Below are 57,215 nucleotides of genomic sequence, written 5' to 3'. Positions count from 1 at the left end.
CACTGGAAGCCATTGCCAATAGCTGACCCCAGCTTTGCGACCAGCAAGAGCGTGCTGTTCAGACTGAATGCCAGGCTCGGCCCCCTAAAAAAGCCCAGCCCGCATATCGCGGCTGGGCTTCTTATCATCCATATATCAGCACATTAACCGCGAAACTTCATCCGATAAGAATGCGATCAAGCAGCCAAAGATCCTAGGGCATGTTCCGAAAAATGGGGGCCGGTTTTAAACCTCTAAAACATGCAAAATCAAATAAGAAAAGCCAGTCACATGCATGCAAATGAACGCGACAGGCTTTAGGGGTTGTATTACATGCCAGGGTTTGCGTCGTTTTCCAACCCGGCCAGCTTTGAAATCTCTGCTGCTGCATCATCCGGATTGAACGCATCCATGCCATCGCCCAGATCGGCAAGCCCCCCCATCGGGGCCGCACCCATATCGAGACCAGATCCCAGATCCCCGCCAAGGCCAGCCGGGTCGAAATCGCCCCCCATGTCGCCGCCCATGTCCAGCGCGCCACCAAGGCCCGCCCCGAAATCACCCAGATCATCCCCCCCCAGGCCAGCCGGGTCAAGATCGCCGCCCATACCAAGGCCGCCTCCGCCAAAGCCCATGCCCTCATCCAGCGGATCCTGCAGTCCCTGCGCCGCGATCCCAAGGTCCAGCACCGGCGGTTGGTCTTCCATCATCGGCAAAGCCGCGACTGGCGCGCTATGGCCAAGCGGGCTGGCAAAATCATCGTCCGTGTCAGGCTGCTCTGGCGTCGAAGACCTATGCGTAATACTGAGCCGCACGGCACGCGCACCGTTCAGCTGCCCCAAACGTCCCTTGGCAATCGACTGGCCGCCAATGCCAATCATATCGGTTTCATACAAAAAGGCCTGATCCAGTGGCAGGACCTCGCCCACCTTGAGGGCAGAAAATTCGTTCAAAGGCACCCGCACCTTACATAAGATGGCCGAGAGCTCTGCCCGCATCGAATTCATGCCGCTGGCCAAAGACGGTCCTGCAGCCGTGCCATTCATGCCCAGTTCCTCGGGTGTGGGTTCCGGCAGGATCAGCTTCAAAACCCCCTGCATGGCACCAATCGCCAAATCCACATTCAACGTGATCAGACGATAGTTTTCAGCGTCCATCCCCAGAACAAGCGAGCGCACATCTTCAATCTGCGCGCCGTAACGATAGCCAGAGAAAATCAACTGGTCCCGCTGCCCCTCTAGCAGGGCATGCACCTTACCAAAGGATTTTTCCAGGAACTCTGCGGTCATGGCCGCATCTGTCGGGGTATAGTTGCGCTGCGAAGGTGCCTTGCCCATGATCTGGCCAATGGTCTGTTTCTGAATCAGCGCAGTCACCAGGGCCGTATCCATCGTCGCCGCCCCGATGCGCCCATTGGGGCCATCCAGCACCACCAGAAGGTCCTTGTCGGACAGCGATTCGACCAAATCTTCGGGGGGGCGGTTGCATTGGCGTGCTGCCAGCACCGCCAGCGGCAGGTCGCATTGTTCTGAAGCCGCGCGCGCAAGAGACCGGCGCAAAGCCTTGAGCGTAAAGGAAGCATTCTGGCCCTGGGACCCTTCCTTGGACGCCGCAAGTTTCCGGGCGAGACCACCCGTCGCGCCACTCTTGGCTTGTTGTTTTTCTGCTTCAGACATTAGTCATCAACCCGCACGTTCGACGCTCCCTTTTAAGTGTTTTAGTGCGGCTTCGTTACCAAGACCTTTATTCCTCCCCCGTTGTCGGGATTTTACGGACATTTGGCAGCGAAATTCTGAAGCCACCGCCGCTTCGTTCGGCCAGGTAGAAAATATCCCCGCCAAGGCGCTGCATAATTTCACGGCAAATTGCCAATCCCAGCCCGGCTCCGCCTGCTCGCTCTGGGCTAACACGCGAGAATTTCTCAAAAATCAACTGCTGGTAATCCACTGGAACACCACTGCCATTGTCGATGAAATCAATCCAAACCTGATCCTGCTGGTAGGTGACGGAAATGGTCAGTTCGGGCGTTTCTGCATCGCAGTATTTCTGCGCATTGGCAATCAGGTTGATAAAGACCTGCGCCAGCCGATCCAGATCAGAAGTGATCTGCACCGCTTCGCTTTCGGGGGTGCGTGTAACCATCATGGTGGTGCCAGTGCCGGCCAGCGCCGTGGATACCGCATGATCCATCACCGCATCAAGACGTCCGGCCGACATGTTCAAACTGACCTGGCCACTTTCCAGCACGCTCAGATCCAGCAGATCGTTCAACAGGCGCGTCAGCCGCAGGGCTTCGTCGTGGATGATGCTGGCATAACGGTTCTTATCCGCCGACGGCAGGGCACCGTGGTCGCGCAGAATTTCAGAAAACGCCCGGATAGAGGTCATCGGCGTGCGCAGCTCATGGCTCACCTGGCTGAGGAAGGCATCCTTTTGCTGCGAAATCTGTGTCAGTTTTTCGTTGGATTCGCGCAGCTGTAGGGCAGTACGTGACAATTGCTCCGATTGTGCCTCCAACTGATTGGAATACTCCAACATCTGTGCCGTCTCATCCGCAACCGCAAGCAGATCCTGCACCGAAACCGAAGAGCCACCAACAATCTGTCCGATCATCGCATGCGCTGCCGCCGCCCCGATAGAGGCCCCCAGTTCGCGCTCTAGCTGCTCAAGAAAGGCGGGGGTCGGGTCCGGCAGCGGCCCATGTCCGCCCTGACGCGTTAATTCGCGCTGGAAAAAGGCCTGGGCCTCCTCTGCGCCAAGGATGCGCTGCGACATCACCATCAGGTCTTCGCTCTGGGCCACCGACCCCGTCCAGCCGCGCGGGCCAGAGGAATGTTCAAAAACATTGACAAACTGGGCCCCCTGCAGCCGCTCTATCGGGCTGGGAAACGTCAGCAGCGACACCAGACAAAAGACCACCGCATTCAGGATCATAGACCAGAGCACCGCATGTACCGTGGGATCAATCCCTTCAATACCAAACAGGGCCTGCGGGCGCAGCCAGGACAGGCCAAACAGGCCATTGGCCAGAATATGATCCGGCAGCAGCCCACCGCCAAGCGCAGGCAAAAGCATGGTATAGATCCAGAGGCCAAACCCCACCGACAGCCCGGCAAGCGCGCCACTTCGGGTTGCACCGCGCCAGAACAGCCCCCCAACAAGGGCCGGCAGCATCTGCGAAATCCCGGCGAAAGAGATCAAGCCCACCGCCGCCAGCGTCGCGCCACCGCCAGACAGCTTATAGTAGAAATACCCAAGCGCCAGAATCACCGCGATCGAAATACGCCGGGCAAACAGCACAACATTACGCACATCCCCCGAAACCGACGCCCCCGCCGCCCCCTGCATATACAGCCAGATCGGCATAACGATATGGTTCGACACCATGGTCGACAGCGCCATCGCCGCCACGATCACCATGGATGTAGCCGAGGAAAATCCCCCCAGAAAAGACAGCATTGCCAACCCCTGCTGCCCCTGTGACAACGGCACCGTCAGCACAAAAAGATCCGGGTTGGAACCGGCCGGCAGCAGTTCTAGCCCGACGGCGGCAATCGGCACCACAAACATCGAAATCAACAGCAGGTAGAGCGGAAAGGCCCAGGCCGCGACCCTCAGGTGACGCTCGTCCTCGTTTTCGACAACCATGACCTGAAACATCCGCGGCAGACAGACAAAGGCGGCAGCCGACAAAAAGGTAATCGTCGCCCAGCGACCACCATCCACCCGCCAGTCGCCAATGCGCGAAGCATCTATCCGCGACATGGTATGGCTGATGCCATCCGACAGGCCCCAGACCACAAAGACCCCCACCGCCAAAAGCGCCACCAGTTTCACCACAGCCTCAAGCGCGATGGCGGTTACCACCCCGTGGTGGCGTTCGTTTGCATTGAGGTTTCGCGTGCCAAACAGAATGGCAAAGACCGCCAGCCCCGCCGTCACCCAGAACACCGTGGTAGTTTCATGATAACTGCGCAGCGGGTCGGCCTCTGAAAAAATTGAGAATGACAGGGTAATAGATTGTAATTGCAGTGAAATATACGGCGTGATGCCAATCACCGCCAGCAGCGTGACACCAATCGCCAATGCGTTGGACTTTCCGTAGCGCGCCGACAACAGGTCCGCGATGGAGGTGACCCGCTGGCTGCGCCCCACCCTTACCAGCTTGCGCAGCCCCCACCACCAGCCGACCATGACCAGGGTTGGGCCCAGATAGATTGTCAGAAACTCCAACCCCGAGCGCGCCGCGTAGCCCACCGCGCCGTAAAAGGTCCAGGCGGTGCAATAAATCGATAGCGACAGGGTGTAGATCAACGGCGAGCGGATCCAGGCGGCAGCCTGCCCGCGCGCTGCCCGGCGATCTGCCAGAAAGGCGACAAAAAACAGCAAGGCCACATAGCTCAGGCAGACCAGCGCCAATAGGTTGAGCGAGGCCATCAGGGCTGTTCATCCAGGGGGCCACCCTCGGTCCAGTGCCCAGCCCAGAGCCGTACCGCCACGCCAAAAGCAAAGCTGACGGCGATCAGCCCAGCCCAGACCACAAAGATATAAATGATTGCCACCGAGGTCGACATGCCGCCATGGGTGTCCGGGGCCGGATAGGGATCCGGGTTTGGCCACATCAGCGGCACCGCAAACAGCAGCGCGCCCAGAATCGGCAAGAGCCGGGCAATATCCATCAACCGGCGGCGGCGATAGGTGCGCCGCTCTACAAAGGGGGTTTTTGGCTCTCCCTGATGCCCTGCCCCATCACCGCGCATTCAGGACGCCGCGCCAAGGTCAGGTGCTGTCTGATAGGCCTGCGCATACAAATCCCGCACCGCTGTCAGCACCTCGGAATTGGAAAAGGGTTTGGTCATAAAGCGAGTAACTCCCGCCTTTTCCGCCATCTCGCGATCTTTTAACTGGCCACGCGCGGTCAGCATAAGCACTGGCAGCGGCTTCAATTCCGCAACCGCGCGCAGTTCGGATATGACTTCCAGGCCGCTTTTACCCGGCAACATCAGGTCCAGAATCACCAGATCCGGCTGCGCCGCCCTGATCACCTCTACCGCTGTGCTGCCTTCGCCATGGACATCCACCTGCCAGCCATCGCGGCTTAACAAAAATCGGATTGCCTCTGCAATATTTGGCTCGTCTTCAATTAAAACTACATGCCTGCTCATTGGCAGATATTCCTCCCAGCGCGGCTGTTTCAGGCGGTTTTGCCCGCTCCTTTTCCCGTGCCGACCCTCCACTCGGGGGCTGGCACGGCAGGTTCTTCGGGCAGCCCCCGTCAAAACCGCGTTCTTTTCCCAAGGCAGACTAGCCGCGCCGACTGGCGCCTGTCAAAACTCTTCCTTCAGGATCGAAGGTTCACGTCGGGCATCACAGGTTTGGCGCGGGCAGATACGGCAGCTGCCCCCCACCGCCTGCGCATCCGGTGGGACTTCGCGCCGCGGCAGGATCAGCATCACCGCATGATAGAGCGGATCACGGTCAAAGGAACCAGGAACATGGTCCCAGGCCACGGCCAGGCATTCAAACCCCAACGCGCTGCGGCCCTGTTGCACCACATTGCGGCGCAGCGGCACATCTGGCCGCTGCAACGCGGTATAAAGCGGCCATAGCGGACAAGAGGCACCAAAGCGCGGCAGGGCAAATCCCGCCACCGGCTTGCGAAACAACAAAGACCCCGAGGCATCGCAGATCACAAGCCCTGCCTCCTGCCCCAGCACCTCGCTTGGCAATACCCCAAGACGTCGGAGCACCACCGGCAGTTTCACCCCAAAGTGACGCCCCAGAGCAGAGGCATCCAGCCCCTCGGCCTCGATCAGCTTGGTCACCGCCTGCAGCGGCATTTTCTGCGCATCGCGTTGATATTGCTCCAGCACCCGGCGGGCGATCACCCGCGAGGACTCGCTGACCAACTGCGGTGCCGCCGCCACCACGCTGGCCGGATCACTGCGCCCCGCTTCCAGTTCGGGGAAATGATAGCCATGGGCCAGCAAGAATTCTTCTGCCTCTTCCTGTGGCACCCCGCGCCGTTCGGCACTGCTGTCGCTTTCATCGAGGAAATTCACCAGGGCCCGGCTGCTTTCGGCCAATCGCAATGAATCTTCATTCAGGTTTTTGTGGAACCGATCACGCCATTCGGCCTCTAGCTCTCCGGTTTCGGCTAGGATCGACGCAGTAGAGCGAATGGCCGCTGCCGTTGACAACACCTCGTGCAGCGAGGCGGCTAGATGCGGGTCATGGGTCAGCCGATCCGACAGGGTTTCAACCGTGCGTTCCAGCCGCGCAATCCGCAGGTTATTGCTGGCCAACACTTCAGCCCAGCCCGGAAAGCGCCCGGCGAACTCATCCGCGCGGTCCAGCTCTGCCACCGGGGTGCCCGCATCCGCCGCCGCCTCGCGCAGGGCGGAAATCAGCGCCGCCTCGGCACCTTCGCTCAGCATCGAGGGTTCCACCCCCAGCACCTGCGCCAGATCCACCAGCAGTTTACCGCCGATTCTACGTCGGTTATGTTCGATCAGATTGAGATAAGAGGCCGAGATGCCAGCTTTGCGGGCCAACTCTGCTTGGCGAATACCCAGGATCAAACGACGTTCCCGAATACGGCTGCCTGTCAGCGTGTCACGCGCCATTTGGGGCTCCCTGTCAAAATCACACCTTTTCAACGGCTTTCTGCGCTGCAATATAAGAAAATTTACAGAACACACCGGCATACTGTGCATTTGTTTACAGAATAGACCATCAATTCAAGGGTTTTATTGCGCAATTTTACAACAGGCTCGCATACTGATTTTGCACAAATCGTGCAGACGTTGCGCAGAAGTGAGGAGCTGCCCGGCGTTTTACACATAAGGGAGGATTAAATGTCCAAGTCAGATTTCTCGCGTCGCGGAGTCCTGAAGACAGGTGCTCTTGCAGGCACTGGCCTTGCGCTTCCAACAATTTTCACTGCGTCTTCCGCAGCTGCTTTCACCAATGACCCCACCGGAAGTTCGGTAACCCTGGGCTTTAACGTTCCACAGACCGGCCCCTACGCGGATGAGGGCGCGGATGAGCTGCGCGCCTATCGGCTGGCGGTTGAACACCTGAATGGTGCCGGCGACGGCGGTATGATGAACACCTTCTCGTCCAAAGAGTTGCAGGGCAATGGCATCCTGGGCAAGGAAGTCAAATTCGTTACTGGCGACACCCAGACAAAATCTGATGCGGCACGGGCCTCGGCCAAGTCGATGATCGAAAAAGACGGTGCCGTGATGATCACCGGTGGCTCATCCTCCGGTGTGGCAATCGCCGTTCAGGGCCTGTGCCAGGAAGCTGGCGTTATCTTCATGGCTGGCCTGACACATTCCAACGACACCACTGGCAAAGACAAGAAAGCCAATGGCTTCCGTCACTTCTTTAACGGTTACATGTCAGCGGCGGCGCTGGCGCCAGTGCTTAAGAACCTCTATGGCACCGACCGCAACGCCTATCATCTAACCGCAGACTACACCTGGGGCTGGACCCAGGAAGAAAGCATCGCGGCCGCGACCGAAGCCCTGGGCTGGAACACGGTTGAAAAAGTGCGTACGCCACTGGCTGCCACAGACTTCTCTTCCTATATCGCCCCAGTTCTGAACTCTGGCGCGGATGTTCTGGTTCTGAACCACTACGGCGGGAACATGGTGAACTCGCTGACCAACGCTGTTCAGTTTGGCCTGCGTGAGAAGGTTGTGAATGGTAAGAACTTCGAAATCGTTGTTCCGCTCTATTCGCGCCTGATGGCCAAAGGTGCCGGCGCCAACGTTAAAGGCATCCATGGCTCCACCAACTGGCACTGGTCGCTGCAGGACGAAGGCAGCCAGGCCTTTGTACGCTCCTTCGGCACCAAATACGGTTTCCCACCCAGCCAGGCGGCACACACTGTTTATTGCCAGACCATGCTCTATGCAGATGCCGTTTCACGCGCAGGTTCGTTCAACCCCTGCGCCGTTGCCGAAGCCCTGGAAGGCTTTGAATTCGACGGTCTGGGCAATGGCAAGACGCTTTATCGCGCCGAAGACCACCAGTGCTTCAAAGACGTTCTGGTTGTGCGCGGGAAAGAAAACCCAACCTCCGATTTCGACCTTCTCGAAGTGGTTGAAGTGACCCCGGCTGCGCAGGTTACCTATCCTGCGGATCACCCGATGTTTGCGGGCGGTGCGCTGGGCAGCTGTAACCCGGGCGCCTGATCCACTGCACTTTTGCCGGGCGCACCTTGCGCCCGGCAGTTTAAATTTATTCTGACATCGCGGCTGCATGTGACACGGTTTTCCGTGCCCTGATGTCGTGCAAGCGAAGCATGAGGCCTCGCAGGGTCAGGATCCACCACTTCCACATCGAAGAACCCAAGGGTGGGGACTATGGACGCAATCCTATTGCAAATATTAAACGGGCTGGACAAAGGCTCTGCCTATGCGCTGATCGCGCTGGGCCTGACACTGATTTTTGGCACGCTGGGCGTGGTGAACTTTGCGCATGGCGCCCTGTTCATGATTGGTGCCTTCTGCGCCGTCACCGTGCAGCGTATCCTTAACCTCAGCTATGAGGTGGTCGACGAAACCCAAAAGGATTTCCTCGGCAACGCACTGAAAGTAAAGACATCCTATGTGGAAAGTTGGTTCGGCCCCGAAATGGGGGGGGCCATAATAGACTGGGCAGTGCCCATCGCCATTATCTTTGCCATCCCGATCATGATCTTCATCGGTTTTGTCATGGAACGCGGCTTGATCAAGCATTTCTACAAGCGCGAACATGCGGATCAGATCCTGGTGACCTTTGGCCTCGCCATCGTGTTGCAGGAAGTGATCAAATACTTCTATGGTGCCAACCCGATCCAAACCGCCTCTCCCGAGGCGTTGAGCGGCGTTGCAAATGTCGGCGCGCTGTTTGGCATGGATATTGTCTATCCAGTCTGGCGTATCGTCTACTTCTTCTTCTCGGTTGTCATCATCGGCGGTATCTTCTCCTTCCTGCAGTTCACCACTTTTGGGATGGTTGTGCGCGCCGGCATGGCAGATCGTGAAACCGTTGGCCTGCTGGGCATCAATATCGACCGTCGCTTTACCATAATGTTTGGCATTGCTGCTGCCGTCGCCGGGCTTGCCGGGGTGATGTATACCCCGATCAATTCGCCCAACTACCATATGGGCATGGACTTTCTGGTGCTGAGCTTTGTGGTTGTGGTTGTTGGCGGTATGGGTTCGCTGCCCGGTGCCGTTCTGGCCGGCTTCATGCTGGGTATTCTTGAGGCCTTTGCCTCGATGAACGAGATCAAATCCATCCTTCCCGGTATCGACCAAATCATCATCTATGTCGTCGCGATTATTATTCTGCTCACCCGTCCGCGGGGTCTCATGGGCCGCAAAGGCGTGATGGAGGAATAACACATGTTCGGACTTGATAAAAAAGACACGCGGATGCTCCTGGTCGTCGCTGTACTGACGCTTTGTGCTCCCTTCATCCTCAATCCATTCCCCACCGACAGCGCCATGGCGCAGTTCAATGCGGGTTACCCGGATCTGATGCAACGCTTTGTGATCTTTGGCATCTTTGCCATCGGTTTCAATATTCTCTTTGGCCTCACTGGCTATCTCTCCTTTGGTCACGCGGCCTTCCTGGGTGTCGGCTCCTACTCTGCCGTTTGGATGTTCAAACTGCTGAGCATGAACGTGGTGCCTGCCATCCTGCTTGCGGTGGTGATCTCTGGGCTGTTTGCGCTGCTCATTGGCTTTGTCTCGCTGCGGCGGTCAGGGATCTACTTCTCGATCCTGACACTGGCCTTTGCGCAGATGTCCTTTAACCTGGCCTATTCGGTTCTGACGCCCATCACCAATGGTGAAACCGGTCTGCAGCTGACACTGGATGACCCCCGTGTGCTGGGTGTTTCCGCCACAGCAGATGGCTCCATCCCAGTGACCAGCCTGTTTGGTCTGGAAATGCGTTCAACCTTTGAAATGGTTGTTGGCCCCTGGGCTTTTCAGTTCAACGCCGGATACTACCTCTGTGCGCTGGTTCTGCTGGCCGTTTTCTACCTGTCGATCCGTATCTTCCGCTCGCCCTTTGGCATGATGCTGCGGGCGGTGAAATCGAACCAGCAGCGGATGAACTATACCGGCCTAAACACCAAACCCTACACCCTTGCTGCCTTTGTGATTTCCGGCATGTATGCGGGTCTGGCCGGTGGTCTGATGGCCTCGATGGATCCTCTGGCTGGTGCGGAGCGCATGCAGTGGACCGCATCGGGCGAGGTCGTTCTGATGACTATCCTCGGCGGTGCGGGCACGCTTATTGGTCCGGTTCTGGGCGCTGGTTTCATCAAATACTTTGAGAACATCTTCTCCAAGATTAATGACACCGTGTTGCATAACTGGTTCGCCTTTATGCCCGACGGGCTGGAAGATTTTGTCGTCTTCATCGTGCATCCTTTCATCGGCAAAGGCTGGCATCTGACTCTGGGTATCATGTTCATGCTGGTTGTGGTCTTCCTCCCCGGAGGTCTGGTCGAAGGTGGTCAACGCATCGCCAAATGGGTGAAGGGTCGCAAGAACAAAGACGACTCCACCTCTGCCACAAAAAACCCTGCGGAATAAGGAGACGGATTGATGGGAATTCTTGAAGTCAAAAACGTCGGCAAACGCTTTGGTGGCCTGCAGGCGCTGGGGGATGTGAACCTCAGCGTCAAGGAAAACACCGTCCACGCCATTATCGGACCCAATGGCGCGGGTAAATCCACTCTGCTCAACTGCCTGGTGGGCAAGCTGATCCCCGATACCGGGTCGGTGATGTTTGACGGGCAGTCGGTGCTGGGACGCAAACCCTATGAGATCAACCAGATGGGCATCAGCCGCGTCTTTCAAACGCCTGAGATCTTTGGCGATCTCACAGTGTTGGAAAACATGCTGATCCCCTGCTTTGCCAAACGTGATGGTGCCTTCTCTTTGAATGCGATCACCTCGGTTCCCAGTGAGACTGACGTGCTGGAAAAGGCCGAAAAGATGCTGGTTGAGATGAACATGGCTGACAAGCGGCATATGCATTCCGCTTCGCTGTCGCGCGGTGACAAACGACGCCTTGAGATCGGCATGTGCCTGTCGCAAGAGCCCCGTCTGTTGCTGTTGGATGAGCCCACTGCCGGTATGGCACGCGCCGATACCAATAACACCATTGATCTGCTGAAAGAGATCAAGGAACAGCGCGACATTACAATCGCCATCATCGAACACGACATGCATGTGGTGTTCTCTCTCGCGGATCGGATCACCGTTCTGGCCCAGGGAACCCCCCTGGTCGAGGATGATCCGCAAAACATCCGTGGCAACCCCAAGGTACGCGAAGCCTATCTCGGCGAGTCGGCATAAGAACGGACACTCCCTGCCCGTTCTGACAGAATATCACGCCAGTCAGGACGGTGCAGAGCAAGAAAGGACAAGACAGATGAACGTCAAACCCGACTTTTCCAAGAATGCCAATGCGGCAACCACCGCGCCGGCCTTTCTGTCGGTCTGGGATATGCATGCCTATTATGGTGAAAGCTATATCGTGCAGGGCATCAACTTTAACGTCCATGAGGGCGAGATCCTGGCGCTGCTGGGGCGCAACGGCGCGGGCAAGACCTCGACCCTGCGCTCTATCGCGCGCACCGGCTCACCCATGGTGACCCAGGGGGAAATCTGGCTGGACCACCAGCCGCTGCACCTGATGGAAAGCCATGAAGCCGCAGCAGCCGGCCTGGGGCTGGTGCCCGAAGATCGCCGCATCATTGCCGGCCTTACAGTGGAAGAAAACCTGCAGCTGGCACAGATCGCGCCCCCCATTGGCTGGTCGATTGAACGGCTCTATGATTTGTTCCCGCGCCTGGGCGAGCGACGCAAGCAGGAGGGCATCACCCTGTCGGGCGGCGAACAGCAGATGCTGGCCATTGCCCGTGCCCTGGCCCGTGACATCAAGGTGCTGCTGCTGGATGAACCCTATGAAGGCCTGGCCCCGGTGATCGTGGATGAGATCGAAAAGACCCTCATGCACGTCAAGGAACAGGGCATGACCACCATTCTGGTGGAACAGAACGCCGTGCGCGCGCTGGAGCTGGCAGACCGGGCCGTGATCCTCGACACTGGTGGCATTGTCTTTGATGGCACAGCAGCCGAAGTTCTGGAAAATGCCGACCTGCGGGCAGAATATCTGGCGATCTGACCAGGCCCGCCAACGCGGCCCAGCCATAGATACCGGCCGATCTTAGATGCGGGGTCGGCCGATATCTACGCGGGGCACTACCCTGGACGCGCAGCTAGACCTGCTGCAATCGCTGGCGCAGCTCTGTCTTTAGCACCTTGCCATAGTTGTTCTTGGGCAGCTCAGCGACAAAGATATAGGCCTTGGGGCATTTGAACCGGGCAATCTGGTCGCGGCACAGGGCATCCAGTTCGGCCTCCCCGACCTGGCCGACCACAAAGGCCACCACCTCTTCGCCCCAATCCGCGTGCGACCGCCCCACAACCGAGACCTCCTGCACCTGCGGATGGACCAGCAGCGCCTCTTCGACCTCGCGCGGGTAGACATTGGATCCGCCGGAAATGATCAGATCCTTGGAGCGGTCCTGCAGGGTCAAATAGCCCGCTTCGTCCAGAACCCCCATATCGCCGGTCATCAGCCAGCCGTCCTTTAAGCTTTCGGCGCTGGCGGCGGGGTTATTCCAATAGCCTGGCATCACTGCATCGCCGCGCACCATGATTTCCCCCAGCGTGCCACAGGGCAAGGGGGTGCCATCCGCTGTGCCAATGCGCAGTTCCACCCCGCTTTGCGCCCGCCCCACCCCGGCCAGACGTCCTTTCCAGTTGGGGTGGCTGCGATCTCTTACCTCTTGCCGGGTCAACACCGTGATCCCCATCGGGCATTCCCCCTGGCCGTAGATCTGGATGAAGATCGGGCCAAAATGCGCCTCAGCCTCGATGATATCCGCCAGATACATTGGCCCACCCGCATAAATCACGCTGCGCAGGCCTGCCCCCGACCGTCCGCTGGCCTTGGCCACGGCGGTCATCCGCGTCACCATTGTAGGGGCGGCAAACATCTGCACCCGGCCAAAATGTTCGGCCAGATCCAAAATCTCAATCTCGTCAAACCCGCCCGAGGCCGGGCAGACATGCGCCGCGCCGACACGCACATGCAGCATGTTGTAGAGCCCGGCTCCGTGGCTCATCGGGGCCGCATAGAGAATCTGATCAGCGCTGCTGGCCGCATCGACATCGGCAAAATAGCCCAGCGACACGATGGTCAACATGCGGTGGGTGATCTGCACTCCCTTGGGCCGACCGGTGGTGCCAGAGGTGTAAAACAGCCAGGCCAGATCCTGCGGATCGCGCGTCACCGGTGCCTGCACGGGGGCATGGACCAGGGCGACAGCATAGGCAGCATCCGTAATCGACACGCTAGGAGTATCGCCATCACAGCGCGCCAAGGCCTGGTCCTGACCGGGCGAGGTAAAAACCAGCTTGGCCCCAGAATCCTGCAGGATGAACTGCGCCTCGCGCCCGTGCAGCTTGGCATTGATCGGCACTGCGGCCGCGCCAGCATACCAGATACCATAGAGCGTGATCAGGTAATCCGGACAATTCGTCATGAACAAGGCCACCCGGTCGCCGGGGGTCACCCCCTGCCCACCGAGCCACCCCGCCACTGCGGCTGCCTTTTGATGAAAGCTGGAATAGTCTTCCACCAGGTCCTGACCCAGAAAAATTGCCGGGCGCCCAGCATCTGCTTGCGCCTGCCGATGCAGCCATAGCGCGATATTCATCGCCTCATCTCCTCTTGAATACCCGGCCCTGCCTGCTCCCTCCCCGGAGCTTTGCGACAAAGAGCCTGTCAAAAACAGCCTCTCATGGTGCAGCTTTTCCTTCAATTCCGCAGAAATACCCGGTTAATAGGGGATATGAGCGATATTGCCTTTGACCATGCCCCTGTGGGGCTCGCCGTTTTGGAAAACCGGGTGATCATCCGGTGCAATCAGCAATTTGCTGCCACCTTTGGCGGTGGCCCTGCCCAGTACAGCGCCCTGCTGATTGCCGATCTCTATCCCAGCCAGGAAGATTACCAGCGCATCGGCGCGCTGCTGCAGCAGGATGAAGGTGCCAAAAGCGGCCTATATAACGATGAACGCATCATGCGTCGGCGCTCGGGTGAATTGTTCTGGTGCCGGGTGCGGGGGCGATCCATCACGCCGGATGATCCCTTTCGCACCGGCATCTGGTCCTTTGCCGATATCTCCGAAGACCGCCCTGTTGTCAGCCTGACGCCGCGCGAACGCGAGGTGGCGATCCTCACCTGCAAGGGGCTGTCGGCCAAGGAGATCGGCCAAAAGCTGGGCCTCTCATACCGCACCATTGAAACCCACCGCGCCCATCTGTTGCAGAAGTTCAACGCCCGCAAGCTGCCGGAATTGGTGGCCAAGCTAAGCGGCATGCCCCTGTAGAGACAAATGCCTGACGCTAATTTGACTGCAGCGATTGCGAATCCTGCCAATTCTGCCCATTTTATGCGCCAGATCGACAGCGCTTTCCTTGTGGTAAAGCTTACCCTATAAGCGCATCTAATTTGCTGGCTGCCTATGTGGCAGACCTGTCAGAACCGGCTGAGGACAAAATGACAAATAAAACTCATGAAGCGGATGTGGCATTCATCAAGGCACTGGCCGAATTGCTGCGCGACAACGATCTGACCGAACTAGAGGTCAAGCGCGACTATAGCGAAGACGACAGCCTGAATGTGCGCGTCGCACGCCAGATCATCGCCGCCGCCCCCGCACCCGTGCAGGCCAGCGTTCCTATCGCCGCTGCCGCCCCTGCCGCTGTGGCCCCCGCTGCCGCAGCCGCCGCCCCTGCTGATGACCCCGCCAGCCACCCCGGTGCGGTCACATCGCCCATGGTTGGCACCGTCTACCTGCAGGCAGAACCCGGTGCCCCCGCCTTCATCACAGTTGGCAAACAGGTCAACGAAGGCGACACCCTGCTGATCGTCGAAGCGATGAAAACCATGAACCACATTCCGGCGCCAAAATCCGGTACGGTCAAGCGCATCCTGGTTGAAGACGGGGCCGCCGTCGAATTCGGATCTCCGCTGGCCATCATCGAGTAAGGGCAGCCCATGTTTGACAAGATCCTGATTGCCAACCGCGGAGAGATTGCGCTGCGCGTGATCCGGGCCTGCCGCGAGATGGGCATCAAATCGGTTGCGGTGCATTCCACCGCCGATGCCGATGCGATGCATGTGCGCATGGCTGACGAATCCGTCTGTATCGGTCCGCCTGCTGGCGCCCAAAGTTACCTGTCGATCCCGGCGATTATTTCGGCCTGCGAAATCACTGGCGCCCAGGCGGTTCACCCCGGCTACGGCTTTCTGTCGGAAAACGCCAATTTTGTGCAGATCATCGAAGACCACGGGCTAACCTTTATCGGCCCCTCGGCTGCCGATATCCGCACCATGGGCGATAAGATCACCGCCAAGGAGACCGCCAAGGCCCTGGGGATCCCGGTTGTGCCCGGCTCTGAGGGCGGTGTTCCAGATGTCGAAAGCGCCCGCAAGGCCGCCGCCGACATGGGGTATCCCGTGATTATCAAGGCGACGGCCGGTGGCGGTGGGCGCGGCATGAAGGTGGCCACCTCGGCTGCTGATATTGATGTCGCCTTCTCCACTGCCCGCTCTGAGGCCAAGGCTGCATTCGGCAATGACGAAGTCTATATGGAGAAATACCTCCAGAAGCCGCGTCACATCGAAGTCCAGGTCTTTGGCGATGGCAAGGGCAATGGCGTGCATCTGGCCGAACGGGACTGTTCGCTGCAACGGCGCCACCAGAAAGTGTTTGAAGAGGCCCCCGGCCCCTGCATCACCGCCGAAGAACGCGCCCGTATCGGCAAGATCTGCGCCGACGCCGTCGCCGCCATGAGCTACTCTGGCGCCGGGACCGTTGAATTTCTCTATGAAGCTGGCGAGTTCTTCTTCATCGAAATGAACACCCGCCTGCAGGTGGAACATCCGGTGACCGAAGCCATCTTTGGCGTCGATCTGGTGCGCGAACAGATCCGCGTTGCTGCCGGGCTGCCGCTGTCCTTCACCCAGGATGATCTGCAGATCAACGGCCATGCCATCGAGGTGCGCATCAACGCCGAAAAGCTGCCGAACTTCTCGCCCTGCCCGGGCAAGATCACCGCCTACCACGCCCCCGGTGGGCTGGGTGTGCGGATGGATTCGGCGCTCTATGATGGCTATTCAATCCCGCCCTATTACGACAGCTTGATTGGCAAGCTGATCGTGCATGGCCGCGACCGTCCCGAAGCTCTGGCGCGCCTCAGCCGCGCCCTGGGCGAGTTGATCGTTGACGGCATCGACACCACCGTGCCGCTGTTCCACGCGCTGCTGGACGAACCAGACGTGCAGTCTGGCAACTATGGCATCCATTGGCTGGAACGCTGGCTGGAAGAAAACCTCGGGAGCTGACCCCGATCAAACTTGGGGCGTGGCACAATGCTGCGCCCCAATGCCCTTGCTGCCCGCTCTGGGCCCATACTCTCCTCCGATCTTCAGGCGGTTCGCCAGATGAGCCTCACCCCCGATCTCTTGCTGCACGCCTATTCCGTTGGGGTTTTTCCAATGGCCGAGCACCGCGACGACGATGAGATCTTTTGGGTGGACCCCAAACGCCGGGGCATCTTTCCGATCGAAGGGTTTCATATCTCGCGGTCATTGGCCAAAACCATCCGTCGCGGCGAGTTTGAGATCACGATCAATCGCGCTTTTGGCACTGTGGTTGAGGCCTGCGCAGACCGGCAAGAGACCTGGATCAACCGCGAAATCCATGCCCGCTACCTGGATCTGCACGCCATGGGCAATGCCCATTCGCTTGAGGTCTGGCAGCAGGGCCAGCTTATTGGCGGCCTTTACGGCGTCTCGCTGGGGGGCGGTTTCTTTGGCGAAAGCATGTTTTCACAGCGGCGGGACGCATCCAAGATTGCCCTGGCCTATCTGATGGATCGCTTGCGCCAGGCTGGCTTTGTGCTCTGTGATACGCAGTTTCTGACGCCGCATCTGGCCTCTCTGGGGGCGGTAGAAATCCCCCGCGCCACCTATAAGGCCCGTCTGGCGCAGGCCATTGCACGGCAGGCGGATTTCACTGCGCCGGAAATCCCCTCACCTCAGCTGCTCTTGCAGCGGATGACCCAGACGTCATAGCGTGCGTGATCCAGCGCTGACAGCGCCGGGCTAGAGGCAATCATCCACCCATCAAAGAACACCTCGCCATTCTGCGGATCACGGATAGTCAGATAGGCAAAGGCGTCGCCTGTGGGGTTTGCCACCGGATAGCGGCATTCTGTCAGGGTAACGATCAGGCCGAAAACCTCGGCGCTGCCGCCGGTGGGGATATCCACGTCGATATTGTGACCGTTGACCTTATCCAGCCCACGCAGAACCGCAGCGACACCACGTTCGGCCGGCTCTTCCTGCGCCACAGCAGGCAGCCCAGCTAGGCCCAGAACAAAGGCTACCGCCAGCTGGCGCAGTCGAACTGTTCGCCCAAAGTTCACGAATCACCCCCACTGCCCGAGACAAATTTGACCAGCAGTGAAATCAGGCTGACCGCGCCTTGGGTATCAAGCACCTCATCGCCCGGTTCAAAATTATACGGCGATCCCCCCGGCATAATCTCGACAAAATTCCCGCCCAAAAGACCTTCAGAGGAAATAATCACCGAACTGTCGTCGGGCACTTTGATCCCCTCCAGCACCGAAAAACGAGTATCGGCGCGAAAGGTCTGCTGGTTGAGATCAACGCCCGTCACCGTGCCAATCTTGACACCGGCCAGGCGCACATCAGTGCCGACGCTAACCCCTTCCAAAGATCGGAAAGAGGCCGCCAGCTCATAGCCGCCCCTTGCAGCGGATAGCCCGGCAACCTGCCCAGCGTAGACGGCAAATCCAAGGGCAACGGCCAGAACGACGCCACCGGCCAGAACTTCAGTTGTATTGTGCGACATTGGGGTCTCAGCCTAGATCTTTGGGGTAAATCAAACAAAGGGCCAAAGGGCAAAGCACCCTTAGCCCAGAAAATACGCGAGTCCGACAGGACCCATGCGCAGGCTGAGCCTTATTCCGGGACCCAAGCCTCGTAATCGCTGCGCGGCTGTGGGCTGCCCCCTGCGCGGATCGACCCGGCCGGAGCATAGGCCTGCAGGGTGCCCGTCAGGTTTTCCTGATGCGGCTTTTCCCAGTCCTTGTGGACCAGTGGCTTTTTGCTGGGCAAGTCATCAAAGGTGCGATGCAACCACCCATGCCAGTCAGCGCCAATGCGCGAGGCTTCAACCTCGCCATTAAAGATCACCCAACGGCGACTGTCATCGGCTGTGTGATAAAACACATTGCCCTGATCATCCTCACCCACCTTAACGCCCTTACGCGCGGTAAAGATCTGGGTGTTCAGCGTCTGACCGTTCCACCATGTCACAGCGCGCAAAAGAGTATTCAGGATTCCCATGGATGCCTCCGAAGATTTCCTCAACCGTATGACGTAATTTCCCGCCAAGGTCCAGTGGCTTGCAGCGCTGTGGGACGCCCCTGGCGGGTTTTGGCATAACTATCACGAATGCCTTAAGGTCCGGTAGCCTGCGTCGCTTGCCCGCAAAAAGATCAGCCGATTGCCAAACGGATCCGTCAGCCTCATTTGCAGACCCATGCCCCCTCTCGATCTCCGGGTTCAGATTTTAGGGATAGCGCGCCCCGGCTTTACTCCATTGCCTTTGCTTCACTTCACGCGACCACATCGAGCAGATCACGCAGTGCATAAAAGTTCTCTTTTGCCTCTGTCGGCGGGATGTTTCCGAGGGGTCCGAGCCGTCGGCGGTTGTTGAACGAACCGACCCATCCAAGGCGGCCATTTCCAGATCCTGCAGATTGCGCCACGGGCCTTGGCGGTGGACCCGCTCGGTTTTGGAGCGACCGTTTATTGTCTCAGCAAGACCGTTGTCATAAGGGTCACCAAGGCTGCCGACCGATGGTTCGCTCCCGGCGTCGACCAGACGCTCGGTGTATCGAATGGACAAATATTGCCCACCGTTCTGGACCGACCGCCGTTCATGCAGGGCCTGTTCCAGATCGGGCTCGACGCTCGCGCCCAGAACACGCGGTTCACCTTAGCGCGGACAGGGCGCTGGCGTGTCGGGGATTGTTGTCTTGACCACCTTTCCACGCATCGCACCACGGATGCTGATCTGTTTCCTCCGTTGCCCGGCAGGGTATTGCCAAGCAATGCGCGAGAGGGAGGCGCCCCACCGTACAGCCTGCAAGCGTACCAGCCACAGCACAAGCAACCCGCGCCCCGATCGGGCCGCAACTCGATGGTCGATAAAAACAGGGCGATTATGGTTTAGCGAGACAGCAATCATGCGGCGCAAAGATATTGACAGCGACAGCCTGCCCCTCCTGAACAGGGCACAGGGTTGTACTTTCCTCCACCTCAACCGCTAGGATACAGGCCCATTCGACCCAATACTTAGGGAGGTGGCGCCAGCGCCGTCACTTCGATCTCAATGCGGTATTTCGGATCAATCAGCCCCGTTTCAATCATCGTGGCTGCTGGCGGATTGCCACCAAATGTTTCCGCCAGCAACGGCCAGCAGGGCGCAAATTCTTTGGCATCTGGCAGGTAATAGTTCACCCGCACCACATCCGCAAAAGAGCCCCCCACCTCCGCCAGGGCCTTGCCGATTATGTCCAGTGCTGACTGACACTGGCTCAGCACATCCTCACCCTGACCAACGGTGCCTGCCACATGTACAAAACCGCCCGCTACTACAGCACGGCAATAGCCGACCTTGGCCTCAAATTCTCCACCCGATGAAATACGTCTGATCCTAGCCATTCTCTGTTCCTTTCATTTGGCCCAAAATATCCTGGGGGGAGCGCCCAACGGGCGCGATGGGACAAAGCCCCCAAGGCTGCAACTCCAGTATGCTAAGACCCCATTTACCTGTATGACCCCTCTGTACCAATAGAAAACGGCCAATGTCATCAAGACATTGGCCGCTCAAAACAGATCAGGGTTTTAGGCTCCCTGCATCACGCATCACAGGCTCAGCTCGCTGACGCGGGCTCTTTTTCTGCTTCTGCATCGGTGTAGATCATCAACGGCTGGGCATCGGATGTAACCGCCTCTTCGTTGACCACCACCTTCGTGACGCTTTCCATACCGGGCAGCTCAAACATGGTTTCCAGCAGCAGATCCTCAAGAATAGAACGCAGACCACGGGCACCGGTTTTACGTTGAATCGCACGTTTTGCGATGGCGCTTAGCGCCTCTTCGGTAAAGTCCAGCTCGGTGTCTTCCAGCTCAAACAGGCGTTGATACTGCTTCACCAGCGCGTTCTTCGGCTTGGTCAGGATGGTCACCAGGGCATCTTCATCCAGATCCTCCAGAGTTGCCAGAACCGGCAGACGGCCAACAAATTCAGGGATCAGACCAAACTTCAGCAGATCCTCAGGCTCCAGATCCTGGAAGATTTCGCCAACGCCGCGGTCGTCATTGTTGCGCACATCGGCGCCAAAACCCATCGCCGAGCCCTTGCCGCGCTGCGCGATGATTCGATCCAAACCCGCAAAAGCGCCGCCGCAGATGAACAAGATATTTGTCGTGTCGACCTGCAAGAATTCCTGCTGTGGATGTTTCCGCCCGCCCTGCGGTGGCACGCTTGCAACGGTGCCTTCCATCAGTTTCAGCAGCGCCTGCTGCACCCCCTCGCCCGAGACATCGCGGGTGATCGACGGGTTTTCCGACTTGCGGGTGATTTTGTCGACTTCATCAATATAGACAATGCCACGCTGCGCCCGCTCGACGTTATATTCCGAGGCCTGCAAGAGCTTGAGGATGATGTTTTCAACATCCTCACCAACATAGCCGGCCTCTGTCAGGGTAGTGGCATCAGCCATGGTAAAGGGCACATCCAGGATGCGCGCCAAGGTCTGCGCCAGCAAGGTCTTACCGCAGCCGGTGGGGCCGATCAGCAGGATGTTGGATTTGGCCAGCTCGATATCACTGCCCGCTTTTTGGGCATGATTAAGCCGTTTGTAATGGTTATGCACCGCCACCGAGAGCACTTTTTTCGCCATGGCCTGACCAATCACATAGTCATCCAGCACCTGGCAGATGTCTTTCGGGCTCGGCACGCCATCGGTTGCCTTCAACCCAGAAGCCTTGGTTTCCTCCCGGATGATATCCATGCACAGCTCAACGCATTCGTCGCAGATGAACACGGTGGGGCCCGCAATCAGTTTGCGCACCTCATGTTGGCTTTTGCCACAGAAGCTGCAGTAAAGCGTGTTCTTGCTGTCGCCACTCGAATTCGTCGCCATGGTCTACCTTTCAGTCCGCTCGGACAACCGGCGTCGCCGGGCTCTCCGCCTTTTGGCCAGCTTATGACAGCCCACCCGCCGCCACAATGTCAAAATATATGCCCCGGCGAATGCGGGGCATATGCTCGTTCACTTAGGCGAGCCTCAGCTCTCCTCGTCGTCACCTTTGGCGCGATTTTCAACGATCTCGTCGATCAGGCCAAAGGCCTTGGCCTCTTCGGGATCCATGAAATTGTCACGTTCTAGCGCCGCTTCGACCTTCTCCAGCTCCTGGCCGGTGTGCTTGACATAGATCTCGTTCAAGCGCCGCTTCAGCTTCAGGGTCTCTTCAGCGTGAATCATGATATCCGTCGCCTGGCCCTGAAAACCACCAGATGGCTGGTGCACCATGACGCGAGAATTGGGCAGCGAGAAACGCATGCCTTTTTCACCAGCCGTCAGCAGCAACGACCCCATAGAGGCCGCCTGGCCAATCACCAGGGTCGAAACCTTGGGTTTGATATACTGCATGGTATCATAAATCGACAGGCCCGAGGTCACAACACCGCCGGGGGAGTTGATATACATCGAGATCTCTTTCGAAGGATTCTCTGCCTCAAGATGCAGCAGCTGCGCCACGATCAGCGAGGACATGCCGTCATGCACGGGTCCATTCAAAAAGATGATCCGCTCTTTCAGCAGGCGCGAAAAGATATCATAGGCTCGCTCTCCCCGGCTGGTCTGTTCGACCACCATGGGCACGAGGGTATTCATATAAGTTTCTCTTGGATCATTCATGCGAACCTGCCTGCGTTGTGTTATGTCTGGTACCATACCCGACGAGTGTTACCTGAGTCTTAGTATTGCCCCCTTGGGCCTGCAAGGGCCGACCGTTGTTTTTACGCAGCTGTCCCCATTGCAACACCCCGCTGCAATGCGTCTGTAGCACCAGCGTCGCAAATCATCGGAGCGCAGTCGTAATCTTAGGGCAGATCCGCAGGAATACCCCGTAAACGCAAAGCAAGAGAGGCCAGCCCCGGCCCCCGGTGGGATGTCGCATTTTGCCGTCCCTCCACCGGTATTGACCTGTCTCCCGCCTGAACCCCTTGGGGGTCTCTCACGCCTTTGGACCAGGACCATGCCATGACAGATGACAATTTTGTGCAAAAGGGTGCCGCTGCCACCCTGGCCGTGCCCTTTGCCGGGGCACCACAAGATTTTTACTTCCTGCTGCTGCCCAAGGCGACAATGCTGGCGGTTGCGGCCGCAATCGAACCTCTGCGCATTGCCAATCAGGTCACCAATTCCAAGCTTTATCGCTGGTTCATCCTAACCGAGGATGGCGCGCCAATCCGCTGTTCAAATGGCATGAAGGTCACCCCTGACATGCCCCTGCAACCCCTGCCTGCGGATGCTTTGGGCTTTGTCTGCGCTGGGGTCGAGCCGCAGTCCACCGCAGGTGAGGCGACGCTCAACTGGCTGCGGCGCGAAAGCCGGTTTGGCCGCTCTATCGGCGGCATCTGTACTGGCGCCTTTGCCCTGGCCCAGGCCGGGCTGATCCGTGATCAGCCCTTTACCCTGCACTGGGAAAATCAGCCCGGCTTTCAGGAAAGCTATCCGGATCTGTACCCCACGGCCAATACCTTTGAAATAAGTGGCGCCCTGATGACCTGCGGCGGCGGCAATGCGGCCACCGATCTGATGCTCAACCTGATCGAGGCGCGCCACGGCAAACAACTGGCGATCATCGTTGCCGATATGTGCCTGCATGTGCGCTCGGGTGGGCAGGCAGTGCCGCAGAAATCCAACTTTGCCGTAGCCATCGGCAGCCGCAACCAGCGCCTGCTGAATGCGCTGCAGCTGATGCAATCCGCCATCGAAGATCCGCTCTCTATTGGCGATCTCTGCGCCCAGCTGGATATCTCTCGGCGCCAATTGGAACGACTGTTTTCACGCTATCTGAACCAAAGCCCAATGCATGTCTATTTTGACATGCGCCTTGCCCATGCCTTTGCCCTGATGAATGAAACCTCAATGAGCGTGACAGAAATCGCACTGGCCTCTGGCTTTAACAATTCGACCCATTTTTCGCGCCAGTTCAAACGCCGATTTGGTGCCTCACCGCATTTCTTTCGCAAAGGTTGGGGCTAGAGGCAGGGCGCAGCTGCCCCTGATCACAGCCCCCCCCACAGGCATGGCTGCGGGGGATCAGATCTGGCGTCTTGTCAGCGGCCCCAGAGACCACGCTCAGGCAACACCGCGAAGCTGGCGGGGAAGCTCTGTATCATCCAGGTCGACATCTTCTTGCAGGTCTGGGACTGTAAACCCTTCCTGTAGCGGCAAGCACAACCCAAGAGTGACGCAAAGCGGCAAGCGACGCACGGCAAAATTCGCCGCCCGCACCTGCAAAACCGCTAGGTTTTCCGCGTCACTCTCAAGCATGCGTCCTTCGTGGTGTACACGTTGGCCCTGCGCCGACAAAATCCCCCAGACCAAGTCGGCCCATTGGTTGGGATGCGTCTTGCCCTCGCTCAGCGCCAGCAGGAACAGCTGCTCAAAGCGATCAAACTCAACACCGCCGCCCGTCACCGGAGAGGCCAGAAAACGCAGGGTATCGCTGTCTTCAGCCCGTTTGCACAGAGCCAGATTGAAGGCCTGGCAGCGTGCCTCGCGCGCAGCGCGCCCTTCCAGCGGCAAACAGGGCGACAGGGTGCCAGATCCGACAAGGATGGTCAGAAGGCGGGAAATTTCGCCCCAGGTCATGCGCCCGAATACGCCTTGATCCAACAGGCTGCGCACTGTGGCCGGGCCTGCTGCCAGGGCCTCTAGAATGGGCGCGTACTGGTCGTGATCCAGCGTGATCTCGCCCAGACGCCAGCTAAGCTTGAGCACGCCGCCATTGTAGCGCTGCATCAGGGCTAGCGGGGTTTCGAACCAGGCGCCAATGGCACTGCGTTCGGTGTGCTGGCGTGGCCCCTTTACAAACAGGTCAGACCGGAACTGTTCATTCACCATAACATCGCGCAGGTTTTCACGCTGTACCGGGTCACTTTCGGCCGCAAGCAGTTCACCCTGCTGCGGCGTCAGAGAGATGTCCGCCACATGGTCCAGCATACAGGAAGAGCCAACAAAGCTCAGCTTGGCCTGATCCAGATGCGCCGCGAGATCGCCAAAATGGAACGGCGTCCAGTCGGCATTGAACAGCTCATGCGCCAGATACTTGCGCGACATATTCTTGGCACTGCCCAGACGCGAACTGGCCGAAGGATTGATGGTGAAGAACTTGGCGCCGGTCGCTTCCAGCTTGGCGGCAAAGGCCAGCGCCTCATCCACCCGGTCTTCTGTCGGGGAAGAGCTTTGTGCCGCGTGATCCAGCAGCACCCGCCGCAAGGGCATTGTCGCAGCCCAGGCCGCAAGAACATTGTAGCTGACATAGACCATACCGCCTGCGGTCAGGCGGCGGCCAATGAAATCGACAATAAGGTCCTGATTTTCCTTGGAAACCCAGCTCATCACCCCATGTAGCGCGATCACATCGAATTGCTTGGGCAGGGCGGTTTCCTCTTCGAAATCCGCAAAGGAGCGATCATAGAAATGTACATTATCCAGGCCAGCCTCGGTCGCCAGCTCACGCGCGCCCGCGATATGTGCAGGCATGAAATCCATCGCGTGGAACTCTATATGCGGGTTCGCCGCCGCCAAAAGATTCGCGGTAAATCCCTGGCCGCAGCCCAGCTCACAATAGCTGAGCCGTTTTTGGTTCAGCCCGTGTTTCTGCCCGCGAGAGGTCGCAGACAGAGCCAGCACAGCCGGTGTCATCTCGTGGAAAAAATCATGCGTGTAGTCAACATCGGCCACATAGCCAGAAGTCCAATCACTCATACACCACCTCTAGGTCTCAATTTGAATCAACGTTGCGGGCCAAGTTGTCTAAAATTCATGATGATGAGGTTAATGGCGTCGGGTTTATGTCGCGCATTTCTCTTTATATCTGCTCTGCCTGCTGGCGGAAACGAAAACGCAGGCTCCGGAGAGTTCCGGAGCCTGCGCCACATACTACCAAAACGGGCCGCCAAAACTGGCCAAGCAGCCTAGTCCAAGCTTTTCAGATAGGCAAGAATGGCCTCGATATCCGCCTCTTTGCGCAGGCCTGCAAAGGACATCTTTGTCCCCTTCATGTATGCGCGCGGCTTGGTCAGAAAGGCGGCAAGTTCAGCTTCGTTCCAGATCAGACCGTCCTCGCCCGCAGCGGTCATCACCTTGGAATAGCGAAAACCGTCAACCTGCCCTGCCGTGCTTCCGACAATCGCGTTCAGCACGGGGCCGGTACCGTTCTTGGCCCCCTCGCCCACCCGATGGCAGGCCTTGCATTTCTTGAACACCTTGCCCCCCTTGGCGACCAATTCCGGGTCCAACAAAACCGCTGCCTCTTCAACCGGATCCTCTTGCACCACCGGGGCCGCTTCAACGGCTTCTGTGGCTTCTGTGGCTTCTGTGGCTTCAGCGGCGCTTGCGGTCCCGGCCTCGGACGCGGCGGTTTCTTCCGGTGTTACATCAAGAACCCGCGCTCGCATGGTAATTTCAACCGTCTCTTTGCAGTCTTGCATGCAGGGCTCTGTGGTCCAGAAATACTGCTCGCTTGTCAGCCGGTCATCGACAAAGAAACCCTGCGCATTTGGCATTGAAACAGAGGTGAAGTTCTCTTGTGAGAGGGTGAAATCCTCGTCCACCAGATCGTTGGAATACAGAATATAGGCCAGGATTGCATAGACTTCATCCGGCTCCAGCGTCTGCGCCGCGCCAAAGGGCATTGAGCGATTGATATAATCCCAGCCGGTTGACAGGTAGGGCCAGTATGACCCGACAGTTTTCAGTGGATCCTCGCGGTCCAGCGTGCCACGCCCGCCAGCGAGTTTGGGCCAGTTACCAACCCCTTCGGCAAAATCGCCATGGCAGACGGCGCATTTCTCAGCAAAGATCTCTTCGCCGGTCCAGACATCGCCAGACCCCGGCGGCAGGCCAGTCCCGTCTGGCGATACGTCGAGATCCCAGGCGGCGATCTCTTCTGGCAGCGCCACACGCCCCAGACCTAAGCCATCAGCCCATAGCGGGGTGCCACAGGTAAGGGCAAAAACCCCTGCTGCCAGGTATTTAGGAAACTTCGACATTTTCTGCCTCCCCATCGGCTTTGACCCACCAGGTCTGGATGGCATTATTATGGTAAATAGAGTTCAGTCCGCGCACCTCGCGCAGCTGCGTCTTGGTCGGCTGTACATAGCCAGAGCTGTCTCGTGCACGGGCCTGCAGCAGCATTTCAGAGCCGTCCCAATCGGTATCCAGGTAGAACCGAGTCAGCGCCTTGTCGGTGCCTGGCGCCGCCAGACGGGCCTCAGCCCAGGTCTTGCCACCATCCTTCGACACATCAACGCCCGTGATCGCGCCGCGCCCGGACCAGGCAAGTCCAGTGATCACCAGCGGGCCAGTGCCATGGGTAATAGGCGCCTGCGGGCTGGGGCTGGTGATGACGGATTTTGCATCCATCTCCCAGGTCCATTTACGCGCCGAGCCATCTTCCATTGTATCGGTGTATTTAGAGGTCTCTTCGCGGCTCTCGACCGGGCCATCCGTCACCTCGATACGGCGCAGCCACTTGATCCACATGTTGCCTTCCCAGCCGGGCACAACCAGACGGACAGGATAGCCATGTTCCTTGCGCAGGGCTTCGCCATTGGCCTTGAAGGCCACCAGAACATCATCCAGCGCCTTTTCCAGCGGAATGGAACGCCCATTGGAGGAGGCATCCGCGCCCTCTACATAGACCCATTTGTCCTTGAAATCGCCTGCAGCCGCCAGCCCGGCCTCTTCCAGCAGACTGCGCAGAGAGACCCCCGAATATTCCATATTATGGATCATGCCATGGGTGAACTGCGCACCGTTCAGCTGGGCACCCGCCCATTCCATGCCAGAATTTGCCGCGCATTCGCAGAAATACACCCGGTTTTCGCGGGGAAAGCGCTCTAGATCGGCATAAGAGAACACCAGCGGGCGGTCGACCAGCCCGTTGATCATCAGCCGGTAGTCTTCTTTCGCCAGTTCGATAGCACCCGAATGATGCCGCTCAAAGGCGCAGCCCTGCGGCGTGATGGTGCCGTCAAGTGCATGAATGGGCGTGAAATTGATCGAGGAAATGGTATCGGCTGTCAGCCATTCCACATTGCGCCGCACCACATCCTGTTCAAACCGGATAGGCAACCCGTAGGGGGTGGCATCAACACCATCGCCTAGGCCGCTGGCCCAGTCCTGTACCTCGGTGATCAGCGGATCCGCCTGCCCGGCGGCCTGCGCCGCACCCGTGGCTGCGGCACCTGCCCCAGCCGCCGCAGCTCCGGCCAGAAACTGGCGGCGCGAGGGCACAAATTTATCTGCTTTGTCGCTCATTTTCTCTTCTCCTCACATCGATAAATTCGTGTTTTTGAATTTATCAGCGCAAAAAATTTTGGTCAAACGAAGCGCCGCCCGGGCCAGACCCCAGAGCGGCGCCCCAAATGCAGGGGTTAAGCGCCCACCACCTTGACCGTTGTATTCGGGTTCACAGAGACGGTTCCCTGCTTGCGGATATGATCCTCGACCACATCCCAGATCATCGGGCCTTCGGTCCCCTCATTCACGCTAGCCCAGCCGGACACAACATAGGATTTGTCGGCATCGATCATTTCACCGGTTTTCAGCAGGGTCATCTCGCTGATGCGTTCGCCCTGCGGTTTGGTGATGTCGATCCGGTAGCCCATGCCACCAATGCGCACCATGTCACCGCCCTGCTGGTAATAGGGATCCGGGTTAAAGATGTTATCGGCGACGTCTTCAAGGATCACCTTGATGAATTCCCCGGTCATCTCTGACCGGTAGGCCGCGCCATAGCTCATCGAGGTCACGTTCCAGATGTCTTCGCGGGTGATGTCATCGCCCGGCACCAGCGATGGTCCCCACCGCACGCCGGGCGACATGGCGATATCGGCTTCACGTTCGCTGAGCAGGGCATCACAGATCAGATCATCCCAAGTGCCGTTGAAATTGCCACGCCGGTACAACAGGGAATCGGTCTGCCCAATCACCTCGGCCAACTGGTCGGCATAGGGGGCGCGCTGCTCGTCAATCAACTGCGAGATCACCGGATCGGGTGCAATCACATCTGCAAAGATCGGGATCAGCTTATGGCGAATGCCCATCATCTGGCCGTCACGCACATCCAGATCTACACGGGATACAAACTTACCATTGGAGCCGGACGCAATGATATGCGTCTTGCCGATCAAAACCGGTTCTGGCAGCGCATCATGGGTGTGGCCCGACAAGATGACGTCAATGCCGCTGACAACACCGGCCATTTTCTTATCCACGTCAAAGCCGTTGTGCGACAGCAGAACCACCACATCGGCACCCGCTGCGCGGACCTCATCAACCATCTCCTGCATGTGCTCATCACGGATCCCAAAGGAGTATTCCGGGAACATCCAGCCGGGGTTGGCAATGGGCATATAGGGAAAGGCCTGACCAATGACAGCCACTTTGGCGCCGCCCCGGTCAAAGAACTTGTAGGGTTTAAACAGCTCGGCCGGTTCATCCCATTCAGAATCAAAGATATTCTGCCCCAGTGCCGCAAAGGGCAGGCCTTCGACAATTTCATTCACCCGGTCTGACCCAAGCGTGAATTCCCAGTGAAAGGTCATGGCGTCAGGCTTCAGCGCGTTCATCACGTTGACCATATCCTGGCCCGCCGTCTGATGGCAGGTGTAGGAGCCATGCCAGGTATCGCCGCCATCCAGCAACAGCGCATCGGGGCGATCAGCCCGGATGGCGTTGATCACAGTGGACACCCGGTCCAGCCCGCCAACCCGGCCATAGCCCTGCGCCAGCGCCGAGAAATCATCATGGGTCAGCGCATAGGCCGAAGGGCTGCCATCATTGATGCCATAGGCACGGCGGAAATCGGCACCGGTGATATGGGGCACATGACCCTTGTTGCCACCAACGCCCAGGTTGACCGAAGGTTCGCGGAAATAGATCGGTTTCAGCTGCCCATGGATATCAGTGATGTGGATCAGGCTGATATTGCCATAGGTGTCAAACTGCAGCAGCTGATCCTGTGTCAGGCTTTGCTGCGCGGCCAGACGGCCCCAGTTGCCAAAACCAGAGGCCCCTACCAAGGCGGTGGTGGCCATTGAGACCTGCAAAAAATCACGGCGCGAGATCATGTCTATCTATCATCCTGTGCAACCATAAGCGGCAAATATGATTCATATTCGCATTTATGAATTAGATAAGAGCGAAACACCCCACGCCAGAACAGACGCGGGGTGCAGATGTGTTTAGTTGCGGACCGAAGGGCCCTCGACCGAGAGGCCATTGCCGCGGGACGCGACATAGAGTTCCAGCGCCACAAACTCTGACGAGCCGGGCTTGTAGGTCTCGGCGCGGGTGTCGCGCACGCAGCCTTTGAAGCGGGCCTGCACGTTGTTGAGCTTGGCGTTTTTCAGACGATAGGTCGGAAAGCCGTTGATGTGGCCCTGGCTCAGGTGATCCGCGCGGATCATCTTGCCATAGCTGTCCTCGTGGCAATTGGCACAGGACAGTTCCAGCTGGCCGGTGCGGGTGTAATACAACTCTTTGCCCTGTTCCCAGGCAGACTGGGCCGGGCCGTCGATAGCCACATTGACCGGCATGCCGCGCGACTGCACCGAGATCAGCGCCTCCATCGCGGTCATATCACCGCCCGTGTATTTCCACGCCTTGGCACCCATCTGGTTTTCGCGGCAGTCATTGACCTGCATCGCAAGGGTGCGCACTTCGCCGGCCGCTTCGTTCCACTTGGGATAGACCGCGCGCACGCCTGCCATGCTCTCTTCCACGTCATCGTGACAAGAGGCGCAGGATTTGCCCTCGGATCCCTCAGCGGTGTTCCAGGCATCATAGGCCTTGTCGACAAACACCATGGCGGGGTTTTCAAAATCGTCCATCTGCAGGGCCTGGGTTTCATCCGAGCGGAAGTGCCAGCCGGACATGATCTCGTCCAGCGCATCCGCCACATGGGCGGGGGCTGCGGTTTTTGTCACCAGCGTGTCTTCTTCGTTGAGCACCAGCGTATCGTCGTCCGCATCCGCATAGGCAGAAAGCGGCAGGCTCAGTGCGACAGCGATGGCGGTAAGCGCCTTATAGTTCATTCCTTGTCCTCCCTTGGGTATCCACCCTGGCCACAAATGCGGCCAGGGTGCCGTGCCTTTGAGATCCGGAAGGGATCAGGCGATAGCGACCGATTTGGATGTCTCATAAACAGAGCCATCGTCGTCATACCAGGTAAAGGCAAAGTCGCCGGCCTCTGGCACAATGGCCTCGAACTGGAAATAGGGGTTGGTCGAAACCGCAGGTTCAATCGCGACATCCACGACCAGCTGACCGTTGAATTCACAGGTAAACCGATTGATGATCGAGCGCGGAATAACGTTGCCCTCTTTATCCTTGCGCTGACCGCTTTCCATCTGGTGGCTGATCAGGGTCTTGATGGTGATTGCCTCACCAGCACTTGCCGTCTTGGGGACTTTGACGCGGGGTTTTACACCGGATGCCATGTCTTAAACTCCTTCGTATTTAAGGCCGTCTTTGCGGCCCTCTTCGGGGATGGTGCGGGGCGTATCGCTTAGCCGCCACAGCCCCCGATTGTCACTTTCACAGCGGCGCTCGCCTTGGCAAAGCTGCCATCGGCCAGTTTAGCGATGGCAACCACATCCTGGGTGCCGGCCAAACGGATCCGGGTGGCGGCAGACTGGCTGGCAGCCAGCGGACCAAAGGTAAAGGTCGCAACGCCAGGCGTTGGGTTGCCAGTGGCCAAAACCATAATTGCGGTGGCCCCAGGGGCGCTAACCTCAATTGGCACGGTATTGCCGTTTTCAGCAATTTCCGGCGCGGTCAGCTCGATCCCGGAATCGGCCATATCGGCACCGCCGGTGAAGGCGGCGATCCGCTCGTCTACGCTGCTGCTGGCACTGGCCCGCAGCGGCAGCACTGTCATCACAGCAGCACCCAGGGCCAGGCCCAGGGTCTCACGGCGTGAGAACTCCATCATATGTCTCCTTTGACGTTCCGCAAAGCGGCAGGGCATGCAGCCCTGGCTTTACTCTTCTTTCAGCGTTGCGATGAAGGCAACGACATCTTCGATCTGCTGTGCAGACAGGATCGGCGTCAGCGCCTCTGTTGGGGCCTTGCCAGTATAGGCGTCGCCAGGACGAATAAAGCCTTCGACCTTGTAGAAGGCCGGCATCATGGTGCCGTCAAAGGTCATCTTGGCATTGGTCATCAGCCCGCGCAGCTCTGCTTCGCTCCAGCGATCGCCAGCGCCATCCAGCGAGGGGCCGATTTCACCATGAAACGGCACCTCTGCCAGCGCAGTGATCTGATGGCAGGCGATGCAGTTGCCCTGCGATTTAGTGCCCGCAATCACGGCGCCACTTGCCGCATCCCCTGCTGTGCCAGTCAAGGAGGCCGCAACCGCCCCGTATTCGTCAAACTGCACATCCTTTGGCGCGACCTCGGCCGCGAGGGCTGCACTCCCGATCAGGCACGCGGCCAGTGTAAGAGATAGTCTCTTCATGGTTCCTCCCGTTGGCTGCCGCCCGCATGGTGCGCGGGCTTAGCTGTCGTCTATCGTAGGGCACCGCCCTCTGAAAACGCAACAACAAATTCAATATTATGAATTATTATATTTGTTCGCCTGCTTTCAATCGGTTGCCCCATTGTCGCGTTCCGAAACGCGCCGCGCGTGATAGCGCTGAAAATCCTCTCCGTTGTCAAGGAGATACCGCTTTTCTCTTACCCAGGTAAACATGTCCAGCGTGGTGCCGACACCAAAGGCGCCCGGCATCATCGCCACGGCGGCCTTGGGCGCGCTCGTCCCTACCGCTACCTCTTCCGGCAGGAACAGAATCGTCGGGGTGAACAGTACGCCCCATTTGCGCGCCATGTCCTTTTCCGCCAGGGTTTCGCCGTCAAAATCCGTGACCTCGATATCGCCATGCAGGTTCAACTGCACGACAAAATAGTTGTCGGCGATATAGCCCCCCACTTCGGGCCGCGGAAAGACCTCCTCATGCATCTTGGTGCAGTAGATGCAGCCGCGTTGTTCAAAGAACAGCACCAGGCGCTTGCCCTCGGCATTTGCCTCTTCCAGGTCCTCGCGCAGATCTTTGAAGGTCTCGCGCATCCAGGGCGTCTTGTGCAGCCCGTCATCGTCCAGCTCTGCTGCGCGAGCCTCCATTGCCAACACTGGTATAGCCAGCATCGTCACCGCCAGCGCCAAAGCGGCAAGGTTCAATATCCAGTGCTTCATCGTTTCCTCCCGGATTATCCAGTTGATGTATCGCCTTATCCAATCGAGGCAAAGCCCGGCATCCAGCGGATCATCAGGTCGGCGATCCAGCGCACCCCGCCAGTGACGATCAGAATGGCAAATAGGATCAGCATGATGCCCATGATCTTTTCCACCCAATGAAAGGCCGTGCGGTGGCGCGCCACCCAAGCCAGGAAGGGTTTGGCAAACAGCGCGGCCACCACAAAGGGGGCCGTCATCGCCGCGCCGTAGACCAGCAGCAATGCGCCGCCGCGCCAGATATCGCCCAGACCCGAGGCCACCATCAGAATCGAGGCCAGCGCCGGCCCCACGCAGGGCGTCCAGCCAAAGCCAAAAGCCAGCCCCATCAGATAGGCCCCCGCCAGGCTCGAAGGGTCTGCTGTGCTTTCCATCCTGGCTTCTCGGTACAGCAGGGGAATGCGTATAACCCCAAGAAAATGCAGGCCAAACGCCACCAAAAGCGCCGCCGCCCCGTAGGACAGGATTTCCATATAACGGCCAAACAGCTGCCCCAGCGCGGTGGCGCCCATGCCCATCAGCATAAAGACTGATGTGACCCCGGCCGCAAAACAGACCGCCGCCAATACCATGCGCCGCTGCGCCCCCGGTGCAATTTCGCCGTCGCTGCGCAGCTCTGCCATCGACAGCCCGCCCAGGTAGGACAGGTAAAACGGCACCATTGGCAGGATGCAGGGGGTGAAAAAGCTGAGCAATCCGGCAAAAGCCGCCCCCAGATATGAAATTTCCAGCATCACGGCTTTATGATCCTTCCTGCGCCCCGGTGTGCCACCGCAAGGCTTGTACTATTCACATATTCAAATTACGTTGTATAAAGCCGCAAATGGCGGTTGCCGTCAACGGTAGAGGTAATGATCATTTCACGTCTGTTCTTTGCTCCGCTCGTCCTGTTTGGGCACGCCTTGGCATTGGTGCCTGCGCTGCTGGCAGCAGCCATCATCGGGCTGGTTCTGGCAGCCCTGCCTGCCGCCGCTGCGGCCTCCGACAGGCCCGCGCAGACCGACACGCCAAGCCGAGAGCTGGTTATGGTCGAGCAGCGCGGATGTGAATGGTGCAAGCGCTGGAATGCAGAGATCGCGCCAATCTATCCCAAAACCCGCGAAGGGCGCTTTGCGCCGCTGCGCCGAGAGGATCTGCGGGCGCTACCGGATGATCTTATCCTGGCCCGGCGCGTCACTTTCACCCCGACCTTTTTGCTGATAGAACATGGCCATGAACTGGCCCGCCTGGAAGGCTATCCGGGGGAGGATTTTTTCTGGCCTCTCATCGCAGAGTTGATGCGCAGACATATGGGTTTTACTGCAGAGGCTGAAGCCGCCGCCAAGAGTTAGCACAGGGTAAAACCAAATTGGGAGTTGCGGCACCCGCTGTGCCGCCACCACAGGAGACAGGACAATGGTACTACCGCAATTCTCGGCTGATATGGCCCCGGAAGAGCTGGATAATATGGTCGACAACGCCACCCAAGCCTCGAACTTCCTGAAGGCCATCAGCCATGAGGGCCGATTGATGATCCTGTGCCATCTGGTCACCGGCGAAAAATCCGTGACCGAACTGGAAGAGCTGCTGGCGGCCCGTCAGGCCGCAGTGTCGCAACAGCTGTCACGGCTGCGCCTTGAAGGCCTGGTGGTGCCCCGCCGCGAGGGCAAGGCGATCTACTACCGGCTGGCAGATGATCGCCCACGCCGTATTCTCGAAGTGGTCTATGACATGTTCTGCACCGACGGCAAGGACTGACCACATAGAGACGACCGCTGGCCTATCTGGGCAAACCACCTGGCCCCACCCACGGGATGTACCAGCGCAGACCGCACCCCCTGGCGACCACACGGAACCATACGGACGACCACACGGGAGAGAGCACCGATGTTTGATCTGTTCAGTGATCACCAGCTGGTTGCAGCTGTGGGCCTGTTTGGCGGCATTTTGCTGGGGCTGGCCGCGCGCCTAGGGCGGTTTTGCACCCTGGGCGCAATCGAAGACCTGCTCTATGGTGGTTCCTCCCTGCGGATGCGCATGTGGGGGCTGGCCATTGGCACCGCCATCATTGGCAGCTTTGCTTTAATCGGGCTCGGCCTGCTTGACCCCGCGCAGTCTTTTTATCTTTCGATCCGCTGGATGCCGCTCGCCTCGATCACGGGGGGGCTGATGTTTGGCTATGGCATGGCGCTCAGCGGTAACTGCGGCTACGGGGCCATCGCCCGGCTGGGGGGCGGAGATCTGCGCAGTTTTGTCATTGTTCTGGTCATGGGCGTTGCCACCTATGTTGTGCTGGCCGGCCCTCTGGCACCGCTGCGCAATGCCCTGTTTCAACAACAAGACCTGATCCAGGAACTCCCCCCCGGCCTCGCCCACCATCTGGCCCGGATTACCCGGCTGCCCCTGGCGGGCATTGGCATTAGCATCGGCGTTCTGGTGGTCACGGCCAGCCTCTGGCAGGCCGAGTTCCGCCAGGATCGCACCAGCCTGTTCTGGTCCATTGTTGTGGGGCTTGCGGTGGTCTCGGGCTGGGCGGGCACCGCCTATGTCAACCGGATGGGCTTTGCCGCACTGCCGGTGGTGTCGCATTCCTTTTCTGCCCCTCTTGGCGAAACCATCCTGTGGAGCATGACCGGCAGCCTGCGGCCCCTGTCCTTTGCGGTCGGATCCATCGCCGGGGTCTGGGTTGGCGCTTTTATCGGCTCGGTGATCAAGGGGCATTTCCGCTGGGAAGCCTGCGAGGACCCGCGAGAGCTGCGCCGCCAGATCCTTGGCGCTGCCATCATGGGGGCCGGAGCTGTCATTGCCATGGGCTGCACTGTCGGCCAGGGTCTTAGCGCGTTTTCCCTGTTGTCGCTGTCGGCACCGGTGACATTCCTGGCGATCTTTGCCGGGGCCGGGCTGGGGCTGCGCCAATTGATCACCGGCTTTCGCATTGCGCCCTAGCCACAGGTACTGTTGAGTTTCCCGCAGTAAACCAGAAAGGCGCAACAGCAGATGACAGGCCAAGACCCCACCGGCAACAAGGCCGAAGCCTTTGAGGCCGAGGATGACCTGCCGCGCAATCCCAACCTGAAGCAGACCCTGGGGGACGTGATTGCCGCCCGCCATGCGCATGCAGCCTTACAGCCCACCCGCCGTGGACTGCTGCAGGGGCTGTTGGGGGTTTCGGTCATTCAAGGCCTGCTTGGCAGCTCTGCCTTGGCACAGACTGCGCCAGCCCGGCCCGCCGCCGCGCGACAGCCGTCCCGCTTTGCCTTTGACGAACTGCCCTGGGGCAATGACGCGTATCACCATGTGCCCGCAGGCTATCGGGCCGACATCCTCTTGCGCTGGGGCGATCCGATCACCGCCGGTGCGCCAGACTTTGACGTCACAAACCAAAGCGCCAAAGCGCAGCTGCAACAGTTTGGCTATAACAACGACTACATCGGCTTTACCCCGCTGAATGCCGAGGCCACCCGTGGCCTGCTTTGCGTCAATCACGAATACACCAACGAAGAGATGATGTTTTCCGGCCTGGGCCGTCAGGATCGGGCCGGGTTTTCCGGCATGACCCGCGATCTGGTCGAAATCGAGATGGCCGCCCATGGTGGCACGGTGGTCGAAATTGCCCAGCGCCGCGATGGCTCAGGCGGTTGGCAGGTGCAGCGCGACAGCCCGCTGAACCGTCGCATCACCCCGCTGGATACCGCGATGGCCCTGGATGGCCCGGCTGCCGGCCACCCCCGTCTGCAAACCCGCGAAGACCCCAGCGGCAGATCGGTGATTGGCACCCTGAACAATTGCGCCGGAGGGATGACCCCCTGGGGCACCTGGCTGATGGCAGAAGAAAACTTTCACGGCTATTTCTGGAGCGACCGGCGGGATGCAACGGGCGCGCCAGATCTATCAGATCAGCCCGAGTCACGGCAGATGACACGCTACGGTATTCCCGGTGGCTGGTATGCCTGGGGTCAGTATTTTGACCGTTTCAACATCGACAAATCCCCCAATGAAGCCAACCGCTTTGGCTGGGTGGTCGAGGTCGACCCGCGCGATCCACTGTCCACCCCGGTGAAGCACACCGCTCTGGGCCGGTTCAGCCATGAAGGCGCAGAAACCTGCCTGTCCGCTGATGGCCATCTGGTGATCTACATGGGCGATGATGCCCGGTTTGAATACCTGTATAAATATGTCTCGCACGATACCCTGTCCGACCCGATATCGCAGGATCCTGCCGCCCATCGCCACCTGCTGCAAGATGGCACGCTATATGTCGCGCGCTTTGACGCCGATGCCAGCCTGACCTGGTTGCCGCTGACCCATGGAACCGGACCGCTGACGGCGCAGAACGGCTTTGCCAGCCAGGCCGATGTGCTGATTGACGCCCGTCTGGCGGCGGATGCACTCGGGGCAACGCCGATGGATCGCCCCGAAGATGCCCAGCCCCGTGGCGACGGGGTGGCCTATGTGATGTTGACCAACAACAGCCGCCGCAACGCCGATCAGGTCGATGCGGCAAACCCAAGACCCAAGTCCCGCTTTGGCCATATCATCGAGATTACAGAGCAGGCCGGTGATCACGCCGCCACGCGTGGCACCTGGGAGATCCTGGTGCAATGTGGCGACCCAAAGATTGCCGAGGTTGGTGCCCTCTGGCATCCTGAAACCAGCGACAGTGGCTGGTTTGCCGCGCCTGACAATTGCACCTTTGACGCCGAGGGACGGCTCTGGGTGGCCACAGATCAAGGCGGGCACTGGTCCAAAACAGGTAAATCCGACGGGCTTTATACATTGGAAACCGAAGGCGCAGGGCGCGGACAGGCGCGGCTGTTCTTTCGCTGCCCGGTTGGGGCGGAACTCTGCGGTCCCTGTTTCACCCCTGGTGGCGACAGCCTGTTTCTGGCGGTGCAGCATCCTGGCACCGATGGCACCAAGGCGCTGAACGGCTTTGAGCGGGCCTCCACCTTTGATGATCCAGCCACCCGCTGGCCCGACTTTGATCCGCAGATGCCGCCGCGCCCTTCGGTGGTTGCCATCACCAAACAGGGTGGCGGAAAGATCGCCAGTTCGCCAGCCGCAGCCACCGCAGAATAACCACGAAGCTGTCACGCGGGGCTGTCACACGATCTGTCACAGGCGCGTGAAGGGGCTTGCGCCGGGCCGCACATCCGGCAATCTCTGGCCATCAAGATCTGACCATCAGCAACAGTGGGATACCAAGATGACAGAAACCCTTCGCGCCGCCGATGTTCTGGCACGGCGTCTTTATGCGGCGGGCTGCCGTCACGCCTTTGGCATGCCAGGCGGAGAGGTGCTTACGCTGGTGGATGCGCTGGTAAAGGCCGGGATCCAGTTTCATCTAGCGAAACATGAAAACGCCGCCGGCTTTATCGGCGAGGGCCTGCATCACGCAGATGGCGCCCCGGTCATTCTGGTGGCGACGCTGGGACCCGGCGCGCTGAATGGGGTCAATGTGGTCGCCAATGCGCATCAGGACCGGGTGCCGATGCTGGTGTTGACCGGCTGTGTCGATGCCAGCGAGGCGCAGAGCTACACCCATCAAGTGCTGGATCACCCTGCCGTCTTTGCCGCCATCACCAAGGCCAGCTTCCGGCTGGAGGCAGAGGTCGCGGATATCATTGCCGACAAGGCCGTCTCGCTGGCCTGTGCACCGCGCAATGGGCCGGTGCATATTGATGTGCCAATCTCGGTCGCGGATCAGCCCGCACGGGATCGCGGGTGGCGTCAAGCCCCCCCCGCCCCGACCCAGCCCGCGCCCGCCGCCCTGTCCCAGGCCCGCAGCTGGCTGGCGCAGGCACAGCGCCCGATGGCGATCATTGGCCTGGATGCCCTGCAGGAAAACGCCAGCCACGAACTGCGCGCCTTTCTAGAACACCACCAGATCCCCTTTGTCACGACTTACAAAGCCAAAGGCATCCTGCCCGAGACCCATCCCCTGTGCCTGGGGGCCGCAGGGCTGTCCCCCTTGGCCGATACCCACCTGCTGCCGCTGATCCAGCGCGCTGATCTGATCCTGGGGCTGGGCTATGACCCGATCGAAATGCGCCCCGGCTGGCGCAATATCTGGGATCCCGCCGCCCAGCGCGTGATCGACATCACCCCGGAAGCCAACAGTCACTACATGCACCAGGCCGGCCTGGCATTTGTTGCCGCTCTGAAACCCACACTGGCGGCCCTGACGGGGCGCAGCACGCCCGCCTCTGGCACCACATGGCCCTGCGCCAGCCCGACAGCCGTACAAACCGCCTTGGCAGAGGCCTTCCCCGGCCACGACGACTGGGGCCCTGCCGCAGTGATCGCGCAATGCCGCGGCAGCCTGCCTGAAAACACGCTTGCCACTGCCGATAGCGGGGCGCATCGCATCCTGCTCAGCCAGATGTGGCAGTGCAACGCCCCACGCGCGCTGATCCAGTCCTCGGGCCTGTGCACCATGGGCTGTGCTGTGCCCATGGCCATTGGCCGCAAACTGGCGGCCCCCGACCGCCCAGTTGTCAGCTTTTCCGGGGATGCCGGGTTTCTGATGGTAGCCGGAGACCTGGCCACCGCGGCCGAACTGGGGGTTGCGCCGATCTTTGTGGTCTTTGCCGATGCCAGCCTGGCGCTGATCGACCTGAAACAACGCCAACGCCAGTTGCCCAATGCCGGGGTTGATCTGGCCAGACACGATTTTGCAGCTATTGGCCGCGCCTTTGGCGGCAACGGAGTAACGGTGCGTAACCGCGATGCATTGAACAAAGCACTACAACAGGCCTTGGCCTCGGACCGCTTCACTGTCATTTCTGCCGAAATAGAACCCGGAGGATATGATGGACGCATCTAACCCACAGCCAGACGCAACCCGCAGCCCGCTAAGCCATGGCGCCCTGAAAGGCGTCAAGGTGCTGGATCTGTCGCGCATTCTGGCCGGCCCTACCTGCACCCAGTTGCTTGGCGATCTTGGCGCCACCGTGATCAAGGTCGAGAACCCCAAGACCGGCGGTGATGACACCCGCCAGTGGGGCCCGCCCTATGTGATCGATGCGGTCGGCGAACAGTCTGACCTGTCAGCCTATTTCATGGCCGCCAACCGCAACAAGCGCTCTGTCGCGGTGGATATCACCACGGCAGAGGGCCAGGCGGTGATCCACCGGCTTGCAACGCAAGCGGATATCCTGGTCGAAAACTTCAAACCCGGCGGGCTGGCCAAGTATGGACTGGATTATGCCAGCGTCACCAAAGACCTTCCAGGGCTGATCTATTGCTCTATCTCGGGCTATGGCCAGACCGGACCCAACAGCCACAAACCCGGCTATGACCTGATGGCGCAGGGCTATGGCGGTCTGATGTCCCTGACCGGCGATCCCGAAGGCCAGCCGGTGAAAGCAGGCGTTGGCATCGCCGATGTAATGTGCGGCATGTATGCGACCATCGGTATTCTGGCCGCATTGCATCACCGCGACACCACCGGCGAAGGCCAGCAAATCGACCTCGCGCTGGTCGATGCGCAGATCGCCTGGCTGATCAACGAGGGCGTTGGATACCTCAATACCGGCAGCCTGCCGCAGCGGCGTGGCAACGAACACCCCAGTATCGTCCCCTACGGGCTTTATGAAACATCGGATGCGCATGTGATCCTGGCAGTAGGCAATGACAGCCAGTTTCGTCGCTTTATGGAATTCCTCGGCCTGGAAGGCCTGGCAGAGGATCCCCGCTTTGCCACCAACCCTGCCCGGCTGCAGCACCGTGGCGCACTGAACGATATTCTGATCCCGGCGCTTAAGCGGTTTTCCATGGATGCGGTGATCGCCGGCATGGAGGCCCGCAAAGTGCCCGCAGGCCCGGTACAGACCCTGGACCGCGTCTTTGCTTCAGATCAGGTGGCGGCCCGCGACATGGCGATTGAAATGCAATCGGGGGCCGGGCCGGTACAGCTGCTGGGCAATCCGCTGAATTTCTCGCGCACGCCGGTGACCTATCGCCATGCGCCGCCCCAGTGTGGCGAAGCAAGCGCCGACATTCTTGACGCGCCAGACCCCTTTGCCAAGGCCTGAGAACACCCCCCCGTCGCTGCCACCCCTGCGCAGGCCCTGACAGGGGCAGGACAGACAGCCAAATGTTACAAAAGCCCTCAAGCCTCCGCCTTCCCAGCGGGGGCTTGCTCATCTTTAAGCGATCTAGCGTCAAAAGGCCTGAAAAACCGCCTGATTTTGCGGGGGAATTCCACCATAGGCCAAGATTTGCACACGCTTAATCACCAAAGCGAGAGCAGCGTCGCTTGGGCCTGCCTGCTGGTTTAACCTCTGCACACCCCTCGTGCGGTTTGCGCACCCCGGCAGAGAATGGACCTTCAATGACGCAAGATATTTTTGGACAAGAAACCAGCCTAAGCTGCGCGATCAGCCAGCAGCACTGGGATGCGGTGCAAATGGGGGTTTTGGCGCATTCCGCCAGTACGGCCGATCATCTTGGCGCGCTGCTCAACACGGCCCCGGATTTTGCCCTGGCCCAGGCGATCAAGGGCATTTCGCTGCTGATGCTGGGCCGCAGCGAGTTGCTGCCCATGGCGCAAGATGCACTGCAGGCGGCGCAACTGGGCTATGAATCTGCCCTGCCGCGGGAACGCAAATATATCGAGGCCCTCGCCGCTTGGCTGAATGGCCAACCCTCCCGCGCGATAGAACGGATGGAACAGGTGCTGGCAGTGGATCCCTGCGACAGCCTGGCGATGAAGCTCAGCCATGGGATCCGTTTTATTCTGGGCGATGCCAAGGGCATGCGGGCTTCGGTCGAACGGGTGCTGCCCGCCTATGCGCCCGATCATGCCGGTCGCGGCTATCTCTTGGGCTGCCATGCCTTTGCGCTTGAGGAAACCGGCGCCTATGAGCGCGCCGGGATCGCCGGGCGTCAGGCACTGTGGCTGGCCCCGGACGATGCCTGGGGGCTGCATGCGGTGGCCCATGTGCATGATATGACCGGGGATGCCTCTGCCGGGTTGCGCTGGCTGAACGGTCGCGAACAGGCCTGGGCCCATTGCAACAACTTCCGCTACCATGTCTGGTGGCACAAGGCGCTGATGCATCTTGACCTGGGGCAGACCGACCAGGCGCTGGCGCTCTATGATACCGAGGTGCGCAAGGATAAAACCGATGACTACCGCGATATTTCCAATGCCACCTCGCTGTTGATGCGGCTAGAGCTGGAGGGCGTCGCCGTTGGCAACCGCTGGCAAGAGCTCTCGGAGCTTTGCGCCAACCGCACCGAAGACGGCAGCTTGATCTTTGCCGATCTGCACTATCTGATGGCGCTGACCGGCCCCGACCACAAGACGGAATCCCGCCGCCTGATCCTGCGCATCCACGCCGATGCCCGGCAGCGCGACACAGAGGCCCAGCAGCGGATGGCCACCCCCGGCTGTGGCGCAGCGCTGGGGCTAGAGGCCTTTGGTGAGGGCAACTATACACAGGCCTTTGCCCATCTGTCCGGAGTACGCGCCAGCCTGCACCTGGCCGGGGGCAGCCATGCCCAGCGCGATGTGTTTGAACGTATGACCATCGACGCGGGCCTGCGCTGCGGCGCCTTTGATACGGTGGAACACATCTTGGATGATCGGCGCGCCAAACGCGGCGGGCGCGACGACAACTATGCCCTGGCCCGGCGCGCCCTGATTGCTGCCGCCCGCAGCGACACAAAGCACGAGCTGGAAACACAATCCAAGCATGAATTCGGCGGGAAGATGCCACCCGTTCGGCGGGAAGACGCCATCCCTGTCGCTCCCACAGTCCCTGCCCGCTGAATTGCCCTTTTCAAGATGAGAAAAGAACCTCACACACGCTCTTGAAAATCAACAAGGAATAACCCAATGGCGGAGATTTCGCCTTTTCCCTCCTCCCAGAAAAATGCAGGGCCAATGAACGCGGCATCAGCTGCCAACCAGGCTGCATCCCCGGCAATCTCTTCGGCTTCCGCAGACCTTCGCACGCGCGATCCCAGGCTGGATTTTTATCGCGGCATCGCCATGTTCATCATCCTGGCAGCCCATATTCCGGGCAACCGCTGGACCGGATGGATCCCGGCGCGGTTTGGCTTTTCCGATGCAACAGAGATCTTTGTCTTTTGCTCTGGCATGGCCTCGGCCATTGCCTTTGGCGGTTCCTACGCGCGCAATGGCTGGGCCCTGGGCAGCGCCCGCGTGCTGTTCCGCTGCTGGCAGGTGTTCTGGGCCCATATCGGGTTGTTCTTCTTCGTCGCCATGACCATGGCGACGCTGGACACCTATGGCAGCTTTGACAAAAGCTATATCAACAGTCTGAACCTGCAGCATTTCTTTGACGATCCCGCAGCGCAGCTGGTTGGTCTGTTCACTCTGACCTATGTGCCGAACTACTTTGACATTCTGCCGATGTATCTGGGTGTGCTAGCCCTGCTCCCCTTGATGATGGCGCTGGCGCGCGGTCATCTTTGGCTGGTTGCGCTGTGTTCTGTGCTGCTCTGGCTTGCGGCAAATCCCTATCTGATCGGCCTGGGACCGAATGGGTTGTCCTTCCCGGCTGAGCCATGGTCCCAACGTGAGTGGTTCTTCAACCCGCTTGGCTGGCAGCTTTTGTTTTTCACCGGCTTTGCCTTCATGAAGGGCTGGCTGCCCCCGCCGCCGACCTCGGCGCTCTTGGGGGCTGTCGCAGCGGCCTTTTTGATCCTGTCAGCGCCGCTTGGCTCCTGGAAGGTGTTCTTGTGGCTGGATGCCGCCAATGGTGATCTGGCTGACGCGATCCGTCCCTGGTGGGCCGCCAGCGCGCAGTGGCGCGAAAAGACCGATTTTGGCCTGCTGCGCTATGCGCATTTCCTCGCCCTGGCCTATCTGGGCTGGCTGTTGGCAGGCGAAGGCGGCAAGCGCCTCATTGCCTCGGGCCACAGCCTGGGGGCACGGCTTTGGGCAGGGCTGCTCGGCATCATCAGCAAGGTCGGCCAGCAAAGCCTTGCGGTCTTTGTGTTTTCCATGGCCCTGGCCCGGCTGATTGGCTTTGCTCTGGATCAGACAGACCGCGGCATCCTGATCACCGCACTGGCCAATCTTGCGGGCTTTGCCCTGATCATTGCCTGCGCCTATGGCGCCGGATGGTTCAAATCCCACCCCTGGAGAGCCAAGCGATGACCCCATTCACCCGTCGCACCTTTCTGGGGGCCGCCCTCAGCAGCACCCTGCTTTCCCCCCTGCCGACAGCAGCCCAGGCTGCGCCCGACCCGACGCCCTTTCACCGCGATCATGTGGTGGCGCGCGCGCGCAGCCTGGCCCAACAGCCCTATCGACCGCGCCCCGAGGTGCCGCAGGACTGGCAGGATCTCACCTATGATCAATACAAGGCCCACAGGTTCCGCACCAAACGGGCGATCTGGGCCAAGACGACGCGCAGCTACAATGTCGATCTGTTCCTGCCAGGGCTGTATTTTCGCCAGGCGGTGCAGATCAACACGGTCGAGGAAGGCCTGGCGCGCCGGGTCGGCTTTGACATGGATCTGTTTGAACGCGGAGAAATTGCGCCGACACTCAGCCAGGCAGAGACCCTAGGCTATAGCGGCTTGCGACTGCGCACCCCCCTGGATCAGCCCGACAAAAAGAACGAATTCTGCGTCTTTCAGGGCGCCAGCTATTTCCGCGCCATTGGCATCGGCCAGACCTATGGCCTGTCGGCGCGGGGATTGGCGTTGAAAACCGCCGACCCCATGGGCGAAGAATTCCCCGACTTTGTGGAATTCTGGCTGGAAGCCCCAGCACCGGGGCAGACCCATATGGTGGTACATGCGCTGATGGATTCACCATCTGTGACCGGGGCCTATCACTTTCGCATCACTCCCGGCACCACCACGATCATGGATGTCGAGGCCCAGCTCTTTGCCCGCGCGGACCTGCCACATATGGGACTGGCGCCGCTGACATCTATGTTTTTGTTTGATCGCACCAATCGTCACCGTTTTGATGATTTCCGCCCCAATGTGCACGACAGTGACGGGCTGTTGATCCACAATGGCAACGCAGAGACCCTCTGGCGGCCACTGGCCAATCCCACCCATTTACAGATTTCCTCTTTCGTGGATTCCGATCCACGCGGTTTTGGCCTGATGCAACGCAGCCGCCACCTGCAGGATTTTGAGGATCTCGAAGCCAACTACCACCGTCGCCCCGGTCTCTGGGTGGAACCCAAGGGCCGCTGGGGCAAGGGCGCGGTCACCCTGGTCGAAATCCCAGCTGACAAGGAAATCTACGACAATATCGTCGCCTATTGGCGCCCAGATGCCCCGGTCAAAGCCGGGCAAGAGCTGTCGCTGGCCTACCGGCTTTCCTGGGGAGAAGAGCCCGCCCCCCCTATGGCAGATGCCACCACAGCCGCACCCGGCCCCCAGGCAGCTTCGCCTGTGCCCCCCCTGGCACGCGTCATTGACACCGCAGCGGGTGCCCGCATATTTGGCGAACCCGGGCGATTGATGACGGTGGATTTTGCGGCCCACCCGCTGTTGGCGGGCGACCCGGAAGATATCGAGGTGCATCTGTCCTCGCCCGATGTGGAAACCACCCCCGGCGTGTTGCAGCGCAACCCAAGCACCGGCGGGCTGCGTCTTGCCTTCAGCTTTACGCCCAATGCACAAAACAATGTCGAACTGCGGTTGCAATTGCGCCGTGCCGGGAAAGCCGCAAGTGAAATCTGGCTCTATCGGTGGACCGCATGACCCAGCTGCCTGATCCAACCGGGGCGCTGCCTGAGGCCCCGCTAACCATCCATCTGGCCACAGGGGGTGCAGAAGGCGCGCAAGACACGGTGGGCACAGACCTGATGCCCCCCTTGATGCCAATGGAGATGCCCCAGCAGGATTTCACCGCGCCATTTCACGACCGACACGCGCCGCAGGGCGCGCCGCGGCCGCAGGTGGCTCTCTGGCGCATTCTGGCCTTTTCGCCCGCCATGCTGGCCACGGCCGCGCTAACCTGGGTGATGCAGGGCTGGTTTGCCATCGGCGGATTCATGGGACTTGAACTGCTGCTTCTGGCGCTGATTGCCTTTAATTTCTTCTGGATCTGTTTTTCGGTCTCAACCGTGATCCTGGGGCTGTATTCGCTGTCAAAACGTGACCACAGCCGCCCCATCGGCCAGGTGACCCCGATGCAGGTGGCGCTTTTGGTGCCCGTCTACAACGAAAGCCCCTGGTATGTGCTGGGCAATGTACGGGCGATGCTGGAAGAGCTGAGCCGCGCCGGCGGTGCCCATAGCTATGCAATGTTCATCCTGTCGGATACCCGCGATGCGGACCTGGCCGCGCAGGAACGGCTGAGCGTTGAGGCCTTGCGCGCCGACCTGCCACCGGGAACAGCGCTGTACTATCGCCGCCGGGCCCGCAATACCGGGCGTAAGGTCGGCAATATCAGCGACTGGCTACGGCGCTGGGGCGCGGGATATGAGGCCATGCTGGTGCTGGACGCCGACAGCCTGATGACCGGCCGCGCCATTGCCCGGCTGACCGATGCGCTGTCGCGCGATCCCTGCGCCGGGCTAATCCAGAGCTTTCCGCAACTGATCGGTGCCCAGTCCATTTTTGGCCGGATGCAGCAATTTGCCAATGGCGTCTATGGGCTTGCCCTGGCGGAAGGGCTGGCCCGCTGGACCGGGCATGAAGGCAACTATTGGGGCCATAACGCCATTCTGCGTACCCGCGCCTTTGCGGCCTGTGCCGGCCTGCCCAAGCTGCGTTCGCGGCTCAGCGGGCGCAAGCACTTGATCATGAGCCATGATTTTGTCGAGGCCGGCCTGTTGCGCCGGGCCGGCTGGCGGGTGCGGTTCTTGCCACGCCTTGGGGGATCTTATGAGGAAACTCCCGCCACCCTGGTGGACCACATCCTGCGGGATCGCCGCTGGTGCCAGGGCAATCTGCAACACCTGAACCTGTTGGGCGCGCGCGGTTTTTTCGCCATGTCGCGGTTTCACCTGCTGCATGGGGCCATTGGTTATCTGATGGCGCCAATCTGGTTTGCGCTTTTGGTGATCTGGGCGTTGATCGGCCTGGGCGAAAACCGCTCGGTAATCCACTATTTCAGCGTCACCAATCCTTCGCGCCCCTCTTGGCCCGATATGTCAGAGCCACGCCACGTACTGGTGATTTTACTGATCTATGCCATGTTGTTGGCCCCCAAACTGCTGGCGGTGCTGGCACTGGCAATGACCAGTCGGCGGCTTGATCAGTATGGTGGCCCGGCGCGCTTTGCGCTCTCGACCATCTGCGAAATCCTGTTGGCGGTGCTCTATGCACCTATTCTGATGGTACAGCAGATGATTGCCGTTCTGCGCACCACCTTTGGCATCCAGCGGGGCTGGTCAGCCCAGGCGCGCGAAGGCGGGCACTATGGGCTGCGTCATCTGCTGATCTGTCACGCGCTTGAAACCATAAGCGGATTTGCACTCTGTGGCGGTATCCTGGCCGGGTTTGTGTCGCTTTGGCTGCTGCCAATTGCGCTGTCACTGGTGCTGGCGGTGCCGTTGTCGGCGCTCTCTGGCTGGCGCGCAGGGACCTCAAGGCGTGGATGGATGGCCACCCCTGTGGTCTATGCCGAACCGCAAATCACCCGCGCCGCCGACCGCTATCGCCGCAGCTTCAAACGCTATCTCGATATGCAACGCCAGCACCCCGCAGAATAGAACAGCCCATACACGCCGCAGACTAGAAAAGCGATATTCTTGCAACCCTGATGCGCTTCACATAACCTCGTAGAAAGCGTCTGCTGCGTAACCATTTCCCGGAGGATCGTCCACTGAGCCCCTATCTGAGCTTGGATCTTATTCCCTTACTAGCGGGGCTAAGCATCATCGGCGCCCTCCTCTTCGCCTCAAGGCGTCTTGCCCTGCAACACGCTGGACTGCGGGTTGTGATCATCGGCGGGGTCTTGATGACGCTCTCTGTGCTGGTGCCGATCCTGCAAGATATCTGGCGGGCGGCACCACAGCCACAACAGCCAGATCACCCGATTGCCCTGATCCTCGCCCTGGGCTTCATGGGGCTTGGCGCCATTCTGGTCTTTCACGGGATGTGGACTTGGCTATCGGCACTGGATAGCCTCTCTGCCCGCATTGACGAACATCAGCAGCGCGCGCAAGAAGACCACCTGAAAGAACGCCGCCTGCGGACCATGATGCAGCACGCCCCCGAGAGCATCGTTGTGCTCGATGCCGAGGCAGACTGCCTGGTCGAGGTGAACCCTGCTGCAGAGACACTGTTTCAGTATTCCAGTGACCAGCTGGTCAACAAGAAAACCCTCTGGCAGCTGAGCCCGCCGCTGCAGCCCTGTGGCACCCCCTCCAAGGACTTGATGGAAAAATACCTAAAACAGGCCATCGATGGCGCATACCCGGTGTTTGAATGGCTGCATCACAACGCCAAAGGAGAGCCACTGGACTGCGAGGTTACCCTCGCCCAATTGCCCTCTGCAGATCAGATGCTGATCCGCGGAACCATTGTCGACATATCCAAGCGCCGCGCCGAGGCGCAGGAACGCGAAAACCTTCTGCTGCAATTGGCGGCCTCGCACAAACTGGAATCCGTCGGCCAGTTGACTGGTGGAATTGCCCATGATTTCAACAACCTGCTTGCCGTTATTGTGGGAAACCTGGAACTATTGCGCGAAAATATCACAGAGGTCGATCAAATTTCATTGATCGACGCCGGGATCGACGCTGCGCTGCATGGTGCTGATCTGACCAAGAATATGCTCGCCTTTGCCCGCAAATCGCCACTGGCCCCCGCAGAGCTGGATCTGAACAAGATCATTCGCAGCACCAAAAACTGGGCCGGCCGTACCCTGCCTGCCTCTGTCGAGATGGAAACCTCCTTGCTGGCTGGTCTCTGGCTGGTCAAGGCGGACCCCAGCTCGACCGAAAGCGCCCTTCTCAACCTCTTGCTGAACGCCCATGACGCAATGCCCGATGGTGGCCGGGTGACCATTGAAACCGCCAATGTCAGGATCGACGAGGATTACATCAGCTCTCGACAAGAGGACCTGTCGCCGGGACGCTATGTGATGCTGGCGGTCAGCGATACCGGGATAGGCATTCCGCAAGAGCTTCTCGACACCGTCTTTGACCCTTTTTTCACCACGAAATCGCCAGGCAAGGGCACCGGGCTGGGCCTGTCCATGGTCATGGGCTTTATGCACCAGTCCGGAGGCACCGTGCGGGTCTATTCAGAACCCGGCGTCGGCACCACCTTCAAGCTGTATTTCAAGGCGCTAGGCAGCGACAACGAGGAGAGCCCAGAAACTATGTCTCACATAGCCCCCAACACGACAGGAGAAACGCGCGTTCTGGTTGCCGAAGATCAGGAACAGGTGCTGGACATCATCGTCGCCACCCTGACCAAGGCGGGGTACAATGTCATCGCCGCCAAGTCGGGCGATGATGCCTATGCCCTTTTCGAGGCCAACAACGATATCGACGTCTTGCTGACTGATATCGTGATGCCCGGCTCGCGGCACGGCCCAGCACTGGCCCGCGATCTGCGGCAACTGCGGCCCGATCTGCCGGTGGTGTTCATGTCTGGCTATGCCAGCGAAGCTACGGTGCATGGCAATGGTTTGCGCCCCGAGGATATTCGCTTGATGAAACCAGTACGCAGGGCGCAGCTTCTGGAAGCGATCAAAAAGGCCACGAGCTAGGCGCGCGTCAGTCTGCCCTGCCCAAGGCAGGTTGGGGTTTGGCCGGATCACCCCACCCTGCCTCAAACCAGTCCAGCAACCAGCCTGCCCAGGCGGCAGGTACCTGGTGGCCCTCGGGGAACAGGGCAAATTCGATTTCTGCGCCAGGGGCACAATCCCAGCGGCGGCGCAGCACCGCGCCCTCGCGCCAGCGCCGCGTTGGGGCCTGCTCCTGGCAGCCATTGGTCTGGCGCCACAGCTCTAGTCCGGCAAAAATATCGCCCTGCTGAAACCGGCCACCGCCCAGAAACCGCCCCTCCAGCGGCACCACTGCGTCGGTCCAGCCATGGCTGTGAAACAGCCGTACTGGCCCGGCGCAGTGGTCCGGCTGTGGACGCCAAAAGCCGCCCGCGACCGGCGCATAGGCGGCAAAGGCATCGGGGCTGGCGCAGGCCAGATAGGTCACCATAAAGCCCCCGGCGGAAAACCCGGCCAGCACCATCGCCTGGCGGTCCAGATCAAAGCGATCGGCCGCATCCTGGGCTACCTGCTGCAAAAACCCCACCTCGTCGCGCCCCTGCCAGCCCGGAAAAAACGTCCAAGAGCGCGGGCGGCCCGCGCCGCGCGGCAATGCATCCGGCGCGATCACCGCATAGCCGCGCGCGGTCAGCGCCCCAACCAGTGTTTGATTACGCAGCGCCCCTGCACCAGAGCCACCATAGCCATGCAAGAACATCACCGCAGGTCTGCGCGGGGCCGCACCAGCACGCACAGGCGAGGGCGCAGCGACGCCGGTCTGCGGCAGGACAACATGATAACTGCCCTGTGCGATTTGACAGGCTTCGGTGTCCGCTGTCGCGCAGCCAGCCCGGGCCGCAGCGGGCCAGACAAACGCGGTGGGCAACAGCGCCAGCGCCAGTTTTGCGATCAACCGCCCAAGCTGGCGATGTTTGCCCCCTAGTTCTGCCATGGCACCACCGGCAGCTGAGCGGCAATCCAGCCAGGGCCATCGGCGGCCCCCAACATGCCCTGCGGCACGTCGATCAGGCCCGGAAACCCTGCCGCAGCCAGGGCCCGCGTCATGCGGGCAGAGCGCACGCCGCGGGCGCAGATCAGCGCAACGGGGGCGGTGCGATCCCCGGCCAAAGCCTGATCCAGAGCTGTCACAAAGTCGGCGCGGCGCATATCAATCAGCACCGCATCTTCTGCCACCCCTGTTTGGCGCCATTCCTGCGGACTGCGAATATCCACCAGGGTGATCTGGCCCGCCCGCACTGCGGCGTGCGCCTCGGCTGGGGACATACGCGGCTGATCATGGGCGACAGGCTGCTGCCGCAGCCAGATAGCACCACCTGCTGCAACCAGCCCCAAGATCGCCCCCGCACCCACAAACCCGCGCAACACCCGGCGCCGCGATGGCAGGCTGGGCGGTGCCGGTTCCTTTGCTGAGCTGTCATTTGCGTTTTGATCGAGCATATCACCCCGGTGCAATCTGGAGAAAACCAATGACGGAAACCCGCCGTGTCTCGCGCTGAGTTTTACGGCTTATATCAGTTTTGCCCAGCGCGATCAGCCCTGGCGTGGCTTTGGCTGTTCACCTTCACGTCACTGCCTGCGCGCAGGTCGGGTTCGCCCCCGACACAGACACGCAGCAACTGTGCAGTGGGACAAGTCACAAAATCCTGCGCCATATGCAAAAAAAATTGTTAGGAGAGTAAAAATCCGCCACGGGCCTGCCTACATGCGATCCACGAAAGCTACAAAACCTCACTCTTGAAACACTTACAGGGTCGTGGGGCTGGAACAGTTGCGAAAAATTGCTTAGGCGTTTGATAACCTAAGCCCAGCCAGGAGAACTGCTCGTGTCCCTGTTTTTGATTGCGGCCCTGCCGTTTCTTGGGGCGGTCTTCCCCGCCCTGTTGATCCGTGCCGGGCGCAATGCCTCGGCCTCGGCTGCGGGTCTAACCACTTTTCTTGCCTTTGCCGGGCTGTTGCTACACGCGCCAGCCATTTTTCGCGGCGAGGTCATTCAAGTGGGCGTCGACTGGCTGCCTGCGCTGGGGCTGAATGCCAACTTCTTTCTGGATGGCCTTGGCTTTCTCTTTGCCAGCATGATCCTGGGTATTGGTCTTTTGATCATTCTCTATGCGCGGTTTTATCTCTCGCGCGAAGACCCGATGGGCCAGTTCTACACCTATCTCTTGCTGTTCCAAGGCGCGATGGTCGGCATTACCCTGTCCGACAACATTCTCCTATTGCTGGTGTTCTGGGAACTTACCTCGCTGTCCTCCTTTTTGCTGATCGGCTATTGGAAACATTTGCCAGAGGGGCGCCAGGGGGCGCGCATGGCGCTGGCGGTAACCGGATCTGGCGGGCTGGCGATGATCGGGGGCATGATGATCCTTGGCAATATCACCGGGTCCTACGACCTGAGCGTGATCTTGCAAAACAAAGAGCTGATCCAAGCCTCACCGCTGTATCTGCCCGCCCTGGTGTTGATCCTGGTAGGCTGTTTCACCAAATCGGCGCAGTTTCCCTTTCACTTCTGGCTGCCGCACGCAATGGCAGCGCCAACCCCGGTCTCTGCCTATCTGCATTCGGCAACCATGGTGAAAGCGGGGATTTTCCTGATGGCACGGCTCTGGCCGGTGTTGGCGGGCACGCCCGAGTGGTTCTATATTGTCGCCACCACCGGTCTGGTGACCATGTTGCTGGGCGCGGTGATTGCCCTGTTCAAGGATGATCTGAAGGCGCTGCTGGCCTTTTCTACCGTGTCCCATCTGGGACTGATCACCATGCTCTTGGGATTTGGCACCAAGATCGCTGCGGTGACGGCAGTGTTTCACATCATCAACCACGCCACATTCAAGGCGGCGCTGTTCATGTCGGCAGGCATTGTCGACCACGAGACCCATACCCGCGACATCAACCGTCTTGGCGGTTTACGCCATCTGATGCCGGTCACGGCCACCATCGCCATAGTGGCCGCCCTGTCCATGGCAGGCATCCCACCGTTCAACGGCTTCCTGTCCAAGGAAATGATGCTGGAAGAAACAGTGCACACCCATTGGGGCAGTTCTGCCTATCTGGTTCCGGGGCTGGCGCTGCTGGCGGCGCTGTTCTCGGCGGCCTATTCCTTTCGCTTTATTGGCCATGTCTTTCTGGGCCAGCCGCGCAATGACTACCCCGCAAAGCCGCATGATCCCGGTTTTGGCATGTGGGCGGGGCCAGCGCTGCTGATGATCCTGGTGGTTCTGATCGGGCTGTTTTCGGCCACATTGGTCGGCCCGCTTGTGGCAATTGCTGCAGGCGCGGTGATTGGCGGCGCCGAACTGCCCTATTATTCGCTCAAACTCTGGCATGGGCTGACGCCTGCGCTCTATATGTCCGGGGTTGCGGTGGCGGGCGGGTTGCTCTTACTGCTGCTGCATCGCCCCCTGATGGCGGCCTGGAACGCCGCGCTGCGCCCCGAGGCAAAACAGATCTTTGATCGCCTGATGCGCGGCTTGACCAAGCTGTCGCAACTTATCACCGATGGGCTGCACAATGGGGCAATCACCCGCTATGCCTTTGTGATGATGCTGTTTATCATCGCGCTAAGCTATTACGCCTATTCCAGCGGCACGATCCAGGCGCCAACGCGCCTAGCGCAAACAGAGGGCCCGATTGCCCTGATCGCCTGGTTCTGCCTGATTGTCGCCACCCTGGCCGTGGTTGCCAAACACCGACAGCGGCAGCTTTCACTGGTGCTGATCGGGGTGGTGGGGCTGGTGGTCTCTTTGGGGTTTAACTATCTGTCAGCGCCCGACCTTGCCCTGACGCAGCTGTCGGTTGAGGTTGTGACAATGATCCTGCTGCTCTTGGCGCTGAACTTCATGCCCAAGGACAGCCCCATTGAATCCCCGCTTTGGGTGCGGCTGCGCGACGGTGGAATTGCGGTGATCGCCGGGCTGGGTGCGGCAACGCTGATCTATATGCTGATGCTGCGCGACTTTTCCATGCCAAGCATTTCTGAATTCCACCTGGCCAATTCCTACAAAGGCGGCGGCGGCACCAATGTGGTGAATGTCATTCTGGTGGATTTCCGTGGCTATGACACCTTTGGCGAGATCATCGTGCTCGGCATTGCTGCGCTGGTGATCTATGCCCTGACCGAAGCAGTTCTGGGCACGCGGGTGCGCGCCTATCTGCTCAACCGTAAACCCGACATGCCGCAGGCCGGCGATGCCCACCCAATGATGATGGTTGTAGCCACGCGAGTGATGATGCCACTGGCCCTGATGGTGGCGGCCTATATCTTCTTCCGCGGCCACAACCTGCCGGGCGGCGGCTTTATCGCCGGGCTGATCACAGCCATTGCCCTGCTGATGCAATATATGGCCTCGGGCTTTAGCTGGGCCTCGGAACGGCAGCGGATGTTCTACCATGGCACCATCGGGTCGGGGGTGCTGATTGCAGCGGCCACCGGGCTTGGCTCTTGGTTTGGTGGTGTGCCCTTCCTGACCAGCGCCTTTGGCTATATCCATTGGCCCCCGCTGGACGAATTTGAATGGGCCACTGCTGCCCTGTTTGACTTGGGCGTTTTCCTTGCGGTGGTTGGCGCGGTGCTTCTGGCGCTTGAAAGCCTGGCACGCTTTGCCTGGCAGCCGGGGATTTCATCTGAACATGCGATGGATATCAACCCCGCCCGTGATGATCTGGAACAGGCTCAGCTGCAGGCGCAGGCGCCGGGGAAGCACCCTGGCCTGCAAGCCCCCGGCCCGCATGACCCAAGCACAAAAGGCGAAGTGTAACGATGAATCCCTTGAGCATCGAATTCCTGGTGGCCTCTGCCGTTGGGCTGCTGACGGCAGCCGGGATCTACCTGATCCTGCGGCGGCGCACCTTTCCGGTCATCCTTGGCCTGTCACTGCTGACATATGGGGTGAACATCTTCCTCTTTGCCACAGGCCGCCTGATGGTCAATGCCCCCCCCATTCTGAACAAATATGCCGATGTCGCCTATACCGACCCGCTGCCGCAGGCGCTGGTACTGACCGCAATCGTGATTTCCTTTGGCATGACAGCCGTGGTGGTGATGATTGCCCTGGCGGCCTATTTGTCGGCGCGCGATGATCTGATCGATATGCCACACCACCCCGAAGATGAAGGGGAAGACGCATGAACCATTTCCTGATTGCACCGGTCGTACTGCCAGCCCTGGTTGGCCCCTTTATCATCATGGTGGTGCGCCACCATCTCGACCTGATGCGGATCTTCTCGCTGGCCAGCACCGTCCTGCTGGTGGCGATTTCACTGGTGCTGGCGGCGCAGGCCTCTAGCGGTGAAATCCAGGTCTATGAGCTGGGAAACTGGTCCGCACCTTTTGGCATCGTTCTGGTGCTGGATCGTCTGTCGGCGATGATGGTCTTGCTGACCTCGGTGCTGGCGCTGGTGGTCAACCTCTATGTCATCGGCTCGGGCTGGGACAAACGCGGCGCCAATTTCCATGCATTGTTCCAGTTTCAGCTAATGGGAATCATCGGTGCTTTCCTGACGGGAGACGCCTTTAACCTGTTTGTTTTCTTCGAGGTTCTGCTGATTGCATCCTATGGGTTGATGATCCACTCGGGCGGCACCCGCCGCTTTCAGGCGGGCATGCAATATGTGGTTTACAACCTCTTGGGGTCGACGCTGTTCCTCTTTGCTCTGGGCACGCTTTACGCGGTGACAGGCACGCTGAACATGGCGGATCTGGCGGTGCGGGTGGCGGAAATTCCGGCCGAAGACAGTGCCCTATTGCGGGTTGGCGCGGTGATGTTGCTATTGGTCTTTGCCATCAAGGCCGCAGTTATTCCGCTGCACTTCTGGCTACCGGCCTCTTATGCCAATGCTCCACTGCCAATTGCGGCGCTGTTTGCGATAATGACCAAGGTGGGCGCCTATGCGATCCTGCGGATGTATACGCTGGTCTTTGGCCCTGACCTGGCGCTGACCGAGGGGCTGGCGGGGGCCTGGCTGATGCCCGCAGCCCTAATCACCCTGATGATTGGTGCAATTGGTGTGCTGGGGTCTTACCGGATGGGGCGGCTGGTGGCCTTTGGCGCCATTACCTCTATGGGCACCCTGCTGACAGCCATTGCGCTGTTCACCCCCGAAGGGGTTACGGCAGCGCTGTATTATACGGTGCATTCAACCCTGGCTGCGGCCTTCTTGTTTCTGGTCGCCGATCTGGTGACCGAACGCCAGGGCATCGAGATCACCGCCCAACGGGTGATGCCACAAAGCGGACTGATCGCGGTGCTGTTCTTTGCCGGCGCTATTGCCCTGACGGGGATGCCGCCGCTTTCGGGTTTTCTAGGGAAACTCTTGGTGCTGGATGCCGCCCGCGACCATGATCTGGTCTGGTGGATCTGGGGCACAGTTCTAATCGGCTCATTAGTGACCATTTTGGGCATGGCACGGGCGGGCAGCCTATTGTTCTGGAAAAGCCATAGCATCACAGAGACAGAGGTCGATCCTACTGTGGCCCAAGATCATCAGCCTCACCAGCTCCACGAAGACCATGACAGCAGCGCGCATGGCAAGGTGGCACCAACAGCGCGCGCAACTGTCCTGCCCTTTGTCGCCTGTTTCGCCCTGCTGGCGGGATTGGTGGCGCTGACCGTCTTTGCTGGCCCGGCCAGCCATTACGCCGAGGCCACGGCGGCCCAGTTGTTTGCACCTGAAACCTACATCAGGGCCGTACTCGGAGAGGTGACGCCATGAAACTGCTGCAGCGGCTGGTGCCGCATCCGATCCTGACCCTACTCTTGACCATCGCCTGGGTGCTGTTGACCAGTACCTGGACGCTGAATTCCCTGGTCTTTGGCTTTTTGCTGGGGATCGGGATCCCTTTTCTGACCCAGCCCTATTGGCCCAATCAGATGCGGATGAAGAAACCGCTGAAGATTGCTGCCTACATCCTTTTGGTGCTTTATGATATTATCGTTGCCAATGTGGTGGTGGCGCGTATCGTGGTATTCAAACCCAACAGCAAGCGCCGCCCGGCCTGGATTGCGGTGCCGCTGGATCTGCGCACACCAGAAGCGATTACCGTACTGGCCGGAACCATCACCATGACCCCCGGCACCGTCTCGGCGGATGTCTCTGCCGAGGGGCACGCGCTCTTGGTGCATTGTCTGGATGCCAGCGACCCGGATGCCGTCCGCGATTCGATCAAACAGCGATACGAGCGCCGCCTGATGGAGATCTTTGAATGATAGCCTTTGCCACGTTTTTTGCCTTTGTCTGTTTTGCCCTCGCGATACTGATGAACCTGTGGAAGATCATCTCCGCCGCCGAAATTGCCGATCGCATCCTGGCCCTGGATGCCATGTTCATCAATGCGCTGGCACTGATGATCCTCTATGGGATTTCCCTGGGCAGCGAGATCTATTTCGAGGCCTCCCTGATCATCGCCATGCTCGGCTTTGTTTCTACCGTGGCCTATGCGCGCTTTATTCTGCGCGGCAATATCATCGAGTAACAGGAGCCAGCCATGGACATGATTTTTGAATATCTGATCGCGGGCTTTTTGATTATGTCTGGCGTCTTTGGCTTTGTTGGCTCTTTCGGCCTGCTAAAGTTGAACGATCCGATGTCGCGCCTGCATGCACCGACCAAGGCCACGACGCTGGGCGTTGGAGGGGTTCTGCTGGCCTCTATGGTGCATGGGCTGACCGTCGAGGGCTCTGTCTCGTTGCATGAGCTGATGATCACCCTGTTCCTGTTTCTGACCGCCCCTGTCACGGCGTTGTTTATTGCCAAGGTCCACCTGCACCGGCATGAA

The 57,215-nt window shown here is 59.6% G+C and carries 52 protein-coding genes and 1 pseudogene (2 of these 53 running past the window's edge); 28 read left to right on the top strand and 25 right to left on the bottom strand.

Annotated features, from left to right (window positions below; all coding sequences use genetic code 11):
* Positions 1–26, top strand: the end of a protein-coding gene (locus tag LRK71_RS06960; protein WP_232402126.1) for a protein tyrosine phosphatase family protein. The gene continues 400 nt to the left of window position 1, outside the view; the window shows 26 of its 426 coding nt (coding positions 401–426); its start codon lies off the left edge, out of view; it ends in the stop codon at positions 24–26.
* 282 nt (positions 27–308) lie between these two features.
* On the opposite strand, the gene LRK71_RS06955 is transcribed toward LRK71_RS06960, so the two are convergent.
* From LRK71_RS06955 to LRK71_RS06935, 5 genes are all read right to left on the bottom strand, one after another.
* Entirely contained in the window at positions 309–1,655 is a 1,347-nt protein-coding gene (locus tag LRK71_RS06955; protein ID WP_232402123.1) for a FliM/FliN family flagellar motor switch protein, read from the bottom strand.
* 67 nt (positions 1,656–1,722) lie between these two features.
* A complete protein-coding gene (locus tag LRK71_RS06950) occupies positions 1,723–4,416 on the bottom strand; it encodes a sensor histidine kinase (protein WP_232402122.1) in 2,694 nt (897 codons plus the stop codon).
* The gene (locus tag LRK71_RS06945) at positions 4,416–4,739 is read right to left on the bottom strand and encodes a hypothetical protein (protein WP_232402120.1); all 324 of its coding nucleotides are present in this window, start codon (positions 4,737–4,739) and stop codon (positions 4,416–4,418) included. Before LRK71_RS06945 ends, LRK71_RS06950 begins: the two co-directional genes overlap by 1 nt.
* On the bottom strand, positions 4,740–5,144 hold the full coding sequence (locus tag LRK71_RS06940) for a response regulator transcription factor (protein ID WP_232402118.1): 405 nt from the start codon (positions 5,142–5,144) through the stop codon (positions 4,740–4,742). It abuts the gene before it with no gap.
* A 162-nt stretch (positions 5,145–5,306) separates the two neighbouring features.
* The gene (locus tag LRK71_RS06935) at positions 5,307–6,605 is read right to left on the bottom strand and encodes a helix-turn-helix domain-containing protein (RefSeq protein ID WP_232402117.1); all 1,299 of its coding nucleotides are present in this window, start codon (positions 6,603–6,605) and stop codon (positions 5,307–5,309) included.
* Positions 6,606–6,836: 231 nt separating this feature from the next.
* On the opposite strand from LRK71_RS06935, the gene LRK71_RS06930 reads away from it, so the two are divergent.
* From LRK71_RS06930 to LRK71_RS06910, 5 genes are all read left to right on the top strand, one after another.
* Positions 6,837–8,183, top strand: coding sequence for a substrate-binding protein (locus tag LRK71_RS06930; protein WP_232402116.1), 1,347 nt, complete (start codon positions 6,837–6,839; stop codon positions 8,181–8,183).
* A 171-nt stretch (positions 8,184–8,354) separates the two neighbouring features.
* Positions 8,355–9,377, top strand: coding sequence for a branched-chain amino acid ABC transporter permease (locus LRK71_RS06925; RefSeq protein ID WP_232402115.1), 1,023 nt, complete (start codon positions 8,355–8,357; stop codon positions 9,375–9,377).
* A gap of 3 nt (positions 9,378–9,380) precedes the next feature.
* Positions 9,381–10,583, top strand: coding sequence for a branched-chain amino acid ABC transporter permease (locus LRK71_RS06920; protein WP_232402114.1), 1,203 nt, complete (start codon positions 9,381–9,383; stop codon positions 10,581–10,583).
* A 12-nt stretch (positions 10,584–10,595) separates the two neighbouring features.
* On the top strand, positions 10,596–11,351 hold the full coding sequence (locus LRK71_RS06915) for an ABC transporter ATP-binding protein (protein WP_232402113.1): 756 nt from the start codon (positions 10,596–10,598) through the stop codon (positions 11,349–11,351).
* 76 nt (positions 11,352–11,427) lie between these two features.
* A complete protein-coding gene (locus LRK71_RS06910; RefSeq protein WP_232402112.1) occupies positions 11,428–12,183 on the top strand; it encodes an ABC transporter ATP-binding protein in 756 nt (251 codons plus the stop codon).
* 94 nt (positions 12,184–12,277) lie between these two features.
* On the opposite strand, the gene LRK71_RS06905 is transcribed toward LRK71_RS06910, so the two are convergent.
* Entirely contained in the window at positions 12,278–13,783 is a 1,506-nt protein-coding gene (locus LRK71_RS06905) for a class I adenylate-forming enzyme family protein (protein WP_232402111.1), read from the bottom strand.
* Positions 13,784–13,918: 135 nt separating this feature from the next.
* Here LRK71_RS06905 and LRK71_RS06900 point away from each other — a divergent pair, with 135 nt between their 5' ends.
* The 4 genes from LRK71_RS06900 (at position 13,919) to aat (ending at position 17,211) form a co-directional block, all read left to right on the top strand.
* Positions 13,919–14,458 carry a PAS and helix-turn-helix domain-containing protein gene (locus LRK71_RS06900; protein WP_232402110.1) on the top strand — a complete coding sequence of 180 codons (540 nt, stop codon included), beginning with the start codon at positions 13,919–13,921 and terminating at the stop codon, positions 14,456–14,458.
* A 170-nt stretch (positions 14,459–14,628) separates the two neighbouring features.
* A complete protein-coding gene (accB, locus tag LRK71_RS06895; RefSeq protein WP_232402108.1) occupies positions 14,629–15,120 on the top strand; it encodes an acetyl-CoA carboxylase biotin carboxyl carrier protein in 492 nt (163 codons plus the stop codon).
* A 9-nt stretch (positions 15,121–15,129) separates the two neighbouring features.
* A complete protein-coding gene (gene accC / locus LRK71_RS06890; protein WP_232402106.1) occupies positions 15,130–16,479 on the top strand; it encodes an acetyl-CoA carboxylase biotin carboxylase subunit in 1,350 nt (449 codons plus the stop codon).
* 99 nt (positions 16,480–16,578) lie between these two features.
* The gene (gene aat, locus LRK71_RS06885; RefSeq protein WP_232402105.1) at positions 16,579–17,211 is read left to right on the top strand and encodes a leucyl/phenylalanyl-tRNA--protein transferase; all 633 of its coding nucleotides are present in this window, start codon (positions 16,579–16,581) and stop codon (positions 17,209–17,211) included.
* Here the strand turns inward: aat and LRK71_RS06880 are convergent.
* The 7 genes and pseudogenes from LRK71_RS06880 to LRK71_RS06850 all read right to left on the bottom strand — a co-directional run bounded on the left by LRK71_RS06880 (position 17,175) and on the right by LRK71_RS06850 (position 22,157).
* Positions 17,175–17,513 (bottom strand): DUF2155 domain-containing protein, encoded by a 339-nt coding sequence (locus tag LRK71_RS06880; protein WP_408635989.1) that lies wholly within the window; start codon positions 17,511–17,513, stop codon positions 17,175–17,177. The genes aat and LRK71_RS06880 overlap by 37 nt on opposite strands.
* Before the next feature lie 47 nt (positions 17,514–17,560).
* Positions 17,561–18,013, bottom strand: a complete 453-nt coding sequence (mlaD, locus tag LRK71_RS06875; RefSeq protein WP_232402103.1) for an outer membrane lipid asymmetry maintenance protein MlaD — start codon at positions 18,011–18,013, stop codon at positions 17,561–17,563.
* Between the two features lie 110 nt (positions 18,014–18,123).
* Positions 18,124–18,510 (bottom strand): NADH:ubiquinone oxidoreductase subunit NDUFA12, encoded by a 387-nt coding sequence (locus tag LRK71_RS06870; RefSeq protein WP_232402101.1) that lies wholly within the window; start codon positions 18,508–18,510, stop codon positions 18,124–18,126.
* A gap of 272 nt (positions 18,511–18,782) precedes the next feature.
* A pseudogene (locus LRK71_RS06865) lies at positions 18,783–19,249 on the bottom strand (integrase core domain-containing protein); the annotation flags it as partial.
* A 275-nt stretch (positions 19,250–19,524) separates the two neighbouring features.
* Complete coding sequence (locus LRK71_RS06860; RefSeq protein ID WP_232402099.1) at positions 19,525–19,893, bottom strand: RidA family protein; 369 nt, start codon at positions 19,891–19,893, stop codon at positions 19,525–19,527.
* 212 nt (positions 19,894–20,105) lie between these two features.
* Positions 20,106–21,380: an ATP-dependent Clp protease ATP-binding subunit ClpX gene (gene clpX, locus LRK71_RS06855; RefSeq protein WP_232402098.1), complete on the bottom strand. Its 1,275-nt coding sequence runs from the start codon at positions 21,378–21,380 to the stop codon at positions 20,106–20,108.
* A 144-nt stretch (positions 21,381–21,524) separates the two neighbouring features.
* Positions 21,525–22,157 (bottom strand): ATP-dependent Clp protease proteolytic subunit, encoded by a 633-nt coding sequence (locus LRK71_RS06850; protein WP_232402097.1) that lies wholly within the window; start codon positions 22,155–22,157, stop codon positions 21,525–21,527.
* Between the two features lie 345 nt (positions 22,158–22,502).
* Here LRK71_RS06850 and LRK71_RS06845 point away from each other — a divergent pair, with 345 nt between their 5' ends.
* Positions 22,503–23,510: a GlxA family transcriptional regulator gene (locus LRK71_RS06845; protein ID WP_232402096.1), complete on the top strand. Its 1,008-nt coding sequence runs from the start codon at positions 22,503–22,505 to the stop codon at positions 23,508–23,510.
* 96 nt (positions 23,511–23,606) lie between these two features.
* Here LRK71_RS06845 and LRK71_RS06840 read toward each other — a convergent pair whose 3' ends face one another.
* From LRK71_RS06840 to LRK71_RS06795, 10 genes are all read right to left on the bottom strand, one after another.
* Positions 23,607–25,241, bottom strand: a complete 1,635-nt coding sequence (locus tag LRK71_RS06840; protein ID WP_232402095.1) for a class I SAM-dependent methyltransferase — start codon at positions 25,239–25,241, stop codon at positions 23,607–23,609.
* A 209-nt stretch (positions 25,242–25,450) separates the two neighbouring features.
* Entirely contained in the window at positions 25,451–26,527 is a 1,077-nt protein-coding gene (locus LRK71_RS06835) for a c-type cytochrome (RefSeq protein ID WP_232402094.1), read from the bottom strand.
* The gene (soxC, locus tag LRK71_RS06830) at positions 26,511–27,797 is read right to left on the bottom strand and encodes a sulfite dehydrogenase (RefSeq protein ID WP_232402093.1); all 1,287 of its coding nucleotides are present in this window, start codon (positions 27,795–27,797) and stop codon (positions 26,511–26,513) included. Before soxC ends, LRK71_RS06835 begins: the two co-directional genes overlap by 17 nt.
* Positions 27,798–27,913: 116 nt before the next feature.
* Entirely contained in the window at positions 27,914–29,611 is a 1,698-nt protein-coding gene (soxB, locus tag LRK71_RS06825) for a thiosulfohydrolase SoxB (protein ID WP_232402092.1), read from the bottom strand.
* Positions 29,612–29,725: 114 nt separating this feature from the next.
* Entirely contained in the window at positions 29,726–30,577 is an 852-nt protein-coding gene (gene soxA, locus LRK71_RS06820) for a sulfur oxidation c-type cytochrome SoxA (protein WP_232402091.1), read from the bottom strand.
* A gap of 75 nt (positions 30,578–30,652) precedes the next feature.
* Positions 30,653–30,982, bottom strand: coding sequence for a thiosulfate oxidation carrier complex protein SoxZ (soxZ, locus tag LRK71_RS06815; protein WP_232402089.1), 330 nt, complete (start codon positions 30,980–30,982; stop codon positions 30,653–30,655).
* 68 nt (positions 30,983–31,050) lie between these two features.
* Complete coding sequence (gene soxY / locus LRK71_RS06810) at positions 31,051–31,473, bottom strand: thiosulfate oxidation carrier protein SoxY (RefSeq protein WP_232402086.1); 423 nt, start codon at positions 31,471–31,473, stop codon at positions 31,051–31,053.
* A gap of 51 nt (positions 31,474–31,524) precedes the next feature.
* A complete protein-coding gene (gene soxX, locus LRK71_RS06805; RefSeq protein WP_232402084.1) occupies positions 31,525–32,001 on the bottom strand; it encodes a sulfur oxidation c-type cytochrome SoxX in 477 nt (158 codons plus the stop codon).
* A gap of 126 nt (positions 32,002–32,127) precedes the next feature.
* Positions 32,128–32,688, bottom strand: a complete 561-nt coding sequence (locus LRK71_RS06800; RefSeq protein ID WP_408635988.1) for a thioredoxin family protein — start codon at positions 32,686–32,688, stop codon at positions 32,128–32,130.
* An 83-nt stretch (positions 32,689–32,771) separates the two neighbouring features.
* Complete coding sequence (locus LRK71_RS06795) at positions 32,772–33,509, bottom strand: cytochrome c biogenesis CcdA family protein (protein ID WP_232402080.1); 738 nt, start codon at positions 33,507–33,509, stop codon at positions 32,772–32,774.
* A gap of 117 nt (positions 33,510–33,626) precedes the next feature.
* Here LRK71_RS06795 and LRK71_RS06790 point away from each other — a divergent pair, with 117 nt between their 5' ends.
* From LRK71_RS06790 to LRK71_RS06740, 11 genes are all read left to right on the top strand, one after another.
* The gene (locus LRK71_RS06790) at positions 33,627–34,106 is read left to right on the top strand and encodes a thioredoxin domain-containing protein (protein WP_232402079.1); all 480 of its coding nucleotides are present in this window, start codon (positions 33,627–33,629) and stop codon (positions 34,104–34,106) included.
* Between the two features lie 64 nt (positions 34,107–34,170).
* Positions 34,171–34,512: an ArsR/SmtB family transcription factor gene (locus LRK71_RS06785; protein ID WP_232402078.1), complete on the top strand. Its 342-nt coding sequence runs from the start codon at positions 34,171–34,173 to the stop codon at positions 34,510–34,512.
* 129 nt (positions 34,513–34,641) lie between these two features.
* Positions 34,642–35,700, top strand: a complete 1,059-nt coding sequence (locus LRK71_RS06780; RefSeq protein ID WP_232402077.1) for a YeeE/YedE family protein — start codon at positions 34,642–34,644, stop codon at positions 35,698–35,700.
* Between the two features lie 51 nt (positions 35,701–35,751).
* Entirely contained in the window at positions 35,752–37,833 is a 2,082-nt protein-coding gene (locus tag LRK71_RS06775) for a PhoX family protein (RefSeq protein WP_232402076.1), read from the top strand.
* A 127-nt stretch (positions 37,834–37,960) separates the two neighbouring features.
* Positions 37,961–39,580 (top strand): thiamine pyrophosphate-binding protein, encoded by a 1,620-nt coding sequence (locus LRK71_RS06770; RefSeq protein WP_232402075.1) that lies wholly within the window; start codon positions 37,961–37,963, stop codon positions 39,578–39,580.
* Complete coding sequence (locus LRK71_RS06765) at positions 39,567–40,790, top strand: CaiB/BaiF CoA transferase family protein (RefSeq protein ID WP_232402074.1); 1,224 nt, start codon at positions 39,567–39,569, stop codon at positions 40,788–40,790. Before LRK71_RS06770 ends, LRK71_RS06765 begins: the two co-directional genes overlap by 14 nt.
* A 299-nt stretch (positions 40,791–41,089) precedes the next feature.
* Positions 41,090–42,532 carry a tetratricopeptide repeat protein gene (locus LRK71_RS06760; RefSeq protein WP_232402073.1) on the top strand — a complete coding sequence of 481 codons (1,443 nt, stop codon included), beginning with the start codon at positions 41,090–41,092 and terminating at the stop codon, positions 42,530–42,532.
* 114 nt (positions 42,533–42,646) lie between these two features.
* Complete coding sequence (locus LRK71_RS06755) at positions 42,647–43,888, top strand: OpgC family protein (RefSeq protein ID WP_408635984.1); 1,242 nt, start codon at positions 42,647–42,649, stop codon at positions 43,886–43,888.
* Positions 43,885–45,459 (top strand): OpgD/OpgG family glucan biosynthesis protein, encoded by a 1,575-nt coding sequence (locus LRK71_RS06750; RefSeq protein ID WP_232402071.1) that lies wholly within the window; start codon positions 43,885–43,887, stop codon positions 45,457–45,459. Before LRK71_RS06755 ends, LRK71_RS06750 begins: the two co-directional genes overlap by 4 nt.
* Before the next feature lie 104 nt (positions 45,460–45,563).
* Positions 45,564–47,417, top strand: a complete 1,854-nt coding sequence (mdoH, locus tag LRK71_RS06745) for a glucans biosynthesis glucosyltransferase MdoH (protein ID WP_269751674.1) — start codon at positions 45,564–45,566, stop codon at positions 47,415–47,417.
* 248 nt (positions 47,418–47,665) lie between these two features.
* Positions 47,666–49,426 carry an ATP-binding protein gene (locus LRK71_RS06740; RefSeq protein WP_232402069.1) on the top strand — a complete coding sequence of 587 codons (1,761 nt, stop codon included), beginning with the start codon at positions 47,666–47,668 and terminating at the stop codon, positions 49,424–49,426.
* 7 nt (positions 49,427–49,433) lie between these two features.
* On the opposite strand, the gene LRK71_RS06735 is transcribed toward LRK71_RS06740, so the two are convergent.
* Positions 49,434–50,375: a CE1 family esterase gene (locus LRK71_RS06735; RefSeq protein WP_232402067.1), complete on the bottom strand. Its 942-nt coding sequence runs from the start codon at positions 50,373–50,375 to the stop codon at positions 49,434–49,436.
* The gene (locus LRK71_RS06730) at positions 50,363–50,881 is read right to left on the bottom strand and encodes a rhodanese-like domain-containing protein (protein ID WP_232402065.1); all 519 of its coding nucleotides are present in this window, start codon (positions 50,879–50,881) and stop codon (positions 50,363–50,365) included. Before LRK71_RS06730 ends, LRK71_RS06735 begins: the two co-directional genes overlap by 13 nt.
* A 386-nt stretch (positions 50,882–51,267) precedes the next feature.
* On the opposite strand from LRK71_RS06730, the gene LRK71_RS06725 reads away from it, so the two are divergent.
* The 6 genes in view from LRK71_RS06725 to LRK71_RS06700 are tightly spaced (at most 17 nt apart) and all read left to right on the top strand, a layout consistent with a single transcriptional unit that may run on beyond the window.
* Entirely contained in the window at positions 51,268–54,198 is a 2,931-nt protein-coding gene (locus LRK71_RS06725) for a monovalent cation/H+ antiporter subunit A (RefSeq protein WP_232402063.1), read from the top strand.
* Positions 54,199–54,215: 17 nt separating this feature from the next.
* Complete coding sequence (locus LRK71_RS06720) at positions 54,216–54,569, top strand: Na+/H+ antiporter subunit C (protein WP_232402726.1); 354 nt, start codon at positions 54,216–54,218, stop codon at positions 54,567–54,569.
* Positions 54,566–56,152, top strand: a complete 1,587-nt coding sequence (locus tag LRK71_RS06715; RefSeq protein WP_232402061.1) for a monovalent cation/H+ antiporter subunit D — start codon at positions 54,566–54,568, stop codon at positions 56,150–56,152. The genes LRK71_RS06720 and LRK71_RS06715 overlap by 4 nt, the downstream gene beginning before the upstream one ends.
* On the top strand, positions 56,149–56,646 hold the full coding sequence (locus LRK71_RS06710) for a Na+/H+ antiporter subunit E (protein ID WP_232402059.1): 498 nt from the start codon (positions 56,149–56,151) through the stop codon (positions 56,644–56,646). The genes LRK71_RS06715 and LRK71_RS06710 overlap by 4 nt, the downstream gene beginning before the upstream one ends.
* Positions 56,643–56,912, top strand: coding sequence for a K+/H+ antiporter subunit F (locus LRK71_RS06705; RefSeq protein WP_232402058.1), 270 nt, complete (start codon positions 56,643–56,645; stop codon positions 56,910–56,912). The genes LRK71_RS06710 and LRK71_RS06705 overlap by 4 nt, the downstream gene beginning before the upstream one ends.
* 12 nt (positions 56,913–56,924) lie before the next feature.
* On the top strand, positions 56,925–57,215 hold the 5' portion of the coding sequence (locus tag LRK71_RS06700; RefSeq protein ID WP_232402057.1) for a Na+/H+ antiporter subunit G. 84 nt of this gene lie beyond the right edge of the window; 291 of the gene's 375 nt are visible here — the first part of the coding sequence; it begins with the start codon at positions 56,925–56,927; the stop codon falls past the right edge of the window.

The sequence above is a fragment of the Pseudophaeobacter flagellatus genome (assembly GCF_021228235.1).
In the GTDB taxonomy this organism is placed as follows: domain Bacteria; phylum Pseudomonadota; class Alphaproteobacteria; order Rhodobacterales; family Rhodobacteraceae; genus Pseudophaeobacter; species Pseudophaeobacter flagellatus.
The sequence above is the reverse complement of the archived record's forward strand: the minus strand, read 5'-3'. Positions and strand labels throughout refer to the sequence as shown.

Bases quoted from the DNA above. Each gene is read 5' to 3' on its own strand.
- LRK71_RS06955 (WP_232402123.1), bottom strand. From the start codon at position 1,655: ATGTCTGAAGCAGAAAAACAACAAGCCAAGAGTGGCGCGACGGGTGGT.
- LRK71_RS06950 (WP_232402122.1), bottom strand. From the start codon at position 4,416: ATGGCCTCGCTCAACCTATTGGCGCTGGTCTGCCTGAGCTATGTGGCC.
- LRK71_RS06945 (WP_232402120.1), bottom strand. From the start codon at position 4,739: ATGCGCGGTGATGGGGCAGGGCATCAGGGAGAGCCAAAAACCCCCTTT.
- LRK71_RS06940 (WP_232402118.1), bottom strand. From the start codon at position 5,144: ATGAGCAGGCATGTAGTTTTAATTGAAGACGAGCCAAATATTGCAGAG.
- LRK71_RS06935 (WP_232402117.1), bottom strand. From the start codon at position 6,605: ATGGCGCGTGACACGCTGACAGGCAGCCGTATTCGGGAACGTCGTTTG.
- LRK71_RS06930 (WP_232402116.1), top strand. From the start codon at position 6,837: ATGTCCAAGTCAGATTTCTCGCGTCGCGGAGTCCTGAAGACAGGTGCT.
- LRK71_RS06925 (WP_232402115.1), top strand. From the start codon at position 8,355: ATGGACGCAATCCTATTGCAAATATTAAACGGGCTGGACAAAGGCTCT.
- LRK71_RS06920 (WP_232402114.1), top strand. From the start codon at position 9,381: ATGTTCGGACTTGATAAAAAAGACACGCGGATGCTCCTGGTCGTCGCT.
- LRK71_RS06915 (WP_232402113.1), top strand. From the start codon at position 10,596: ATGGGAATTCTTGAAGTCAAAAACGTCGGCAAACGCTTTGGTGGCCTG.
- LRK71_RS06910 (WP_232402112.1), top strand. From the start codon at position 11,428: ATGAACGTCAAACCCGACTTTTCCAAGAATGCCAATGCGGCAACCACC.
- LRK71_RS06905 (WP_232402111.1), bottom strand. From the start codon at position 13,783: ATGAATATCGCGCTATGGCTGCATCGGCAGGCGCAAGCAGATGCTGGG.
- LRK71_RS06900 (WP_232402110.1), top strand. From the start codon at position 13,919: ATGAGCGATATTGCCTTTGACCATGCCCCTGTGGGGCTCGCCGTTTTG.
- accB (WP_232402108.1), top strand. From the start codon at position 14,629: ATGACAAATAAAACTCATGAAGCGGATGTGGCATTCATCAAGGCACTG.
- accC (WP_232402106.1), top strand. From the start codon at position 15,130: ATGTTTGACAAGATCCTGATTGCCAACCGCGGAGAGATTGCGCTGCGC.
- aat (WP_232402105.1), top strand. From the start codon at position 16,579: ATGAGCCTCACCCCCGATCTCTTGCTGCACGCCTATTCCGTTGGGGTT.
- mlaD (WP_232402103.1), bottom strand. From the start codon at position 18,013: ATGTCGCACAATACAACTGAAGTTCTGGCCGGTGGCGTCGTTCTGGCC.
- LRK71_RS06870 (WP_232402101.1), bottom strand. From the start codon at position 18,510: ATGGGAATCCTGAATACTCTTTTGCGCGCTGTGACATGGTGGAACGGT.
- LRK71_RS06860 (WP_232402099.1), bottom strand. From the start codon at position 19,893: ATGGCTAGGATCAGACGTATTTCATCGGGTGGAGAATTTGAGGCCAAG.
- clpX (WP_232402098.1), bottom strand. From the start codon at position 21,380: ATGGCGACGAATTCGAGTGGCGACAGCAAGAACACGCTTTACTGCAGC.
- LRK71_RS06850 (WP_232402097.1), bottom strand. From the start codon at position 22,157: ATGAATGATCCAAGAGAAACTTATATGAATACCCTCGTGCCCATGGTG.
- LRK71_RS06845 (WP_232402096.1), top strand. From the start codon at position 22,503: ATGACAGATGACAATTTTGTGCAAAAGGGTGCCGCTGCCACCCTGGCC.
- LRK71_RS06840 (WP_232402095.1), bottom strand. From the start codon at position 25,241: ATGAGTGATTGGACTTCTGGCTATGTGGCCGATGTTGACTACACGCAT.
- LRK71_RS06835 (WP_232402094.1), bottom strand. From the start codon at position 26,527: ATGTCGAAGTTTCCTAAATACCTGGCAGCAGGGGTTTTTGCCCTTACC.
- soxC (WP_232402093.1), bottom strand. From the start codon at position 27,797: ATGAGCGACAAAGCAGATAAATTTGTGCCCTCGCGCCGCCAGTTTCTG.
- soxB (WP_232402092.1), bottom strand. From the start codon at position 29,611: ATGATCTCGCGCCGTGATTTTTTGCAGGTCTCAATGGCCACCACCGCC.
- soxA (WP_232402091.1), bottom strand. From the start codon at position 30,577: ATGAACTATAAGGCGCTTACCGCCATCGCTGTCGCACTGAGCCTGCCG.
- soxZ (WP_232402089.1), bottom strand. From the start codon at position 30,982: ATGGCATCCGGTGTAAAACCCCGCGTCAAAGTCCCCAAGACGGCAAGT.
- soxY (WP_232402086.1), bottom strand. From the start codon at position 31,473: ATGGAGTTCTCACGCCGTGAGACCCTGGGCCTGGCCCTGGGTGCTGCT.
- soxX (WP_232402084.1), bottom strand. From the start codon at position 32,001: ATGAAGAGACTATCTCTTACACTGGCCGCGTGCCTGATCGGGAGTGCA.
- LRK71_RS06800 (WP_408635988.1), bottom strand. From the start codon at position 32,688: ATGCTGGCTATACCAGTGTTGGCAATGGAGGCTCGCGCAGCAGAGCTG.
- LRK71_RS06795 (WP_232402080.1), bottom strand. From the start codon at position 33,509: ATGCTGGAAATTTCATATCTGGGGGCGGCTTTTGCCGGATTGCTCAGC.
- LRK71_RS06790 (WP_232402079.1), top strand. From the start codon at position 33,627: ATGATCATTTCACGTCTGTTCTTTGCTCCGCTCGTCCTGTTTGGGCAC.
- LRK71_RS06785 (WP_232402078.1), top strand. From the start codon at position 34,171: ATGGTACTACCGCAATTCTCGGCTGATATGGCCCCGGAAGAGCTGGAT.
- LRK71_RS06780 (WP_232402077.1), top strand. From the start codon at position 34,642: ATGTTTGATCTGTTCAGTGATCACCAGCTGGTTGCAGCTGTGGGCCTG.
- LRK71_RS06775 (WP_232402076.1), top strand. From the start codon at position 35,752: ATGACAGGCCAAGACCCCACCGGCAACAAGGCCGAAGCCTTTGAGGCC.
- LRK71_RS06770 (WP_232402075.1), top strand. From the start codon at position 37,961: ATGACAGAAACCCTTCGCGCCGCCGATGTTCTGGCACGGCGTCTTTAT.
- LRK71_RS06765 (WP_232402074.1), top strand. From the start codon at position 39,567: ATGGACGCATCTAACCCACAGCCAGACGCAACCCGCAGCCCGCTAAGC.
- LRK71_RS06760 (WP_232402073.1), top strand. From the start codon at position 41,090: ATGACGCAAGATATTTTTGGACAAGAAACCAGCCTAAGCTGCGCGATC.
- LRK71_RS06755 (WP_408635984.1), top strand. From the start codon at position 42,647: ATGAACGCGGCATCAGCTGCCAACCAGGCTGCATCCCCGGCAATCTCT.
- LRK71_RS06750 (WP_232402071.1), top strand. From the start codon at position 43,885: ATGACCCCATTCACCCGTCGCACCTTTCTGGGGGCCGCCCTCAGCAGC.
- mdoH (WP_269751674.1), top strand. From the start codon at position 45,564: ATGCCCCCCTTGATGCCAATGGAGATGCCCCAGCAGGATTTCACCGCG.
- LRK71_RS06740 (WP_232402069.1), top strand. From the start codon at position 47,666: ATGACGCTCTCTGTGCTGGTGCCGATCCTGCAAGATATCTGGCGGGCG.
- LRK71_RS06735 (WP_232402067.1), bottom strand. From the start codon at position 50,375: ATGGCAGAACTAGGGGGCAAACATCGCCAGCTTGGGCGGTTGATCGCA.
- LRK71_RS06730 (WP_232402065.1), bottom strand. From the start codon at position 50,881: ATGCTCGATCAAAACGCAAATGACAGCTCAGCAAAGGAACCGGCACCG.
- LRK71_RS06715 (WP_232402061.1), top strand. From the start codon at position 54,566: ATGAACCATTTCCTGATTGCACCGGTCGTACTGCCAGCCCTGGTTGGC.
- LRK71_RS06710 (WP_232402059.1), top strand. From the start codon at position 56,149: ATGAAACTGCTGCAGCGGCTGGTGCCGCATCCGATCCTGACCCTACTC.
- LRK71_RS06705 (WP_232402058.1), top strand. From the start codon at position 56,643: ATGATAGCCTTTGCCACGTTTTTTGCCTTTGTCTGTTTTGCCCTCGCG.